This window comes from Streptomyces sp. DI166 (assembly GCF_900091315.1).
Classification (GTDB): Bacteria; Actinomycetota; Actinomycetes; order Streptomycetales; family Streptomycetaceae; genus Streptomyces; species Streptomyces fuscus.
This window is the reverse complement of the sequence record NZ_FLSP01000018.1, coordinates 55,025-106,543: the sequence shown is the minus strand read 5'-3', so window position 1 is coordinate 106,543 and position 51,519 is coordinate 55,025. Positions and strand designations below refer to the sequence as shown.

Annotated in this window: 55 protein-coding genes, 1 other RNA gene and 1 riboswitch (1 of these 57 running past the window's edge); of the genes, 32 read left to right on the top strand and 24 right to left on the bottom strand. The window is 71.0% G+C overall.

All coding sequences use genetic code 11. From position 1 onward, the window contains the following. Positions 1-1,002, top strand: a 1,002-nt coding sequence (locus GA0115233_RS12010) for a hypothetical protein (RefSeq protein WP_218063457.1), incomplete at its 5' end; no start/stop codon positions are given. A 314-nt stretch (positions 1,003-1,316) separates the two neighbouring features. After that, positions 1,317-1,460, top strand: a complete 144-nt coding sequence (locus tag GA0115233_RS40985; protein ID WP_176711742.1) for a hypothetical protein — start codon at positions 1,317-1,319, stop codon at positions 1,458-1,460. 151 nt (positions 1,461-1,611) lie between these two features. Here GA0115233_RS40985 and rnpB read toward each other — a convergent pair. Together rnpB and GA0115233_RS12000 are read right to left on the bottom strand one after the other, a co-directional pair. Beyond that, an RNA gene (gene rnpB, locus GA0115233_RS12005) (RNase P RNA component class A) lies at positions 1,612-2,016 on the bottom strand. A gap of 33 nt (positions 2,017-2,049) precedes the next feature. Then, on the bottom strand, positions 2,050-2,619 hold the full coding sequence (locus GA0115233_RS12000) for a Uma2 family endonuclease (RefSeq protein ID WP_093720167.1): 570 nt from the start codon (positions 2,617-2,619) through the stop codon (positions 2,050-2,052). Positions 2,620-2,741: 122 nt separating this feature from the next. Here GA0115233_RS12000 and GA0115233_RS11995 point away from each other — a divergent pair, with 122 nt between their 5' ends. Further along, a complete protein-coding gene (locus GA0115233_RS11995; protein ID WP_093720166.1) occupies positions 2,742-3,527 on the top strand; it encodes a MerR family transcriptional regulator in 786 nt (261 codons plus the stop codon). On the opposite strand, the gene GA0115233_RS11990 is transcribed toward GA0115233_RS11995, so the two are convergent. Next, positions 3,478-4,914, bottom strand: coding sequence for an RNB domain-containing ribonuclease (locus GA0115233_RS11990; protein WP_093720165.1), 1,437 nt, complete (start codon positions 4,912-4,914; stop codon positions 3,478-3,480). The two genes, GA0115233_RS11995 and GA0115233_RS11990, sit on opposite strands and share 50 nt — an antisense overlap. 76 nt (positions 4,915-4,990) lie before the next feature. Between GA0115233_RS11990 and yaaA the strand changes: the two genes are divergently transcribed. Continuing rightward, positions 4,991-5,773, top strand: coding sequence for a peroxide stress protein YaaA (yaaA, locus tag GA0115233_RS11985; RefSeq protein WP_093720164.1), 783 nt, complete (start codon positions 4,991-4,993; stop codon positions 5,771-5,773). A 73-nt stretch (positions 5,774-5,846) separates the two neighbouring features. Further along, positions 5,847-6,494, top strand: a complete 648-nt coding sequence (eda, locus tag GA0115233_RS11980) for a bifunctional 4-hydroxy-2-oxoglutarate aldolase/2-dehydro-3-deoxy-phosphogluconate aldolase (RefSeq protein ID WP_176711741.1) — start codon at positions 5,847-5,849, stop codon at positions 6,492-6,494. Here the strand turns inward: eda and GA0115233_RS11975 are convergent. From GA0115233_RS11975 to GA0115233_RS11965, 3 genes are read right to left on the bottom strand one after another with little or no spacing between them, the layout of a single operon-like run. Next, entirely contained in the window at positions 6,469-7,635 is a 1,167-nt protein-coding gene (locus GA0115233_RS11975) for a bifunctional RNase H/acid phosphatase (RefSeq protein WP_093720162.1), read from the bottom strand. The two genes, eda and GA0115233_RS11975, sit on opposite strands and share 26 nt — an antisense overlap. A 12-nt stretch (positions 7,636-7,647) precedes the next feature. Next, a complete protein-coding gene (locus GA0115233_RS11970) occupies positions 7,648-8,391 on the bottom strand; it encodes a zinc ribbon domain-containing protein (RefSeq protein ID WP_218063459.1) in 744 nt (247 codons plus the stop codon). After that, on the bottom strand, positions 8,388-9,227 hold the full coding sequence (locus tag GA0115233_RS11965) for a Nif3-like dinuclear metal center hexameric protein (RefSeq protein WP_093720161.1): 840 nt from the start codon (positions 9,225-9,227) through the stop codon (positions 8,388-8,390). Before GA0115233_RS11965 ends, GA0115233_RS11970 begins: the two co-directional genes overlap by 4 nt. Positions 9,228-9,425: 198 nt before the next feature. Between GA0115233_RS11965 and GA0115233_RS11960 the strand changes: the two genes are divergently transcribed. Together GA0115233_RS11960 and GA0115233_RS40980 are read left to right on the top strand one after the other, a co-directional pair. Next, the gene (locus tag GA0115233_RS11960; RefSeq protein ID WP_093720160.1) at positions 9,426-10,664 is read left to right on the top strand and encodes a hypothetical protein; all 1,239 of its coding nucleotides are present in this window, start codon (positions 9,426-9,428) and stop codon (positions 10,662-10,664) included. Between the two features lie 97 nt (positions 10,665-10,761). Next, positions 10,762-10,914: a hypothetical protein gene (locus GA0115233_RS40980; protein ID WP_093720159.1), complete on the top strand. Its 153-nt coding sequence runs from the start codon at positions 10,762-10,764 to the stop codon at positions 10,912-10,914. A 64-nt stretch (positions 10,915-10,978) separates the two neighbouring features. Here GA0115233_RS40980 and GA0115233_RS11950 read toward each other — a convergent pair whose 3' ends face one another. From GA0115233_RS11950 to GA0115233_RS11940, 3 genes are all read right to left on the bottom strand, one after another. After that, positions 10,979-11,962 (bottom strand): 3-oxoacyl-ACP reductase, encoded by a 984-nt coding sequence (locus tag GA0115233_RS11950; protein WP_255310152.1) that lies wholly within the window; start codon positions 11,960-11,962, stop codon positions 10,979-10,981. Positions 11,963-11,973: 11 nt separating this feature from the next. Then, positions 11,974-13,050, bottom strand: coding sequence for a Zn-dependent alcohol dehydrogenase (locus tag GA0115233_RS11945; protein WP_093720158.1), 1,077 nt, complete (start codon positions 13,048-13,050; stop codon positions 11,974-11,976). A 120-nt stretch (positions 13,051-13,170) separates the two neighbouring features. Further along, complete coding sequence (locus tag GA0115233_RS11940; RefSeq protein WP_093720157.1) at positions 13,171-14,028, bottom strand: MaoC/PaaZ C-terminal domain-containing protein; 858 nt, start codon at positions 14,026-14,028, stop codon at positions 13,171-13,173. Between the two features lie 267 nt (positions 14,029-14,295). On the opposite strand from GA0115233_RS11940, the gene GA0115233_RS11935 reads away from it, so the two are divergent. Then, positions 14,296-14,928, top strand: a complete 633-nt coding sequence (locus tag GA0115233_RS11935; RefSeq protein WP_093720156.1) for a response regulator — start codon at positions 14,296-14,298, stop codon at positions 14,926-14,928. 60 nt (positions 14,929-14,988) lie between these two features. On the opposite strand, the gene GA0115233_RS11930 is transcribed toward GA0115233_RS11935, so the two are convergent. From GA0115233_RS11930 to GA0115233_RS11920, 3 genes are read right to left on the bottom strand one after another with little or no spacing between them, the layout of a single operon-like run. Then, positions 14,989-15,762: a hypothetical protein gene (locus GA0115233_RS11930; protein ID WP_255310151.1), complete on the bottom strand. Its 774-nt coding sequence runs from the start codon at positions 15,760-15,762 to the stop codon at positions 14,989-14,991. A gap of 29 nt (positions 15,763-15,791) precedes the next feature. After that, positions 15,792-16,331 carry a SigE family RNA polymerase sigma factor gene (locus GA0115233_RS11925; protein WP_093720154.1) on the bottom strand — a complete coding sequence of 180 codons (540 nt, stop codon included), beginning with the start codon at positions 16,329-16,331 and terminating at the stop codon, positions 15,792-15,794. Between the two features lie 51 nt (positions 16,332-16,382). Next, complete coding sequence (locus GA0115233_RS11920) at positions 16,383-17,810, bottom strand: MFS transporter (RefSeq protein WP_093720153.1); 1,428 nt, start codon at positions 17,808-17,810, stop codon at positions 16,383-16,385. Positions 17,811-17,992: 182 nt separating this feature from the next. Here GA0115233_RS11920 and GA0115233_RS11915 point away from each other — a divergent pair, with 182 nt between their 5' ends. From GA0115233_RS11915 to GA0115233_RS11905, 3 genes are all read left to right on the top strand, one after another. Beyond that, positions 17,993-19,459: an MFS transporter gene (locus GA0115233_RS11915; RefSeq protein WP_255310150.1), complete on the top strand. Its 1,467-nt coding sequence runs from the start codon at positions 17,993-17,995 to the stop codon at positions 19,457-19,459. An 82-nt stretch (positions 19,460-19,541) separates the two neighbouring features. After that, positions 19,542-20,201, top strand: a complete 660-nt coding sequence (locus GA0115233_RS11910) for a class I SAM-dependent methyltransferase (protein WP_093720152.1) — start codon at positions 19,542-19,544, stop codon at positions 20,199-20,201. Between the two features lie 22 nt (positions 20,202-20,223). Next, a complete protein-coding gene (locus tag GA0115233_RS11905) occupies positions 20,224-21,171 on the top strand; it encodes an N-acetylmuramoyl-L-alanine amidase (RefSeq protein WP_093720151.1) in 948 nt (315 codons plus the stop codon). 18 nt (positions 21,172-21,189) lie between these two features. On the opposite strand, the gene GA0115233_RS11900 is transcribed toward GA0115233_RS11905, so the two are convergent. The 3 genes from GA0115233_RS11900 to GA0115233_RS11890 are packed head-to-tail and all read right to left on the bottom strand — an operon-like array spanning position 21,190 to position 22,960. Beyond that, positions 21,190-21,522, bottom strand: a complete 333-nt coding sequence (locus tag GA0115233_RS11900) for a hypothetical protein (protein ID WP_093720150.1) — start codon at positions 21,520-21,522, stop codon at positions 21,190-21,192. Continuing rightward, positions 21,453-22,418, bottom strand: coding sequence for a hypothetical protein (locus GA0115233_RS11895; RefSeq protein ID WP_093720149.1), 966 nt, complete (start codon positions 22,416-22,418; stop codon positions 21,453-21,455). Before GA0115233_RS11895 ends, GA0115233_RS11900 begins: the two co-directional genes overlap by 70 nt. Beyond that, positions 22,415-22,960, bottom strand: a complete 546-nt coding sequence (locus tag GA0115233_RS11890; protein ID WP_093720148.1) for a SigE family RNA polymerase sigma factor — start codon at positions 22,958-22,960, stop codon at positions 22,415-22,417. The genes GA0115233_RS11895 and GA0115233_RS11890 overlap by 4 nt, the downstream gene beginning before the upstream one ends. 266 nt (positions 22,961-23,226) lie before the next feature. On the opposite strand from GA0115233_RS11890, the gene GA0115233_RS11885 reads away from it, so the two are divergent. The 3 genes from GA0115233_RS11885 to GA0115233_RS11875 all read left to right on the top strand — a co-directional run bounded on the left by GA0115233_RS11885 (position 23,227) and on the right by GA0115233_RS11875 (position 25,534). After that, positions 23,227-24,066 carry a DUF5336 domain-containing protein gene (locus tag GA0115233_RS11885; protein WP_093720147.1) on the top strand — a complete coding sequence of 280 codons (840 nt, stop codon included), beginning with the start codon at positions 23,227-23,229 and terminating at the stop codon, positions 24,064-24,066. A 123-nt stretch (positions 24,067-24,189) separates the two neighbouring features. Beyond that, a complete protein-coding gene (locus tag GA0115233_RS11880; protein ID WP_093720146.1) occupies positions 24,190-25,200 on the top strand; it encodes an LLM class F420-dependent oxidoreductase in 1,011 nt (336 codons plus the stop codon). 40 nt (positions 25,201-25,240) lie between these two features. Further along, positions 25,241-25,534 carry a hypothetical protein gene (locus GA0115233_RS11875; protein ID WP_093720145.1) on the top strand — a complete coding sequence of 98 codons (294 nt, stop codon included), beginning with the start codon at positions 25,241-25,243 and terminating at the stop codon, positions 25,532-25,534. Positions 25,535-25,541: 7 nt separating this feature from the next. Here GA0115233_RS11875 and GA0115233_RS11870 read toward each other — a convergent pair whose 3' ends face one another. From GA0115233_RS11870 to GA0115233_RS11860, 3 genes are read right to left on the bottom strand one after another with little or no spacing between them, the layout of a single operon-like run. Continuing rightward, positions 25,542-26,618, bottom strand: coding sequence for a prenyltransferase/squalene oxidase repeat-containing protein (locus GA0115233_RS11870; protein ID WP_093720144.1), 1,077 nt, complete (start codon positions 26,616-26,618; stop codon positions 25,542-25,544). Beyond that, positions 26,615-27,349: a class I SAM-dependent methyltransferase gene (locus tag GA0115233_RS11865; protein WP_093720143.1), complete on the bottom strand. Its 735-nt coding sequence runs from the start codon at positions 27,347-27,349 to the stop codon at positions 26,615-26,617. The genes GA0115233_RS11870 and GA0115233_RS11865 overlap by 4 nt, the downstream gene beginning before the upstream one ends. After that, positions 27,343-28,719 (bottom strand): glycosyltransferase family 4 protein, encoded by a 1,377-nt coding sequence (locus GA0115233_RS11860; RefSeq protein WP_093720142.1) that lies wholly within the window; start codon positions 28,717-28,719, stop codon positions 27,343-27,345. Before GA0115233_RS11860 ends, GA0115233_RS11865 begins: the two co-directional genes overlap by 7 nt. 184 nt (positions 28,720-28,903) lie before the next feature. Here GA0115233_RS11860 and GA0115233_RS11855 point away from each other — a divergent pair, with 184 nt between their 5' ends. Beyond that, the gene (locus GA0115233_RS11855; protein ID WP_093720141.1) at positions 28,904-29,524 is read left to right on the top strand and encodes a TetR family transcriptional regulator; all 621 of its coding nucleotides are present in this window, start codon (positions 28,904-28,906) and stop codon (positions 29,522-29,524) included. Positions 29,525-29,532: 8 nt separating this feature from the next. Here the strand turns inward: GA0115233_RS11855 and GA0115233_RS11850 are convergent, their stop codons facing one another. Then, positions 29,533-29,766 (bottom strand): ferredoxin, encoded by a 234-nt coding sequence (locus GA0115233_RS11850; protein ID WP_093720140.1) that lies wholly within the window; start codon positions 29,764-29,766, stop codon positions 29,533-29,535. A 3-nt stretch (positions 29,767-29,769) separates the two neighbouring features. Further along, on the bottom strand, positions 29,770-31,227 hold the full coding sequence (locus tag GA0115233_RS11845) for an aldehyde dehydrogenase (protein ID WP_093720139.1): 1,458 nt from the start codon (positions 31,225-31,227) through the stop codon (positions 29,770-29,772). A 183-nt stretch (positions 31,228-31,410) separates the two neighbouring features. Between GA0115233_RS11845 and GA0115233_RS11840 the strand changes: the two genes are divergently transcribed. From GA0115233_RS11840 to GA0115233_RS11785, 12 genes are all read left to right on the top strand, one after another. Beyond that, a complete protein-coding gene (locus GA0115233_RS11840) occupies positions 31,411-32,436 on the top strand; it encodes an MBL fold metallo-hydrolase (RefSeq protein WP_093720138.1) in 1,026 nt (341 codons plus the stop codon). Between the two features lie 94 nt (positions 32,437-32,530). Next, positions 32,531-32,665, top strand: a riboswitch (cobalamin riboswitch). Positions 32,666-32,776: 111 nt separating this feature from the next. After that, complete coding sequence (locus tag GA0115233_RS11835; protein ID WP_093720137.1) at positions 32,777-34,021, top strand: prenyltransferase/squalene oxidase repeat-containing protein; 1,245 nt, start codon at positions 32,777-32,779, stop codon at positions 34,019-34,021. Beyond that, positions 34,018-34,671 (top strand): SCO2322 family protein, encoded by a 654-nt coding sequence (locus GA0115233_RS11830; protein ID WP_093720136.1) that lies wholly within the window; start codon positions 34,018-34,020, stop codon positions 34,669-34,671. Before GA0115233_RS11835 ends, GA0115233_RS11830 begins: the two co-directional genes overlap by 4 nt. Continuing rightward, positions 34,664-35,905, top strand: coding sequence for an energy-coupling factor transporter transmembrane component T (locus GA0115233_RS11825; protein ID WP_255310149.1), 1,242 nt, complete (start codon positions 34,664-34,666; stop codon positions 35,903-35,905). The genes GA0115233_RS11830 and GA0115233_RS11825 overlap by 8 nt, the downstream gene beginning before the upstream one ends. Next, positions 35,902-37,581 (top strand): ABC transporter ATP-binding protein, encoded by a 1,680-nt coding sequence (locus GA0115233_RS11820; protein WP_093720135.1) that lies wholly within the window; start codon positions 35,902-35,904, stop codon positions 37,579-37,581. Before GA0115233_RS11825 ends, GA0115233_RS11820 begins: the two co-directional genes overlap by 4 nt. Then, positions 37,578-38,411, top strand: a complete 834-nt coding sequence (locus tag GA0115233_RS11815; RefSeq protein WP_093720134.1) for an ECF transporter S component — start codon at positions 37,578-37,580, stop codon at positions 38,409-38,411. The genes GA0115233_RS11820 and GA0115233_RS11815 overlap by 4 nt, the downstream gene beginning before the upstream one ends. Positions 38,412-38,747: 336 nt before the next feature. Then, on the top strand, positions 38,748-39,161 hold the full coding sequence (locus GA0115233_RS11810) for an aggregation-promoting factor C-terminal-like domain-containing protein (protein WP_093720133.1): 414 nt from the start codon (positions 38,748-38,750) through the stop codon (positions 39,159-39,161). Between the two features lie 449 nt (positions 39,162-39,610). Continuing rightward, positions 39,611-40,813 carry a DUF7224 domain-containing protein gene (locus tag GA0115233_RS11805; RefSeq protein WP_176711740.1) on the top strand — a complete coding sequence of 401 codons (1,203 nt, stop codon included), beginning with the start codon at positions 39,611-39,613 and terminating at the stop codon, positions 40,811-40,813. Beyond that, entirely contained in the window at positions 40,810-41,394 is a 585-nt protein-coding gene (locus GA0115233_RS11800; protein ID WP_093720132.1) for a hypothetical protein, read from the top strand. Before GA0115233_RS11805 ends, GA0115233_RS11800 begins: the two co-directional genes overlap by 4 nt. Next, positions 41,391-42,131, top strand: coding sequence for an ATP-binding cassette domain-containing protein (locus GA0115233_RS11795; protein WP_093720131.1), 741 nt, complete (start codon positions 41,391-41,393; stop codon positions 42,129-42,131). Before GA0115233_RS11800 ends, GA0115233_RS11795 begins: the two co-directional genes overlap by 4 nt. Before the next feature lie 81 nt (positions 42,132-42,212). Then, positions 42,213-43,025, top strand: coding sequence for a hypothetical protein (locus GA0115233_RS11790; protein ID WP_141689503.1), 813 nt, complete (start codon positions 42,213-42,215; stop codon positions 43,023-43,025). 65 nt (positions 43,026-43,090) lie between these two features. Continuing rightward, positions 43,091-43,786 carry a Fic family protein gene (locus GA0115233_RS11785; RefSeq protein ID WP_093720129.1) on the top strand — a complete coding sequence of 232 codons (696 nt, stop codon included), beginning with the start codon at positions 43,091-43,093 and terminating at the stop codon, positions 43,784-43,786. Here the strand turns inward: GA0115233_RS11785 and GA0115233_RS11780 are convergent. Further along, positions 43,710-44,069: an ATP-binding protein gene (locus tag GA0115233_RS11780; RefSeq protein ID WP_176711743.1), complete on the bottom strand. Its 360-nt coding sequence runs from the start codon at positions 44,067-44,069 to the stop codon at positions 43,710-43,712. The genes GA0115233_RS11785 and GA0115233_RS11780 overlap by 77 nt on opposite strands. A gap of 128 nt (positions 44,070-44,197) precedes the next feature. On the opposite strand from GA0115233_RS11780, the gene GA0115233_RS11775 reads away from it, so the two are divergent. Further along, the gene (locus GA0115233_RS11775) at positions 44,198-45,025 is read left to right on the top strand and encodes a helix-turn-helix domain-containing protein (protein ID WP_093720128.1); all 828 of its coding nucleotides are present in this window, start codon (positions 44,198-44,200) and stop codon (positions 45,023-45,025) included. Further along, positions 45,006-45,188, top strand: a complete 183-nt coding sequence (locus GA0115233_RS11770) for a DUF397 domain-containing protein (RefSeq protein WP_093720127.1) — start codon at positions 45,006-45,008, stop codon at positions 45,186-45,188. Before GA0115233_RS11775 ends, GA0115233_RS11770 begins: the two co-directional genes overlap by 20 nt. Here GA0115233_RS11770 and GA0115233_RS11765 read toward each other — a convergent pair. After that, on the bottom strand, positions 45,172-46,341 hold the full coding sequence (locus GA0115233_RS11765) for a steroid 3-ketoacyl-CoA thiolase (RefSeq protein ID WP_093720126.1): 1,170 nt from the start codon (positions 46,339-46,341) through the stop codon (positions 45,172-45,174). The two genes, GA0115233_RS11770 and GA0115233_RS11765, sit on opposite strands and share 17 nt — an antisense overlap. Before the next feature lie 182 nt (positions 46,342-46,523). Here GA0115233_RS11765 and GA0115233_RS11760 point away from each other — a divergent pair, with 182 nt between their 5' ends. Further along, a complete protein-coding gene (locus GA0115233_RS11760) occupies positions 46,524-47,759 on the top strand; it encodes a cytochrome P450 (protein ID WP_093720125.1) in 1,236 nt (411 codons plus the stop codon). 83 nt (positions 47,760-47,842) lie between these two features. On the opposite strand, the gene GA0115233_RS11755 is transcribed toward GA0115233_RS11760, so the two are convergent. Next, entirely contained in the window at positions 47,843-49,891 is a 2,049-nt protein-coding gene (locus tag GA0115233_RS11755; protein WP_093720124.1) for a bifunctional glycosyltransferase 87/phosphatase PAP2 family protein, read from the bottom strand. Positions 49,892-50,325: 434 nt separating this feature from the next. On the opposite strand from GA0115233_RS11755, the gene GA0115233_RS11750 reads away from it, so the two are divergent. After that, the gene (locus GA0115233_RS11750; RefSeq protein ID WP_093720123.1) at positions 50,326-50,997 is read left to right on the top strand and encodes an O-methyltransferase; all 672 of its coding nucleotides are present in this window, start codon (positions 50,326-50,328) and stop codon (positions 50,995-50,997) included. A gap of 15 nt (positions 50,998-51,012) precedes the next feature. Here the strand turns inward: GA0115233_RS11750 and GA0115233_RS11745 are convergent, their stop codons facing one another. Then, positions 51,013-51,405 carry an FHA domain-containing protein gene (locus GA0115233_RS11745; RefSeq protein WP_093720122.1) on the bottom strand — a complete coding sequence of 131 codons (393 nt, stop codon included), beginning with the start codon at positions 51,403-51,405 and terminating at the stop codon, positions 51,013-51,015. Positions 51,406-51,484: 79 nt separating this feature from the next. Here GA0115233_RS11745 and GA0115233_RS11740 point away from each other — a divergent pair, with 79 nt between their 5' ends. After that, on the top strand, positions 51,485-51,519 hold the 5' portion of the coding sequence (locus GA0115233_RS11740) for a DnaJ family domain-containing protein (RefSeq protein WP_093720121.1). The gene runs 388 nt beyond the window's last position; the window shows 35 of its 423 coding nt (coding positions 1-35); the start codon lies at positions 51,485-51,487; the stop codon falls past the right edge of the window.

The following is a 51,519-nucleotide window of genomic DNA, read 5'->3' as shown; positions in this document are numbered from 1 at the left end:
CTCTTCAGCCTGCCCGTGATCGTCATCGTCATCGCCGTAGTACTCGCGCATTCCGAGTTTCCGTCCGGCAGCTCGGCTGGATCCTTGCTCAGCTACATGGGCGGAGCCGGAGCAGCCGGCGTGCTCATGCTGGCACCAGCCGCGGCAGTGGCACTCACGACCTACTTGCTCGCCCCTTCGCTTGGCCGCCTGTTCGAGAAGCTCACTCTCTACACGATGTTCGGGTCGGCCTGCCTGGTCTTCCTCTTCTTCGCCGTTACCACATGGGAATCCGATCCCAACGGTTCCGCTTTCAACGCCACCGCAGCCTCGATGAGTGCCTTGACCCTGTCCGGCATTGTCATCGTCGCCAATGGCAGCCTGGCGTTCAACCATTGGCTGACGAACTACTTGGACGCCCTCTGGTGCCGCCCCTACGACCACATCGCCCTCTTCCTACTCGGAACAGCGGCATCCATTCATCGCGAACGTCGCCGCTGGCACGACGACAGCCAAGTCACGAAGTGGCGAGCATGGTTGGAGATCGTCGCGGCCCAAGTGGAGCGCGATGCTTCGCTTTCCCGGCGCTTCGGCACAGCGGAGGACGGCACGCACACGGAGCTGCGAGACGAAGCCCGGCGCATCGCCGCCATCGTACGCAGCCACAAACGCACCCTCGCCGAGGCGTACTCGGCACACGACGTGGACGCCGTAGTCACGTCCCTCGTACGCGGCACTCAGGCCTTCTGCGCCGGTGACCGAACCGCGCTCCTTGCCAACGCCCCAGATCAGGCCGCCCCACGGGTGAACAGATTCGCCGCCGCCATCCTCCGCCTCATTCCTGCGGCAGTGCTGATCGCCGCGGGCATCTTCCTTCCCCTTATCCCGGCCATCGCACAAAGCGAACTGGCATCGAGCCTGCGCTGGTACCTAATCGTCATGGGGGCCATCATGTTCGTCACCACCCGCCAGGACCTGGCCACGAAGATCGGTGAGGCGGTAGCCAAGGTGCTCTTCAAATGAGCAGCGTTCCACCTGTCCCAGGTCAACGACGAAGCGCCCGGACTGGACATGAGCGTGCACCTGGCGTAGCTCCGGGCAGCACGTACGCAGATCGCCGGCCTGATGTCCGGGCAGACCATGGCGACCGCGGCAACGGCTGGCCACACTTGGACGTACGACGACAGGTACGGTATCCGGCACACCGTCACGTGTCCGTCCTGGTGCACGGTCGATCACACCGGCGACATGGATGGAACGCCCCACCCGGCCGACGTCCACCCGCAGCTGTACGGCACGTTCTGGTGGAAGTGGCCGTCGACTTGTACACCCGTCCGATGGATCACGACCAGCTGGCCGAGTTCATCGAGACGGTGGCCGGGCGGTTGGAAGAGCTTCGCGCGGTGCGCCCAGGCTCGCCGCAGCGCGCGCCAAATGGGCCGCACGACCCCACACGAACCACCAACGCCGAGGCCACGTAATCGCCGGTCCAAGGCCAACCGCCAGGGACTGCGATCCGCTCCCTACGTGCCCGCCCATCCGCTCCAGGGACTTTTCAGCGACCTTCAGCCTTGTCCGAGGGACTCCCGAGGGACTTGTGGCCGCGTAACGAGGCAAGGCCGCAGGCAGCGGCAGACGAGTCGGGCTGTACGCCGGGTTCTGTTCCCCGGTTCCCTCGCGGGGGCCGGGGCGACGGCCATCCATCTAGGGCCGGTGTTGCCACCGGCCTCGTGCGGTCTACCCGCGGACTCGGGCGGGCAGCCCTCGAACGTCCGCGCAGGGCGCTTTTTACGGCGCCCCTCTTGACCTTGCTCCGGGTGGGGTTTACCTAGCTGCCCAGGTCACCCTGGGCACTGGTGGTCTCTTACACCACCGTTTCACCCTTACCGAGGACGCGAGGTCCCCGGCGGTTTGCTTTCTGTGGCACTGTCCCGCGGGTCACCCCGGGTGGCCGTTAGCCACCACCCTGCCCTGTGGAGCCCGGACGTTCCTCGGGAGGTTCCCGAAGGAACCCCACGCGGCCGTCCGCCCGGCTCGTCTGCCGTGTCGACCATGGTACCGGGCGGGGGGTCAGAGGAAGTCCCTGGTCTCCAGGTCGAAGGAGAAGGGCTTCGGGAGCGGTAGGGGGTTGCCCAGGGCCACCGCGTGGAGTTCTTGGTAGTCGTCCGACTTCGGGGACCGCAGCAGCGTGATCCAGTTCGTCTCGCGGTTGACCAGGAGGTACAGGGGGATGCCCGCTCGGGCGTAGCAGCGGCGCTTCGTTGCGCAGTCTCGCTCCGAGCTGCGGTTGGTTACCTCCAGCACCATCGTCACGCCCTCGCACGGCATCCACGGATCGGCTCCTCGGAACAGCCTTCGCTTCTTGCGGGCGAACGTCCCGTCCGGGATCACGTGGTCCGGCAGGCACCCCTCCGCGCTCCCCAGCGTCAGGCCCTTGTTGGCCGCGAACTGCATCTTGGTCGCGGAATGCTCGGTCACCTGCTCGACGATCCTGCTGACGCAGTGCTCATGCTGTCCGTCCGGTACCGGTGTCGCCGCGAACTCTCCTTCCAGCAACTCCGCCTTCAGCCCTTTCGGCATCTCCAAGCCAACAAACCAGTCCAGCAGGAGCTTCTGCGTGATCGGGTCGTGGTGCGTCATGGCGCCTATACGACGGTCCGCGCGCCGTCCTCAGCACCCGGATCGCGGAAGATCACCCGCACGAGACCCCCGAAGCCCACCACCCTTGACCCTCCCGCCCCGTCAAGGTTTCTACTGTCCCCATGCGCATCGGAGAGCTCGCCGACGCCGTAGGTGTCACCACCCGCGCCATCCGGCACTACCACCACCTCGGGCTGCTCCCCGAGCCGGAGCGGCTGAGCAATGGGTACCGGGACTACGGGCTTCGGCATGCCGTCCTGCTGGCGCGGATTCGGCGGCTCACCGAGTTGGGGCTCGGGCTGGCCGAGGTGCGGGACGTGCTCGCCGACGATGCCGGCAAGGAGTTCGGTGAGGTGCTTGCCGAGCTTGATCAGGACCTTGCCCGGCAGGAGGCCGAGATTCGGGAGCGGAGGGCACGGCTACGGGCGCTCATGGACGGCGGCATTGGCTCCGAGGGGCCTGTGTCCGACGAGCTTGCCTCGCTCTTTCGGCGTACCGCCCATCTCGCCGACTCCCCCATGGCCGCCAAGGACCGGGAGGTCCTCGCTCTCATCGAGACCGGCACCCGGCCCGAGGACCGGGAACGGTTCGTCTCCCTCATCAGCGGCAGCCTCAGCGGCCCCGACGGGATCGAGCGGGCGCGGGCCGCTTACGCCCTCCTCGACGACCTGGCAGACGCCGAGGTTGATGATCCAAGGGTGGAGGCGGCGGCCACAGCGCTTGTCGGCTCGCTTCCCGACGGGCTGCTCCCCGATGACCGCGAGGGAATCGACCTCGACAGCCCCTTCCTCCGCGCCCTCTACGCCGACTTCGCCCCCGCCCAGGCCGAGGCCCTCCGGCGGGCCGTCGAGCTGCTCCTCACACGGGGGCGAAACTCACCCGCGCCTCCCCCAGGTCCGCCTGCGTGAGGCGTACGCGCAGGCGTTCCCCCAGCGGAAGGGGGCTCGGAGACTCGACTCTGCCGATCACCGCCGGGTCCACCAGCTGCACCGTGCCCACGCCCGGCCTGCGTTCGTCCACGTCCACCACGCACGCCTCGAACTCCTCCCCCACCCGGTCCGTCAGCAGTGCCGCCTCCACGATGTCCACGCACTCGCGTTCCACCGTGCCGGCTCTCCGCGATCCCTCCGTCATCTCCTTCGGGAGGTCGGACAGGGCGGACAGGACCCACTCGGGCGGCGGTGTGTCCGCTGCCGCCGACAGGCACAGTTCCGTCGCGTAGCGGTCCGCCAGGCGGCGCAGGGGCGCCGTGCAGTGGGTGTACGGGGCCGCAACCGCCGCGTGCGTCGTGATCTCCGGGAGGGCGCCGTCCCGGAACACCGTGTAACCCGCGCCCCGCAGCAGCGTCGTGCACTCCAGCAGGAACGCCGCGTGGTGCGGCTGGTTCGGGTCCAGGGAACGGACCAGTTCCGCGTACGAGACATGGTGCGGCCAGTCGATGTGCAGGGCCGTGGCCGTACGGCGCAGGCGGCCCACCGCTCCGTCCGGGGCCGCCGGAAGCGTACGGAGTACTCCGGTGCCGTAGCCGAGCATCAGGTCCGCCGCCGCCATGCCCGTCATCAGGGAGATCTGGGCGTTCCAGGACTCGGCCGGCAACGGGGCCCGGTACGACAGTTCGTAGCCGCCGTTCCGTTCGATGATTTCCTGCTCCGGGACGCGCAGGGAGATGCCTCCCCGGTCCACTTCCAGGGACTCCCGCAGGCTGCCTATCTCCCTCAGCAGCGCCAACGGCTCCTCTGCTCCCCCTCCCTCTATCTCCTTCTGCACGGCCTCGTAGGCCAGCTTCGCCCTGCTGCGGACCAGCGCTCTGCGCACGTCCACCGACAGGGGGCGGGCCTCCGCGTCCAGGTCCAGGGTCCAGAGCACCGCCGGGCGGGTTTCGCCAGGGAGCAGGCTTGCCGCGCCCTCGCTCAGGACGGTGGGGTGCACGGGGACGCGGGTGTCCGGGAAGTACAGGGTCATCACCCTGGCGTGGGCCTCCCTGTCCAGGAGCGAGCCGGGGGCCACGAAGGCCGCCACGTCCGCTATCGCGTAGCGGACCCGGTAGCCCGTGCCCTGGCGGGACAGGTGCATCGCCTGGTCCAGGTCCGTCGACGTGGGCGGGTCGATGGTGAAGAAGGGGACGTCCGTCGCGTCGTCCAGGGGGAGGGACGGGTCCCTTGCTGCCTTCTCGGCCTCCGCCAGAACTTTCGGCGGGAAGCTCTCCGGTATGTCCAGTTCGGTGCGCAGCGCTGCCAGCGCGGCCCGGAGGGGGGCTTTGGGGGCGCCGGTCACGCGGATGTGGCGGCGGGGCATACAGCGAGCGTAGGGCGGGGGGCGCCGGGTGGCACGCCGTACGCTGTGGCCGAGCTCTAGCGAAGGAGATCCACCCGTGCTTGTCCTGCTGCCGCCCTCCGAAGGCAAGGCGTCCTCCGGTCGTGGGGCCCCGTTGAAGCCGGAGTCGCTGTCGCTGCCCGGTCTGGCGGAGGCCCGTGCGGCCGTGCTCGACGAGCTTGTCGAGCTGTGCGCCTCGGACGAGGAGAAGGCGCGTGAGGTGCTCGGGCTGAGTGAGGGGCTGCGGGGCGAGATCGCCAAGAATGCCGGGCTGAGGACCGCGGGGGCGCGGCCCGCCGGGGAGATCTACACCGGCGTGCTCTACGACGCCCTCGACCTTGCCTCCCTCGACGCCGCCGCCAAGCGGCAGGCCACGCGGTCGCTGCTGGTCTTCTCCGGGCTGTGGGGCGCCGTGCACGTCAACGACCGGATCCCCTCCTACCGGTGCTCCATGGGCGTCAAGCTGCCTGGGCTCGGTGCCCTTGCCGCTCACTGGCGTACCGCCATGGCCGACGTCCTGCCCGAGGTCGCCGGGGGCGGGCTGGTGCTGGATCTGCGGTCGGCCGCCTATGCCGGTGCCTGGAAGCCCAAGGGGGAGGTCGCCGGGCGGACCGCCAGCGTGCGGGTGCTGCACGCGCCCACCCGGAAGGTCGTCAGCCACTTCAACAAGGCCACCAAGGGGCGCATCGTACGGAGTCTGCTCGTGGGTGGGGTGCGGCCCGCCGGGCCCGCCGAGCTGGTGGAGGCGCTGCGGGATCTCGGGTACGTCGTCGAGGCCGAGGCGCCGAAGAAGGGCAACACCGCCTGGTCACTCGACGTGCTTGTGGAGGAGATTCACTAAGCCAAGACCAGCGCCATTGCATCATGCGCAATGACCTTTGCGCAGGGCGCTTCTCGGCGGCACGATGTCTCGCATGAGCAGCGTGCCGCCGTCCTCCCTTCTCGATCTCGCCCCCGTCCTCCCCGTCGTCGTCATCGACGATCCCGCCGACGCCGTACCCCTCGCCCGGGCCCTCGTCGCCGGAGGTCTGCCCGCCATCGAGGTGACCCTGCGGACGCCCCGCGCGCTCGATGCCATACGGGCCATCGCGGACGGAGTTCCGGAGGCTGTCGTGGGGGCGGGGACCGTCATCGCGCCCGCGCAGGTAAAGGCGGCCGTCGGGGCCGGGGCTCGGTTTCTTGTCAGTCCCGGGTGGACCGACGTGCTGCTCAACGCCATGTGGGGAGCCGGGGTGCCGTTCCTGCCGGGGGTGTCCACCGCCTCGGAGGTCGTGGCGTTGCTGGAGCGGGGGGTGGCGGAGATGAAGTTCTTCCCGGCGCAGGCCGCCGGCGGTACGGCCTATCTCAGGTCCCTGTCCGGGCCGTTGCCGCAGGCGCGGTTCTGTCCCACCGGGGGGATCGGGCCCGACTCCGCGCCGGAGTATCTCGCGCTGCCCAACGTGGGGTGCGTCGGCGGGAGTTGGATGCTCCCCGCCGATGCCGTCGCCGCGCGGGACTGGGCCCGGGTCGAGGCGCTGGCGCGTGCGGCGGCGGGGCTCAGCGCAGGTGGGACGTGTCGTTGAAGAGCCGTACGCTCGCGTTGCCGTCGGCGTAGTACGCCACCGCCGACAGGGACGCCGCCGAGAGTTCCATGCGGAACAGGGACTCGGGCGGGGCGCCGAGTGCGAGCCGTATGAAGGTCTTGATCGGGGTCACGTGGCTGACCAGCAGCACCGTGCGGCCCGCGTGGGCCGCGATCAGCTTGTCCCGGGTGGCCGCGATCCGGGTGGCGGTCTCGGTGAAGCTCTCGCCGTCGCCGGTGGGGCGGGCCTCGGGGTCGGCGAGCCAGGCGTTCAGGTCGTCCGGGTAGCGTTCGCGGACCTCGCCGAAGGTCAGGCCCTCCCACGCGCCGAAGTCCGTCTCGCGCAGGCCCTCTTCGACCGCCACCTCAAGGCCCAGGCGCTTGGCCACCGCCTCCGCGGTCTCCCGGGTACGGGCCAGCGGGGACGCCACGATCGCCTGGATCGTGCCGCGCCGGGCCAGTGCCTCGGCGACCCGCTCGGCCTGCTCCCGGCCGATCTCCGACAGCACCGGGTCACTGCCGCCGCTGCCCGAGAACCGCTTCTGCGGCGTCAGCGCCGTCTCCCCGTGCCGCAGCAGTACGAAGGTCGCGGGCGCGCCCATGTCGGCGGGGGCCCAGCCGGGGGTGGCCACGGTCTTCGCGTCGGGCGCCCCGGCGACGGTCCTGGCGGCGCGTACGTCGGCCTCGGCCTTCGGAGCCGGTGCCCCGGTGGTCCCCGGTGCCCCCGGTGTCCCTTCCGCCCCCGCGTCCATCGCCTCGTTCGCCAGCCGGTCCGCGTGCTTGTTCCGCTCGCGCGGAATCCACTCGTACGTCACACGCTCCGACGGAAACACCCGTGACGCCTCCATGGCCAGCGGCTTCATGTCGGGGTGCTTGATCTTCCAGCGGCCCGACATCTGCTCCACGACGAGCTTGGAGTCCATCCGAACGTGCACCGAGGCGGTCGGGTCCAGCTCGTACGCGGCTCGCAGACCCGCCAGCAGGCCCCGGTACTCGGCGACGTTGTTGGTGACCACGCCGAGGAACTCGGAACGCTCCGCCAGAACCTGGCCGGTCGCCGCGTCGGTGACCACCGCGCCGTAGCCCGCGGGCCCGGGGTTGCCCCGGGACCCGCCGTCCGCCTCGACGATGAACTCCCGCACGCCGCAGGCTCCCTACAGTCCGGACTCGGCCGTACGCACCAGGATGCGGCGGCAGTTCTCGCAGCGCACCACCGTGTCGGGGGCGGCGGCGCGGATGTCGTTGATGTCGGTGATGGACAGCTCCTGGCGGCAGCCCTGGCAGGTGCGCTGGTACAGCTTCGCCGCGCCGATGCCGCCCTGCTGCTCGCGCAGCTTCTCGTAGAGCTTGAGCAGGTCGGCCGGGACGGAACCGGCCACGACCTCGCGCTCCTTGGTGACCGTGGCGGCCTCGCCGTCGATCTCCTCGTACGCCGCGTCCCGGCGCCCGGTCGCGTCGTCGATCTTCGACTGCACGGAGGAGACCCGCTCGGTCAGCTCGGCGACCCGCTCCTGGGCGGACTCGCGGCGCTCCATGACCTCCAGGACCACGTCCTCCAGGTCGCCCTGGCGCTTGGCGAGGGAGGCGATCTCGCGCTGGAGGTTCTCCAGGTCCTTCGGCGAGGTGATGGCGCCGGAGTCCAGGCGCTGCTGGTCGCGGGCGGCGCGCTGGCGGACCTGGTCGACGTCCTGCTCGGCCTTGGTCTGCTCGCGGGCGCAGTCGCTCTCCTCGGTCTGCGCGGCCACGAGCAGGTCGCGCAGCTGGGTGAGGTCCTTGGTCAGCGACTCGATCTCGGCGTGCTCGGGCAGCGACCGGCGCTTGTGCGCGAGCTGCTGGAGGCGCACGTCGAGGGCCTGGACGTCGAGAAGGCGGATCTGGTCGGCGGGCGCGGCGTTCAGTTGGGGGCTCCAGGTGAAGGGGAGTGACTGGTCCAGGGGTCGGTGACCGTCTTGGAGACATGGACCCGAAGGTCCCAGCCGTGGCGGTCGGAGATCTCGTCGAGCTGGGCTGCGGCCAGCTCGCACCAGGGCCACTCGGTGGCCCAGTGCGCCGCGTCGAGCAGCGCGAGAGGACTGTGGGCGACCGCCTCGGACGCCGGGTGGTGGCGCAGGTCGGCGGTGAGGAAGGCGTCGACGCCCGCGGCGCGGACGACGTCGAAGAGGCTGTCGCCGGAGCCGCCGCTGACCGCGATCGTGCGGACGGTGGCCCCGAGGTCGCCGGCCACGCGGATGCCCTGCGCGGTGGCGGGCAGCCGGGCGGCGGCGAGGTCGGCGAGTGCGCGGACGGTCAGCGGGTGGTCCAGCTCGCAGACACGGCCGAGGCCGCGGCGGCCGGAGGGGTCGGTGGGGTCGGGCACCAGCGGGCGTACGACCCTGAGGTCGAGGGCGCCGGCGAGGGCGTCGCTGACTCCCGGGTCGGCGGTGTCGGCGTTGGTGTGGGCGACGTGCAGCGCGATGTCGTTCTTGATCAGCGTGTGCACGACGCGGCCCTTGAAGTGGGAGGCCGCCACCGTCGTCGTCCCGCGCAGATAGAGCGGGTGGTGGGTGACCAGCAGGTCCGCGTCCAGCTTCACCGCCTCGTCGACGATCTGCTGGACCGGGTCGACGGCGAACAGGACCCGGCCGACCTCCTGGTCGGGGTCGCCCACGACGGTGCCGACCGCGTCCCAGGACTCGGCCCGCTCGGCGGGCCACAGGTTCTCCAGCGCGGCGATGACTTCAGACAGACGGGGCACGGGGAAAAGGCTACCTGCCTGTTCTGCGCCGCAGTACCGGCGCGGGGTCCCGGGCACGGCACGGCCCCCGTGGAGCACAACGGCCCCCGTTTCCTCAGGCGAATCGTTCCTGGGCCACCCCTTTGTGTGAAGGGGAAGCCTGCCGGTCCCACGTCTGTGCGTGCGAAAACTAGCTTCGTCGCCGGAGGTGACCAGACGATGACGGCCTGTGCCATCGAACCCCCGGCTGCCGAACCGCCGGCCGCCGAACCCCCGGCCACCGACGCGGGGACGCCGCGGGCGGAGTGCGCGATCACCGCGGACGGCGCCTACGCGGCCCGCCTCGCGCGGGACGGCGAGAACTGGTTCCCGGAGCGCTGGACGCTGGACGGACCGGAGCCGTACGCGGTGCCGCTGCCCGGCAACCAACCCGAGGAGCCGGGCACCGAGGTGCACCCGATGGGCGACGGGCGGGTGCTGATCCGCCGGGAGGCCGACGGACGCCATGTCTTCTCCCTGCTCTACCCGACCGGCCCCGGCACCGGTGAACTGCTGATCGGTGCCGTGGAGTGCCCCGAGCCCGGCACCCGGCTCCGGCTGCTGCCCCCGGCGCCGTGCGGGCTGAGGGCGTACGCGCTCGCCGTGGGCCGGCACACCAGCACCCTGTGGCTGGTGGCGGGCGGCGCCTTCGGCCCCGAGCACGTCGCCGAACTGCCGGGGCGCTGCTCGGGCGGGGTGTGGCTGGACCGGACGGGGCGGATGCTGGCGCTGGACCGGGAGGTCGGCGGGCGTACCAAGGCCGTCGTGGTGGACCTGGAGCGGGCCGGTGAGGTCTCCCCGCTGCTCCAGATCGCGGCGGACAGCGACGACCGGCTGCTGCTCGCCGACCCGGACAGCGGGCTTCTGCTGATCGGCTCGGACGCGCCGGAGCCGGGGCGGGGCGCGCGGCTGGGCTGGGGGGTGCTGGGCAGCATGCTGCCGGTGCGGTTCCCGGAGTGCCTGCGGGTGCCGGACTGCGCGGTGACACCGTTCGCGATCCAGCCGGGGCAGGTGCTGGAACCGGAGAACTGCGGCGTGGCCCTGCGGGTGGACGGGCCGCTCGGCAGCTGGGTCGGGGTGTGGCGGCCCGCCGAACGCAGGATGCGTCATCTCCCGGCGCCCACGGGGTGGTTGGCGGGCGCCGGACTGTGGACCCGGGACGGGGAGCTGCTGCTCCCGTACGCCACCGACGCGGTGCCGTGCGGAGTGGAGCGGGTGGCGGCCTTCGGTCCCGTCGGACCTCCCACTGGGGAGGGGGAGGACGCTTCGGGGGATCCGGTCCGGGACGGTGCGACGGCGGCGGCACACGCCCCTGCGACCGACGCCGCCGAGACCGCGGACACGGATCCCCCGGAGCCGGTGATGGCCCGTCCGGTGCCGTTGCAGCAGGCCCCATTGGGGCGTCTTGTAACGAAGTAGTGGCGGTTGGCGTGTGCGGCTGGATTCGGCCCGAGGTGCGACGGTTAAACTCGCCCGGCTGTCTGAAAGATCATGTTGACGGGGTGAATTTCTTCCGATGAGCGACGCCACTACGACCATGCCGCCTGCCCAGGACCAGCAGTCCACCGGTCACGGCAGGCACCGCGGTCCGGTCTCGTCCCACGACCAGGAGGCGGCCCCCCGCGGCCGTCACCGCAAGCCGGCGGAACCGACCGAGACGGCGGCCTGAACGACCGAGCGGCCCCGCCCCCTTCTGTACGAGGGGGGCGGGGCCGTTCGTATGCCCGGCGGCCCTACGCCCGTTTCAGCGCCAGCACTTCCGCCGCCGCGAACGTCTCCCCCGGCGGCCGGTCCGCGTAGTGCTTCGTCAGTACGGCGTCCAGCTCGTCGTAGGTGAACGTCTCCTGCCCGCTGTCGAACCGGGCCCGTACCCGGGGCCGTTCCACCACCGCGACCATGCCGCCGTGCACGACGAGGAGCTGGCCGTTGACGCGGGCGGCGGCCGGGGAGGCCAAGTAGCCGACGAGCGGGGCGACATGCTCGGGGGCGAGCGGGTCGAGCCCGCCCTCCGCGCTCGCCTCGCCGAACACGTCCTCGGTCATCCGGGTCCGGGCCCGGGGGCAGATGGCGTTGGCGGTCACCCCGTACTTGGCGAGCGCCAGAGCCGTGGAGGTGGTCAGTCCGACGATTCCGCCCTTGGCCGCCGCGTAGTTGGGCTGGCCCGCCGATCCGGCGAGGAACGCCTCCGAGGAGGTGTTCACGATCCGCCCGAACACCGGCCCGCCCGCCGCCTTGGAGCGCTCGCGCCAGTGCGCGGCGGCGAACCGGGTGGTGTTGAAGTGACCCTTGAGATGGACCCGGATCACCGAGTCCCACTCCTCCTCGGTCATCGAGAAGACCATGCGGTCGCGCAGGATGCCCGCGTTGTTGACGAGGATGTCCAGCTTGCCGAACTCCTCGATCGCCAGCCCGACCAGCCGGGCGGCCTCCTGGAAGTCGGCGACGTCTCCCGTGTGCGCCACCGCCCGGCCGCCCACGGCACGGATCTCGGCGGCGGTCTCCTCGGCGGGTCCGGCGGAGGCCTCACCGGAACCGTCCCGGCCGGGCTGCCCGTAGTCGTTGACGATGACGGCGGCCCCGAGCCGGGCCAGCTCCAGCGCCTCGGCACGGCCCAGGCCCCGGCCCGCGCCGGTGACGATCGCGGCCAGCCCTTCCAGGGGCCTGTCCAGAGGGCTGTCCAGGGGCCCGGCCGGGGAGTTCTCCACCTGCCCTTCCATCGGCCCCGCCCTCACAGCTCGATGCAGGTGCGCAGCGCGGTGCCCGTGCGCATCTGGTCCAGTGCCTCGTTGATCTCCGCCAGCGGCACCCGGTGGGTGATCAGTCCGGCCAGGTCGATCCTGCCCGCCCGCCACAGGGCGACGGTCCGCTCGTAGGAGCGCAGGACATCGCCGCCGCCGTACAGGGACGGCAGGATCCGCTTCTCGTCGAAGAACAGCTCGAACATGTTGAGCTGGAGGTTGTCGTCCATGGCGCCCGCGCCGACGATCACCAGGGTGCCGCCGCGGCGGGTGTTGTCGTAGGCGGTGCGGGCGGTGGCGGACCTGCCGACGACCTCGAAGACGTAGTCGAAGCCTTCGCCTGCGGTGATCTGCTGCTTGGCGTCGGGCAGTTCGTCGGGGCTCACGGCCTTGGTGGCGCCGAACCTCAGCGCGGCCTCGCGGCGGCCCTCCACGGGGTCGACGGCGACGATCTCGGCGGCGCCCTGGAGACGGGCGCCCTGGATCGCCGAGATCCCGACCCCTCCGCAGCCGATCACGGCGACCGAGGAACCGGCCCGCACCTGGGCGGTGTTGATCGCGGCACCCAGTCCGGTGGTCACGCCGCAGCCGATGAGGGCGGCTATGTCGAACGGCACGTCCTCGGGCATCGGCACCGCGCAACCGGCGTCGACGACGACCTCCTCGGCGAAGGTGCCGGTGCCCGCGAAGCCGAAGACATCGCCGCCGGGGCGCTTGAAGTTGGGCGTGCCGGCGTTCATGAACCCGGCCAGGCACAGCTGGCTCTGGCCGCGCTTGCAGGCGGGGCAGGCGCCGCAGGGGGGCAGCCAGCAGACGACCACCCGGTCGCCGGGCTTGAGGTGGCTGACGCCCTCTCCGACCTCGACGATCTCGCCCGCGCCCTCGTGACCGGGCACGAACGGCACCGGCTGGGGCAGGACGCCGCTCATCGCGGACAGGTCGGAGTGGCACAGGCCGGTGGCCCGGATCCGGATCCGTACCCGGCCGGGGCCGAAGCCGACCGCCTCCACGTCGTCGAGGACCTCCAGTTTGTCCTGGCCGGTCTCGTGCAGTACGGCTGCGCGCATGGTGCGGCTCCCCTCGGCGTTGGCTTGGGACTTGAGCTCTGGAGTGGATGCGGCGGGGTTCGGACCCGCGGGCGGCGGACGTGAGGCTCGGCTCCGTGCGTGGCGGGTGCGGGGCTCGGCTCAGGTGTGGCGGACCACGGTGTCCGTCAGCGCGGGCGCGTCGTCCCGGTCGACGGCGGTGACGGTGACCCGGACGGTGTCGTCCCGGTGCCACATCCGGATACGCAGGGTCTCCCCCGGGAACACCACCCCGGCGAACCTGGTCGCGTACGACCGCACGCGGCCCGCGTCGCCGCCGAGCAGGGTGTCGACGACCGTCTTGAGGGTGACGCCGTAGGTGCACAGGCCGTGCAGGATGGGCCGGTCGAAACCGGCCTGCGCGGCGAACTCGGGGTCGGCGTGCAGGGGGTTCCAGTCGCCGGAGAGCCGGTAGAGCAGCGCCTGGTCCTCGCGCAGGGTGCGCTCCACGGTCTTGTCGGGCTCGCCGGTGGGCGGGTCCAGCCGGGCGGAGGGACCCCGGTCGCCGCCGAAGCCGCCCTCGCCGCGGATGAAGATCTGGGAGTCGTTCGTCCACAGTGGGCCGTCGGCGTCGGTGACTTCGGTGCGCAGGACGAGGACGGCGGCCTTGCCCTTGTCGTAGACGGCGGCGACACGGTTGGTGGAGGTGGCGGTGCCCTCGACCGGGAGGGGGCGGTGGATCTCCAGGCTCTGCCCGCCGTGCAGGACGCGGGCCAGCTCGACCTCGATGCCGGGCATGGACAGGCCGCTGATCACTCCGGGCGCGCCGGCTCCGGCGACCGTGGCGAAGCTGGGCAGGACCTGGAGCCGGGACTCCAGGGTGTAGCGCAGCTCGCCGGGGTCGGTGGCGGGGACTCCGGCGCCGATGCCGAGGTGGTAGAGCAGGACGTCCTTGGCGGTCCAGGAGATCTCCCCGGACTTGGGTTCGGCGGCGAGGGCCTTCGCGGGGTCGATGGGCATGGGGCTCCTGACGGGTCTGAGACCTCGGCACGGTCGTCCGCACCGTCGGCCGCGCCGAGGTCGCGCGAGGGTGGATCGGAACACAGGGACATCGGCGGATCTAGAACGCGTTCCAGTCCAGCGGACTCGTTATAGCCGAGGGTTCTGTAGTTGTGAATACTCCTGACACGGCGTCAGCTCCGCCCGGCGCACCTTTGTGACCCTGCCTGGGCACCTTCCACCTGCCCCGATACCGTCCATTCGCCCTACCCTTGAGCCGTGAACGAAATGCCCCGTAATTACCGTCCCGCCAAGTCCGTCCGGATACTGCTCGCCGAGGGCCGGGGCAGCGGGCAGGGCGCTCTCGCGGTGCTGCTCGGGATGGAGCCGGACCTTCGGGTCGTGGCGCAGGTCGGTTCGGGTGACGCGGTGGTGGACGCGGCCCTCGTCCACCGGCCGGACGTGGCACTGCTCGATGTCGAACTGCCCGTGCGCGGCGGCCTGGAGGCCGCCGCCGACCTGCGTGACCAGGCACCCGACTGCCGGGTGCTGATCCTCACCACGCAGGGCCGCCCCGGGTACCTCCGGCGGGCCCTGGCCGCGGGCGCCGTCGGCTTCCTGGTGAAGGACGGCCCGGTGGACGAACTGGCGCTGGCGATCCGCCGGGTGCTGACCGGGGAGACGGTCATCGACCCGGCGCTCGCCGCGGCGGCGCTGAACGCCGGGCCCAGTCCGCTCACCGCCACCGAATGCGCGGTGCTGCGTGCCTCGGTGGACGGTTCGGCCCTCGCCGACATCGCCGCCGCGCTGGGGCTCCCCGAGTCCGAGGTCGTCGATCTCCTCTCTTCCGCCACGGCCAAGGTCGGCGCCCGCAGCCGCCCCGAGGCGGTACGGGCGGCGCGGGAGCAGGGGTGGTTGTAGGGGTGGGTCGGCCATGGCCGGGCTGATCCCGAACGGCAGGCCCTGCTGGCCGGCGTCCGTTTACGACGCGGGGAAGTCGCCCTCCGTCATCGCGAAGGACGTCCCCTCGGGAGCCAGACAGACGAACATGTCCACCGGTGAGCCCTGGACACCACGGAGCACGCCTTCGTCGGCGCTGATCGACTCCTCCTTGTCGGTGCGGCGCACCTCCGTGGCGGTGCCGTCCTTCCAACGGCACTTGATGTCCTGGGCGCTGCTGAGCACTTGGCCGACGACCAGGCGCTCGGGGCCGCCACTGTCGGGGACCAGGGGGATCGCGGCGGTGGGGATGTCCGGTGTGTACGCCACGGCCCGCAGTGGGATGCGGTTCTCCAGCACGATCGTCGTCTCCACGCCGTACGTCCGCTTGACGTAGTAGGTGATCGTGCCGATCAGGTCGGAGGGCTGTTCGGCGTCCTGCGGGGTGCCGTCCTGTTTCGACATCGCCTCCCACACGGTCCGTGCCTCGGCCTCGTCGCGCGGGGCCGACCACACATCGACGGAGACCCACCATTCCCGGCCCCGGTCCGTGCCGCTCGCCAGCCTGGTCCGGTGCGGGGACGTCAGGTCGACCTGCCCGGAGGCCACCTGCCCGTCGTCCCGGCCGCCCACCGCCCCGGTGACCGCCAGCGCCCCGGTCGAGGCACCGATCACCAGTGCCGTGACCGCCGCCACCGCCCACCTGCGTGCCCGGCGCCTGCGGCCCCGGCGGATCACCGTCTGGGTCGGGGCTATACCGATCTCGACCCCGTCCGCCGCCTCGGCCAGCAGGAGGGCGATGTCCCTGTGTGTCATGTCGCCGTTCGACTCCCGGTCCGCGTGCATCACTTCCGCCCCCCGTACGTCACCGTCTCCGCCAGCCCCGGTATGGCGCGCAGTTTCGCGATCCCCTTGGCCGCGTTGCTCTTCACCGCGCCGACCGAGCAGCCCATCGCCTCCGCCGTCTGGGATTCGGTGAGGTCCTCCCAGTAGCGCAGGACCACCGCCTCGCGCTGGCGGGGCGGGAGTTGGGCCAGCGCCTTCAGCAGCACGCCCCGGTCGTCTGCCTGGGCGATGCGGTCACCGGTGTCCGGCACCTCACGGACCAGGCCGGAGTCGTCCCTGGGCGCCAGGAACTCCACGAGCCGTCTGCGGTGCTTGCGCGCATGGGCGTTGATCATCACCCGCCGTACGTACGCGTCCGGTTCGTCGGCCGCGCCGACTCTGCGCCAGGCCACGTAGACCTGTTCCAGCGTCGACTGGACCAGGTCCTCCGCGGCGTGCTGCTCCCCCGTGAGGAGAAATGCCGTGCGCATCAGCCGCGGCCAGCGGCCGGCGACGAAGTGCTGGAACTCCTCGTCCCGCGCCTTTGTCCGTTCCCCCATGGGCACCTCCTAGATGAGTAAAGGAGTCCATGAGCCACCCGGACCGTTGCCTCACTCCGCGGACATTCTCCGCGGCAGCCACAGCAGCATCAGCAGCGTCCCGGCCACGAGTACTCCGGTGCCCGTGCGGAACACCAGCGCGTACCCCTCGGTGAGCGCCTCCGCGGAGTCCCCGGACCCGGTGCGGGTGGCGGCGATGGTGGACATCACCGCGAGTCCCAGCGAACCCCCCATCGTCCGCGAGGTGTTCACCAGCCCCGACACCAGTCCCGCCTCCTGCGGCGGTGCCCCGGAGGTGGCCAGCGCGGCGAGCGGGGTGGCCGTGAGACCGGCGCCGAACATCATCAGGATGCCGGGGATCATGATCGCGGTGAGGTAGGAACCGTCCACGGTCATCGTCGACTGCCAGGCGAAGCCGATGGCGGCCACGAGGGTGCCGATCGCCGCCAGGGCGCGGGCGCCGAGGCCCGGCATGAAGCGGGGGGCGAGCTTGGAGCCGACGACCACGGCGAGGGAGCTGGGGACCAGGGCGAGTCCGGCCTCCAGGGGGCTGTAGCCGAGGACGTTCTGGGCGTACAGCGTCATGAAGAACCACATGCAGAACATCGCCGAGCCGCACAGGAACATCGACACGTTCGCCGAGGACACCGAGCGGCGGGCGAGCAGCCCGAGCGGCATCAGCGGGGCCGCCGTACGGGCCTCCACGGCGAGGAAGAGGGCGATCATGGCGAGCCCGGCGGCCAGCGGGACCAGGGTGGCGGTGGCCGTCCAGCCCTCGGCCTCGGTCTGCGAGATGCCGTAGGCGAGGGTGGCGAGGCCCGCGGTCACCAGGACCGCGCCGGGCAGGTCGAGCCGGCGTCCGTCGCCCGCGCGGCTCTCGGCCAGCCAGCGGGCGGCGCCGAACAGCACGACCGCGCCGACCGGCACGTTGATCAGCAGCACCCAGCGCCAGGACAGCGCCTCGACGAGCAGTCCGCCGACGAGTCCGCCCGCGGCGCCGCCGCCCGCGCCGACCGCGGTCCAGGTGGCTATCGCCCGCGCCCGCGCCGGGCCCTCCGGGACGGCGGAGGTCAGGATGGTCAGGGTCGACGGCGCCAGTACGGCCGCGCCGAGTCCCTGCACGGCGCGCGCGAGCAGCAGCTGCCAGTCGTCCTGGGCGAGCCCGCCGCCGAGGGAGGCCAGCGTGAACAGGCCGAGCCCGACCAGGAACATCCGCTTGCGCCCGTAGAGGTCACCGGCCCGGCCGCCGAGCAGCATGAACCCGGCGAAGGCGATGGTGTAGGTGTTCACCACCCACTGCAGCCCGTGCTCGCTCAGCCCGAGCCCGGTACGCATGGACGGCAGCGCGGTGTTCACCACGGACACGTCCAGCACGACCAGGAACTGCCCGGCACACGCGAGCGCCACCACCAGCCACATCGGCGGCGCGGTACGACGGGGCACACGGCTGACTTCGGCGGCATCGAGCATGGGCGTCATGCTCTCAACACCGGAACGGTCCTGGCATCAGGTTTTGGCCGTGAGCTTGCTCGGTCCTTGGACGTAGGTCGTGGGCGGCCGGTCAGCACCCCCGTCGGCACGACCCCATGAGAAGGTCAAGATTTAGTTAGTAAGCCGAAGCATCGGAATAGTTGCCCCGGCGCACCGACTTCAAGCTACACATGACACGTACGACCAACGACCGGCCCGCCGTCGTCCCCGTGCTCGCCTTCGCGGGCATCGTGGTCGCGGTGATGCAGACCCTGCTGGTGCCGGTCATCAAGGACCTGCCGCAGCTGCTGGACACCTCACCGGCCGACGCCACCTGGGTCCTCACCTCCACCCTCCTCTCCGGCGCCGTGGCCACGCCGATCATGGGACGCCTCGGCGATCTGTACGGCAAGCGCCGGATGCTGGTCCTCAGCCTCGCCGTGATGGTGGCCGGGGCCCTGGTCAGCGCCGTGACCAGCGCCCTGGTGCCGATGATCGTCGGCCGTACCCTCCAGGGGTTCGCGATGGGCGCCATCCCGCTCGGCATCGGCCTGATGCGCGACATGCTGCCCCGCGAGCGGCTCGGCTCGGCTATGGCGCTGATGAGCTCCTCCATCGGCGTCGGCGGCGGACTCGCGCTGCCCGGCGCGGCCCTGATCGCCCAGCACACCGACTGGCACGCCCTCTTCTACGGCGCCGCCGGCCTCGGCGCCCTCGCCATCGCCCTCACCCTGCTCGTCGTACCGGAGACCCCGATGCGCGCCCAGGGCTCCTTCGACCTGCCGGGAGCGCTGGGCCTGTCCACCGGCCTGGTCCTCTTCCTGCTGCCCATCACCAAGGGCAGCGACTGGGGCTGGTCCTCCGCCACCACGCTCGGCCTGTTCGCGGCCTCCGCCGCCGTACTGCTCCTGTGGGGCGCCTACGAGCTGCGCGCCAAGGCCCCGCTGGTCGACCTGCGCACCACCGCCCGCCCGGCGGTCCTGTTCACCAACCTCGCCTCGATCATGGTCGGCGTCTCCTTCTACGTCGTCTCCCTGGTCCTGCCCCAGCTCCTCCAGCTCCCCACCAGCACCGGCTACGGCCTCGGCCAGTCGATGGTCGTCGCGGGCCTGCTGGTCGCGCCGCTGGGCCTGACGATGATGGTGACGGCGCCGGTCTACGCCCGCCTCTCCGCCAAGCACGGCCCGAAGTTCACCCTCATCCTCGGCCTGCTGATCATTGCCGTCGGCTACGGCGCGGGCCTCGGTCTGATGAGCGCGGCCTGGCAGTCCCTGGTCATCTCGGTGCTGCTGGGCGCCGGCATCGGCCTCGCCTACTCCTCGCTCCCCGCCCTGATCGTGGGCGCGGTCCCGGCCTCCGAGACGGGCGCGGCGAACGGCCTGAACACGCTGATGCGGTCCATCGGTACGTCCGTCTCCAGCGCCGTCATCGGCATGGTGCTGGCCAACACGGCGGACACGGTGAACGGTGTGGCGGTCCCCACGATGCACGGCTTCCGCGTCTCGTTCCTGATCGCGACCGCCGCGGTGGCGGTCGGCCTGCTGCTGGCCCTGTTCCTGCCCAAGCCGGACCGGGCGCCGCGGCTGCGGGCCAGCAGTGAAGGGGAGGCGGCGGTGACCGAGGAGAGCGGTGCTCTCGCGGAACTCCGCACCCGCTGACACCCAGCCCCGTCACCGCGCCAAAGGGGACGTACGGCAGCATGGGGCGCCGACAAGCCCGTACGACCGGAAGGCCCCGCCCATGACCTCGGCACACCCGGCCCCCAAGCCCGAGATCCTCGCCGCGTTCGAGGCGGCGAAGGGGTTCATGCCCACGGGTGAGGGCCTCGCCCTGTACGCGGCGGCCGTGGAGGCGGGGCGGCTCGGGCTGCCGTTGCTGGAGGTCGGCACGTACTGCGGGCGCTCCACGATCCTGCTCGCCGACGCGGCCCGGGCCGCCGGGGTGACCGCCCTCACCGTCGACCACCACCGCGGCAGCGAGGAGCAGCAGCCGGGCTGGGACTACCACGACCCGGAGACGGTCGACCCCGAGCTGGGCGTGATGGACACGCTGCCCGCCTTCCGCCGCACCCTGCACGGGGCGGGCCTGGAGGACCACGTGGTGGCCCTGGTCGGCCGCTCCCCGCAGATCGCCCGCCTCTGGTCGACGCCGCTCGGCCTGGTCTTCGTCGACGGCGGCCACACCGACGAGCACGCCACCGCCGACTACGAGGGCTGGGCCCCCCATGTGGCCGAAGGCGGCCTGCTCGTCATCCACGACGTCTTCCCGGACCCGGTGGACGAGTTCACCGGCCAGGCCCCGTACCGCGTCTACCTGCGCGCGCTGGAGTCGGGCGCGTTCGAGGAGATCTCCGTCACGGACTCGCTGCGGGTGCTGCGTCGAACGGGGGCGGGGATCTGAGGGCGCGGTTAGAGTCGCAGTCGTGTCGTACGTAGGACCGGACTTCGATCCGCAGCCGCCCCGCCGCCCCCGTCGCCGCCCCCTGACGGTGGCGCTCGTCGCGCTCGTGCCGGGCGCGCTGCTCGGATGGGGGGCGTACGCGGCGTTCGGCGGCTCGGACGACGGGGGAGGCAGCTCGGACAAGGCGGCGGTGGGAACACCGACGGCTTCCGCCCGGACCACCGACTCCGAGCGGCCGAGCGAGACGCCCACGGAAGAACCGACCTCGTCCCCCTCCACGGAGCCCGCCGCCACCGGTCCCCTCGCGGGCAAGGTCGTCGTCATCGACCCGGGCCACAACCCGGGCAACTTCCAGCACGCCTCCGAGATCAACCGCAAGGTGGACATCGGTACGGGCATGAAGGAGTGCGACACCACCGGCACGGCCACGAACTCCGGTTACCGGGAGGCCGACTTCACCCTGGACGTCGCCCACCGCATGCGCACGCTGCTGGAGAAGCAGGGCGCCACGGTCGAACTCACCCACGACGGGGACCGTTCGTACGGGCCGTGCATCGACGAGCGGGCCCGCATCGGCAACAAGGCCGAGGCCGACGCCGTGGTCTCCCTGCACGCCGACGGCGCGGGCAGCGGCAACCGCGGCTTCCACGTCATCCTCCCCGGCGCGGTCAACTCCGGCGCCGCCGACACCCGTCCGATCGTCGCCCCCTCCAAGAACCTCGGCGAACGCATCGCCGGCGCCTTCGTCCGTGTCACCGGCAGCGCCCCCTCCAACTACGTCGGCGGCGGCACCGGTCTCGTCACGCGTAAGGACCTGGGCGGTCTCAACCTGTCGACGGTCCCCAAGGTCTTCATCGAGTGCGGCAACATGCGCGACAGCAAGGACGCGGCCCAGCTGACCAGCGAGACCTGGCGGCAGAAGGCGGCACAGGGGATCGCCGAGGGGATCGCGGGCTTCCTTGAGAAGTAGGAAGCCCGGCGCCCGTGCCTACGAGCTGGAGCTGGGGAAGGCCTTGACCGGGCCGCCCGTGTCCACGAGTTCGCAGCGTTCCTGTTCCACGTGGCAGCGGACCAAGTAGGACGGCCCGTACTGCGGGGCGATAGGGGCAATCATTCCGTCTTTGGTCCGAGCGGGTTTCGCCTCGGCCAGTTCCAGTAGCACCGTGTCGTCGTCCTCCCAGGCCATGTCCTGGGGATGGACCGATGGGACCGACCACAGCCCGCCCGTCACCTCGCCGCTCGACGTGTCGCTCACGACGTATCCGCCCTCGCGCAGGGCGACGAACCGCTGCCCGTCCGGCGAGAAGTGCACGTCCTCCATGTCGCAAACCTTCCAGCGCTGGTTGTCCGGCTGCGCGATGGAATAGGCGCGCATGCAGCCGTCGGACGTGGACAGGAGCACGGTGTCCGAGGCCACCGAGTAGTCCTCCACCCCCCGTCCCGGTCCGCGGACGGCCAGGGCGTTCCGTCCCGGTCGAGGCTGCCGATGTTCTGGACGCGCGCGTCCCAGTTGATGAGTACGTCGTCACCGGCGAAACCGTGGACCGAGTCGATGTCGTCGTAGGAACGGGAGCCGACCTTGCCGGTGGTCAGATCGGCGCGCTTCACGACCTGCGACCGGCCCTCGTTGGGGTGCACGGTCCACGCCGCGAACCGCCCGTCCTCGGAGACGTTGAGCTGGGTGGTGTACTCGCCCTTCGCCGTGCGTTCGAGTTCCGTCGAGGTTCCGTCCGCGTCGACATGGACCACGACCGCGACATCGCCGGGCCCGTCCGCGAGATAGACGAATCCCCTGTCTCCGGCGCGCCAGATCCGAAGCCCGGTGTACTCCTTCGGAATGGGGATCGCCCGGCCGCCGAGCATGACCCGCAGGGCTCCCTTTCCCTGCTCGCCGCGCGTCCCGTACGGCACATCCGTGTCCGGCCCGACGGGCATTTTCCGCAGCGCCTGCGGTACCGAGTCCGCGGTCGCCCACTCCGGCCGCGAGGCCGGCGGCTGCTCGCCGGTCCCCGGCAGACCGCTCAGCAGGACCCCGACCGCCGCGACCGCGGCCACCGCTGCGGTCGTCGCGGCCAACCGCCGCCGCCCCACCGCGCGTTTGCCGTCGCGCAGCACGCGGTCCGCCCAACCGTCGGGCAGGGACACCTCGTCCGCCCGTGTGGCGAGCAGTTCCCGCACCTGGCCGCCCTGTTCCTGCTCTTCGCTCCGCTCCGTCACAGCGCTTCCTCCACAGCGTTCGGCAATCCCCCGGCGACCATCGCGCGCAACTTCTTCAGGGCCCGGTGGGCCTGGGTCTTCACCGTGCCGACCGAGCAGCTCAGCAACTCGGCGGTCTGCGGCTCGGTGAGGTCCTCGTAGTAACGCAGTACGATCACCGCGCGTTGTCGGGGCGGCAGCGAGCACACCCAGGCCCAGATCCGCTCCCGTTCGTCGACCTCCGAGGCTCCGTCCGGGGCAACGGGGTCGGGCACGTCGAGCGCGCCTTCCGGCAGACCGCCGGTCAGTCGCTCGCCGCGCACGCGTCTGCTGCGCCACCAGGAAGTGGCGGTGTTGGCCAGCGTCCGCCGGACGTAGGCCTCCAGCGCCCGCGGCTCACGCAGCCTGGGCAGGGCGACGTACGCCTTGACCAGCGCGGACTGCAGCAGGTCCTCGGCCAGTGCGTGGTCGCCGCCGGAGAGGAGATAGGCGGTGCGCAGCAGGGCTCTTGAACGGAGCTGCACAAACTCGGAGAACGCCTCTTCGTCGCGTCTGCCTGCCATGTCCGCCTCTCCTGGAACTGTCATCGACATGTAGGGGACGCGCGGGCGGGGCAGAACCGTTGACCGGAGGAACCGTGAGTTTCCTGCGCAGGTAGCGGGCGGGACGTTCACAAACGATGATCCCGGGGGACACCGTGACGGGACGGACGATAGTGTCGTCCCTACGATGAGGGGTCACCCCCGCGCTTCACACCGGGCCTGAGGGCGACATGGTGACAGCGACGCCTCTTTCTGATGACGAGACGACTGAACTGAAGGACCTTGAAGTGAATATCCGCTCCCTCACTAGAGGCGACGGCGTGGTGATCGGAGCAGCGGTGTTGCTCTTCATCGCGTCGTTCCTCGACCTGTACTCCGTCGACGGAGTTCCGGACAGCTTCGACCTCCCCAACCTGTGGGAGAGCGGGCCGGTCCTGCTCGGGGTCGTACTGGCGGGCCTGATCGGTGGCGCGCTCGTCGTGATCACCCGGGGTCGTCCGCAGCCCCTGAAGGTCGCCGGACTCGACCTCGGCCAGTTCGGCGCCGCGTTCACCGTCTTCGCCGCATGGTGTGCGCTGGGCAACATCTTCGACGTGCCCGGTGGCTTCGACAACTTCGGCGGCTCCAACGACGGTGCTCCCGACGCCGGCACGGGGCTGATCCTCGCCCTGGTCGCGACGCTGATCATGGCCGGCGCCGCCGTTGCCACACCGCTGGTCCCGGCCCTCAAGGCCCCGCTCCTCCCGGCCCCCGGCCCCGCCGCCCCCCAGCCCTACGGCGGCCAGCCGCCGCAGGGCGGTTACGGGTACCCGGGTGCGCCGCAGCCGCAGGCCGGTCAGCCGCCGTTCGGTGGTCAGCCGCAGCCGCAGGGCGGGCAGCAGCCGTTCGGCGGTACCCAGCCGCAGGCTCCGGCGCCGCAGCCCGCCGGGGACTTCTCGCCGTTCTGGTTCGCGGTTCCGGTGGCCCGTCCGCTGTTCGCGGAGGACGGTTCGCCGACGCCGATCGCCGAGCTGGCTCCGGGTACCTGGTACCTGGCGGTCGAGCAGCGCGGTGCGCAGCTCATCGCGCAGACGCAGGACGGGCGTCGCGGTGTGCTCCAGGACACCAGCGGCATCCAGCGCGGCTGACGCGATCACGCCAGCGCGGCCGACGCGCTCACAACGGTCACGGCCCCTCGCCCTTCCGGGCGGGGGGCCGTTGTCGTACAGTCGCAGCCTCCGTGAACTGACATACCGTCAGGAGTTGTTGCCATGCGGCTCGGTCTTGCCCTCGGTTACTGGGGCCGCGGCCCCTCCGCCTCGCACCTGCCGCTGGCACGGGAGGCCGAGCGGCTCGGGTACGACTCGGTGTGGACGGCCGAGAGCTGGGGTTCCGACGCCTTCACCCCGCTGACCTGGATCGCCGCCCACACCTCACGGATCCGGCTGGGGACGGCGGTTGCCCAGATGGCGGCCCGGTCGCCCACCACGACCGCGATGCACGCCCTCACCCTCGACCACCTCTCCGGCGGACGCATGATGCTCGGCCTCGGTCTGTCCGGGCCGCAGGTGGTGGAGGGCTGGTACGGGCGTCCGTTCCCGAAGTCGCCGCTGACCGCGACGCGCGAGTACGTGGACGTCGTACGGCAAGTGCTGCGGCGGGAGGGGCCGGTGGAACTCGACGGGCGCTTCCATCCCCTCCCCTACCGGGGCGAGGACGCCACCGGCCTCGGCAAGGCCCTCAAGCCCATCACCCACCCCCTGCGCCCCGGCGGCCTCCCCGTTCTGCTCGGCGCCGAAGGGCCGAGGAACGTCGCCCAGACCACCCGTATCGCCGACGGCTGGCTGCCCCTGTACTGGTCGCCGACCCGCCCCGAGGCGTACGCCCTCCCCGAAGTCCTCCCGGACGGCTTCCTGGTGGCGCCCATGGCCCAGGTCCGCGTCTGCGACGACGTGGCCGAGGGGCTGTTGCCGGTGAAGACGATGCTCGGCTTCTACATCGGCGGCATGGGTCACGCGACCCGCAACTTCCACGCCGACCTCATGGCCCGCATGGGGTACGAGGAGGCGGCCCGCAGGATCCAGGAACTGTTCCTCGCCGGGCGCCGGGAGGAGGCCGTGCTCGCCGTGCCGGACGCCTTCGCCGACGAGATCTCCCTGGTCGGACCGAGGGAACGGATCGCGGAGCGGCTGGAGTTGTGGCGCAAGGGCCCGGTGACCGACCTGCTGGCGCTGGCGCCGGACGAGGAGTCGCTGCGGGTGCTGGCCGAGCTGAACCGCTGAACGGGGGTTTGCCGCACAAGGACCGGGCTACCCGCCGGGCATGTCCCCTCGATATCGCAACGGCACCAACCAGGCCGGCACGGTCATCGCGGCCGTCGCCGACATCATGGCCTTCATCCTGGGCCTGTGGATCCTGATGTACCTGCTCGACGCCAACCGCGGCAACGCCTTCGTGGAGTTCGTCCACGACACCGCCCGCTGGCTGGCGGGCTGGTCCCACGACCTGTTCACCTTCGACGAGGCCTGGGCCAGGGTGGTGGCGGGCTACGGCCTCGCGGCGGTGGTGTACCTGTTCATCGGCCACGCCATCGCCAACCGGGTGCAGCGCCGCTAGAACAGGCTCAGGGCCTGTCGCAACAGTCCGGGTCCAGCCCCAGCGGAAGCTGCTCGCCCCCGAACACCTGGCACGTCGCCTCATGACCCCCCAGTGCCGCGACCGCCAGCAGCAGGGAGCCCGCTGTCCAAGTCGTCAGTTCCTGGGGCCAGATGGCCTGGTCCTCGAAGACGTAGCCCGTCCAGTACAGGCCGGTCTCGTCGTCCCGCAGGTGCTGGATGGACTGGAGGATCTCCAGGGCGCGGTCGGACTCGCCCGTCGCCCACAGGGCCAGGGCCAGTTCGGCGGACTCGCCGCCCGTCACCCACGGGTTGGGGACCACACAGCGCACGCCGAGCCCGGGGACGACGAAACGGTCCCAGGACTCCTCGATGCGGGCCTTGGCCTCGGCGCCGGTGAGGGCGCCGCCGAGGACCGGGTAGTACCAGTCCATCGAGTAGCGGTCCTTGTCCAGGAACCGCTCCGGGTGGCGGCGGATCGCGTGGCGCAGGGCGCCCGCCGCCAACTCCCAGTCCGGTTGGGGCTCCTCGCGCTGCTCGGCGATGGCGAGCGCGCAGCGCAGGGCGTGGTGGATGGAGGAGGAGCCGGTGAGCAGGGCGTCGTTCGTCGGGGTGCCGTCGTCGTCACGGCGCCAGCCGATCTGGCCGCCGGGCTGCTGGAGCCGCAGCACGAACTCGATCGCCGAGTAGACGGCCGGCCACATGCGGTCCAGGAAGGTGTCGTCGCCGGTGGAGAGGTAGTGGTGCCACACACCGACGGCTATGTAGGCGACGAAGTTGGTCTCCCGGCCGCGGTCGGTGACGTCGTCGAAGGCGCCGTCGGCGTAGGCGGCGTACCAGGAGCCGTCCTCGTTCTGGTGCTTCGCCAGCCATTCGTAGGCGCGCTCCGCGGCGGCGTGCTCGCCGGCCGCGTCCAGGCCCATCGCGGCCTCGACATGGTCCCAGGGGTCCAGGTGGTGGCCGCGGAACCACGGGATGGCCCCGTCCTCGCGCTGCACGGCGAGCAGTCCGGTGACTGTGGCGGCGGCCTGCTCGGCGGTGAGGACCCCGGGCAGGACCAGGTGTTCCGTCCGGGGGGTGGTCACTTGGCGTCCACCCGCGGCAGGTGCGGCTTGGTCGCGTACGCCACGAAGCTCTTGCCGATCAGCGGGTTGAGGGCCTGCTCGGCCACCCGCGTGGCCAGCGGCTTCTTCATGATGTCCCAGACCAGCAGCTTGTGGTACGCGCGCACCGGCAGCGCCTTGTCGTTGTCGACGCCGAAGGCGCACTTCAGCCACCAGTACGGCGAGTGCAGCGCGTGCGCGTGGTGGGTGCCGTACGGCTTGAGGCCCGCCTCGCGGATCTTCGCCAGCAACTCGTCCGCCTTGTAGATGCGGATGTGGCCGCCCTCGACCTCGTGGTAGGCGTCGGACAGGGCCCAGCAGACCTTCTCGGGGCCGTAGCGCGGGACGGTGATGGCGATCCGGCCGCCGGGCTTGAGCACCCGGACCATCTCCGCGAGGACGCCCTTGTCGTCCGGGATGTGCTCCATGACCTCGGAGATGATCACGACGTCGAAGGACTCGTCGGGGAAGGGCAGGGCGAGGGCGTCGCCCTCCATCGCCGTGGCGGTGGCGCCCTCGGGGGCCTCCCCGGCCTCCTTCATCGCCGCGAACCACTTGGCGACCTCGCGGATCTCCTCGCCGTTCTGGTCGAGGGCGACGACGTGCGCGCCGCGCCGGTAGCACTCGAAGGCATGCCGGCCGGCACCGCAGCCGAGGTCCAGGACTCGGTCGCCCGGGGCGAGCGGGAACCGGGAGAAGTCGACGGTCAGCACGTGGCCCTGCTTTCGGAGCTCTCGGAACGTACGGGGGTGGGGGAAGTTGCGGAAGCCTGCGGGGCGGGGCGGTGGCCGCCCGCCTTCGCGATCGCCTCCCGGTAGTGCGCGACCGTCCCCTGTGCGGCGCGCGCCCAGGTGAAGCGTTCCAGCACCCGTTCGCGTCCGGCGTGGCCGAGGCGGGTGCGCAGGTCGGGGTCGGCGAGCAGGCGTCCGAGGGCGGCGGCCAGGGCGCCCGCGTCGCCCGGCGGTACGGCCAGGCAGGTCTCCCCGTCGGGTCCGGCCACCTCGGGGATCGCGCCGCCCGTGGTGGCGACCAGGGGCGTGCCGGTGGCCATGGCCTCGGCGGCGGGGAGGGAGAAGCCCTCGTACAGCGACGGCACGCAGGCGACCTCGGCCGAGCGCACCAGGTCGACGAGTTCGGCGTCGGAGATGCCCTTGACGAAGTCGACGGCGCAGTCGAGGCCGTAGCGCTCGATGCTCTGCGCGACCGGGCCCTCGGTGGGCTTCTTGCCGACGACGACGAGGTGGGCGGCGGGGTGCTCGGTGCGCACCTTGGCGAGCGCCTCGACGAGGAACACGAGCCCCTTCAGCGGCACATCGGCGCTGGAGGTGGTGACGATCCGGCCGGGTATCCGCGGGACCGACGGATCCGGCGAGAACAGGTCGGTGTCGGCGCCGATGTGGACGACGTGGATACGGTCCTCGCGCACCCCGAGGTGCTCCACGATCTCGGCGCGGGAGGTGCCGGAGACGGTGAGGACGGACGGCAGGCGGCGCGCGACGCGCTTCTGCATGCGGGTGAAGGCGTACCACCGGCGCACCGAGTAGCGGCGCTGCCAGCCCTCGGCCGCGTCCAGCTCCAACTGCCGGTCCACGGTGATGGGGTGGTGGATCGTGGTGACCAGGGGCGCGCCCACGTCGCCCAGGAGGCCGTAGCCGAGCGTCTGGTTGTCGTGGACCACGTCGAACTGGCCGCGCCGGGCGCGCAGATGGCGGCGGGCGCGCAGTGAGAAGGTCAGCGGTTCGGGGAAGCCGCCGGTCCACATGGTGGCCACTTCGAGGGCGTCGATCCAGTCCCGGTACTCGTCCCGCTTCGGGGTGCGGAAGGGGTCCGGGGAGCGGTACAGGTCGAGGCTGGCCAGTTCGGTGAGCGGCACGCCCTCGTCGAGCACCGGGTACGGCTGGGCGCCGATGACCTCGACGCGGTGGCCGAGGCGGGCCAGTTCGCGGGAGAGGTGGCGGACGTAGACGCCCTGGCCGCCGCAGAACGGGTTCCCTTTGTAGGTGAGAAGCGCGATGTCGAGCGGTCGCTCGCCGTCCGCGGCGGGTTCCTCGGGGGACCCCGTCCGACTGGCCTCAGCGGTCACTCCGGGCCCCCTTCTCCCTGCTCTGGTCCCGCGAGATTATGCCGGGACGCTAATGTAGAACAAGTTACAGACTTGATCGTTCAAGAGCTTCCGAATCTACCGGCAGGTAGAGACGGCGTGAGCAGTGGATCAGGTGATTCACGCCACGGTCGGGCTCTGGCGAGGAGAACGGCGAGGGGACAAGGTGGACAAGGTGGCAGCCAGTACCGCGAGACCGGTCACCGCGCCCCTCACCGAGCGGCAGGAGGCGCGGCGCCGCCGCATTCTGCACGCGAGTGCGCAGCTCGCCAGCCGGGGCGGGTTCGACGCGGTGCAGATGCGCGAGGTCGCGGAGTCCTCGCAGGTGGCGCTGGGCACGCTGTACCGGTACTTCCCGTCCAAGATCCATCTGCTGGTCGCGACCATGCAGGACCAGCTGGAGCGGATGCACGGCACCCTGCGCAAGAAGCCGCCGGAGGGCGACACGGCGGCGGAGCGGGTCGCGGAGACGCTGATGCGCGCCTTCCGCGCCCTGCAGCGGGAGCCGCACCTGGCCGACGCGATGGTGCGCGCGCTGACCTTCGCGGACCGCAGTGTCTCGCCCGAGGTGGACCAGGTGTCCCGGCAGACGACGCTGATCATCCTGGACGCGATGGGCCAGGAGAACCCGACGCCCGAACAGCTCTCGGCGGTCCGGGTCATCGAGCACACCTGGCACTCGGCGCTGATCACCTGGCTGTCGGGCCGGGCCTCGATCGCGCAGGTGAAGATCGACATCGAGACGGTGTGCCGCCTGATCGACCTGACGGCACCCCCTCAGGAATAGGTCCGGGGCTATTCCTCCGGCGGGAACACCGCCTCCCCGCTGTCCAGCAGCGTGATCATGATGGCCTCCACCGGGCAGTTCTCGGCGGCGGCAAGCACCCCCTCCGCCGCGTCGATGTCCGGCTCGACGGGATGGGACTGGCGGGCGGTGTCGAGCCGGAAGCCGGCGGGCGCGCGGTGGACGCACTGGGCCGAGCCGATGCACACGGACCGGTCGACCTCGACGTGCCAGCGGTCGCCCATCGCCTACGCCTCCCACCCGGCGGGCAGGTGGATCATCTTGTGCTCCAGGTACTCGCCGTACCCCTCGGGCCCGAACTCCCGCCCCAGCCCGGAGTTCTTGTAGCCGCCGAAGGGGCCGAGCATGTCGAGGCTGAAGGTGTTCACGGAGTACGTGCCGGTACGGACCCGGCGGGCGACCTCGATGCCGCGCTCCACGTCGGCGGTCCACACACTCCCGGAGAGCCCGTAGTCCGAGTCGTTGGCGATCTTCACGGCCTCGTCCTGGTCGCCGTAGGGCAGCAGGCAGATGACCGGGCCGAAGATCTCCTCGCGGGCGATGCGCATGGAGTTGTCGACGTCGCCGAAGAGGGTCGGCTCGACGTACCAGCCCCGGTCGCGGCCGGGGGGCCGTCCGCCGCCGGTGAGGATCTTGGCGCCCTCCTCCTGTCCGATGCGTATGTAGTCGAGGTTGCGCTGCTGCTGGCGGCGGGCGACGAGCGGGCCGACCTGGGTGGCGGGGTCGAGGGGGTCGCCGACGACCAGGGCGTTCGCGGCGGCGGCGAGGGCCTCGGCGAACTCGTCGTAGCGGGAGCGGGGCAGCAGGATGCGGGTCTGGGCGACGCAGGCCTGGCCGTTGTTCATCCAGGCGGCCGGGACGATACCGGCGACGGCGGTCTCCACGTCGGCGTCCGGGAGGACGACCGCGGCGGACTTGCCGCCGAGTTCGAGGGTGACGCGGGTGAGGTTGCGGGCGGCGACCTCCATGACACGCTTGCCGGCGGCGACGGAACCGGTGAAGGAGACCTTGTCGATGCCGGGGTGCCCGACCAGGTACTCACTGACCTCGCGGTCGGCGGGCAGGATCGACAGCACGCCCTCGGGCAGCCCGGCCTCGGTCGCGATCTCGGCGAGGAGATAGGCGTCGAGGGGTGACTCCGGGGACGGCTTGAGGATCACCGTGCAGCCGGTGAGCAGCGCGGGGGCGAGCTTGGCGGCGGCGACGAACTGCGGGACGTTCCACGGCACCACGGCGGCCACGACCCCGACCGGCTCGCGCCGCACGAGGATCTTGCCGAGGACTCCGTCACGGGCTTCCTCGTACGGGAAGTTCCGGGCCACGGTGATCGCGGAGTCCCACACCATCATGGCGCCGAGGGCCTGGGCGAGGACGCTCCAGGAGAACGGGGAGCCGTTCTCGGAGGAGATGACGCGGGCGATCTCCTCGTGCCGTAGGGCGATGGCGTCCTTGATCCGGCCGACGACCTCGATCCGCTCCTCCAGGCTCATCCGCGGCCAGGGCCCCTCGTCGAAGGCCCGTCGCGCCACGGCGACCGCCCGGTCGACATCGGCGGCGCACGCGTGCGGCACCCGCCCGATGACTTCCTCGGTATGCGGCGAGATCACCTCGATGACGTCCTCACCCAGGGGGTCGGTGAACTCCCCGCCGATGAACAGCTGTCCGTGTTCCACGAGCTCGGTCATGCCCGACGCCTCCTGCGGACCTGGAGCGCTTGATTTCTGACGCTGTTTCAGAACTGATACCAGTTCTACTGGGAGGAGTCCACGGGCGGGCCGGACCCGGAGAATGGGGAGCATCGGTCGACTCGGGCTACTTTTGCAACTGGTTCTAGTTATAGTGAGCCAGGCTCGTGGGGTGGAGGGCAGATGGCGGGAACGCAGGACCTCGGTGGGGGCGTACGGTCCGTTCGGGTGCCGATTCCGGACAATCCGCTCGGGCACACGCTGGTGTACGTCGTGGACACCGACCGTGGGCCCGTGCTGATCGACACCGGGTGGGACGATCCGGCGGCCTGGGACACCCTCGTCGAGGGGCTGACGGAGTGCGGGACGGCCGTCGGGGAGATCCACGGTGTCGTCATCACCCACCACCACCCCGACCACCACGGCCTGTCCGGCAAGGTGCGCGAGGCCTCCGGGGCCTGGATCGCGATGCACGAGGCGGACACCGCCATCGTGCGGCGTACCCGGTCCGCCGAACCCGAGCGCTGGTTCACGTACATGGCCGCCAAGCTCACCGCCGCCGGCGCCCCCGAGGAACACGTCGCCCCGCTGCGCGCCGCCCGCCGCCGCAACCTGCCCGGACTGAACCCCGCCCTCCCGGACCGCGAGATCGTCCCCGGCGAACTGCTCACCCTCCCCGGCCGCCGCCTCCGCGCGATCTGGACCCCGGGCCACACACCCGGCCATGTCTGCCTGCACCTGGAGGAGGCCCACCCGGCCGGACTCCCCGGCAACGGCCGCCTGTTCTCCGGGGATCACGTACTCCCGGAGATCACCCCGCACATCGGCCTGTACGAGGACCCCGACGACGCCACCGTCACCGACCCGCTCGGCGACTACCTCGACTCCCTCGAACGCGTCGCCCGCCTCGCCCCGGCCGAGATCCTCCCGGCCCACCAGCACGCCTTCACCGACGCCGGTTCACGGGTCGACGCCCTCCTCGCCCATCACGAGTCCCGCCTCACCGGACTGCTCGCCCTCCTCTCCACTCCGCTCACCGCCTGGCAACTGGCCGAGCGCATGGAGTGGAACCGGCCCTGGGAACAGATCCCGTACGGGTCCAGGAACATCGCGGTGTCGGAGGCCGAGTCCCATCTGCGGCGGCTGGTGAAGCTGGGGCGGGCGGAGGTGGTGAGCGGGAGCGAGCCGGTGACGTACGTCGCGGTGTGAGCCACACAGGTGGTGTGAGCCGTTCAACACGCCCGTTCTCCTATGGGCCGAGCCGGTCCCCCCGCCCCCGGCCTCCCCGCCGGCGCCTTCCTACGGGCCGGTAGAGTGGCCGCGTCGTCATCACACCCGTACGGGGGGAAGCCGGTGCAAATCCGGCGCTGACCCGCAACCGTGAGCAGCGCGCAGGCGCTGCGAGCCGGACTACCCCGCGCGGTACGTGAACGGCTCACGTGCGTCGGCATCCCGTCGGCGCATGGCACCGTCGAGGTCTGCGGAGCCGAGCCGCCCGGGGTCCGTCCCGCGCTGCCCGGCTCCCCTCAGGGAGAGGCACCCGCCGATCATGAACGTCCGCCGCAGCGCCGCGGCCCTGGCCGCCACCGCCGTGATCGGCCTGGCCACCCCCGTCCTGGCCGGCCCCGCCGTGGCCGCCACCCCGTCCCCGTCGCCGTCCGTCGAACTCCCCTCCGGGCTCTACGGCTCCGGTGACCCGACCTACGACGGCGTCTGGCGCCACTCCCTCGCCCTGATAGCCCAGACCCGCGTCGGCGTCGCCCCCTCCGCCAAGGCCGTGGACTGGCTGCTCGGGCAGCAGTGCGCCAACGGCGGCTTCGCCGCCTTCCGCGCCGACCCGGCCAAGGAGTGCGACGCGAAGCTGATGGTCGACACCAACAGCACGGCCGCCGCCGCCCAGGCCCTGGCCGGGCTCGGTGACGGCAAGTACATGGGACAGGCCCAGAATGCCGCCCAGTGGCTGAAGAGCGTCCAGAACAAGGACGGCGGCTGGGGCTACACCCCGGGCGGCGCCAGCGACGCCAACTCCACCGCGATCGTCGCAGGCGCTCTCGCCGCGACCGGCCAGGACCCCGACACCATCGTGACCGGCGGCAAGTCCGCCTTCGACGCCCTGCGCACCCTGGCCCTGCCCTGCGACGACGGCGGCGCCTTCGCCTACCAGCCCGACAAGAAGGGCAAGCTCGTCGCCAACGCGGACGCCACCGCGGCGGCCGTCGTCGGTCTGAAGGGCATGGCCCTGAACTCCGTGATGGCCGCCTCCGATCAGGCGCTCACCTGCACCGACGGCACCAAGGCGACCCCGGCCCAGGTCGCCGCGAACGGCGCCGCCTACCTCGCCGAGACCATGAAGAAGAGCGGTTACCTCGTCTCCGCGATGCCCGGCGCCGAGGACCAGCCCGACTTCGGCAACACCGCCGACGCGGTCGTCGCCCTCGCCGCGACCGGCGGTCCCGAGGCGGCGGCCAAGCCGCTGGCCTGGCTGGAGAAGAACTCCACCGACTGGGCGAAGGAGAACGGCCCGGCCGCCTACGCCCAGTTGATCCTCGCCGCCGACACCGCGGGCGCCGACCCGCGCGACTTCGGCGGAGTGAACCTCGTCGAGCAGCTCAACGCGACCGGCCCGGCACCCAAGGCGCAGGCAGCCGCCCAGGGAGCCGAGGCCGAGAAGAAGGACGAGAAGAAGGACGACAACGACGGCGTCAGCGTCTGGTGGATCATCGGCGTCGGACTCGTCGGCGGCATCGGCGTCGGCTTCCTGATCAGCAGCCGCAAGAAGGGACAGCGGAAGTGATACGCCGGGCCCTCACCCTGCTGCTGACCGCGCTGGTCCTCGGCACGGTGGCCGCTCCGGCGCAGGCGGCGACGTACCGCTACTGGTCGTTCTGGGACCGGGACGGCTCGAAGTGGACGTACGCCACCGTCGGCCCCTCCGTCTCCGTCCCCTCGGACGGGGACGTCCAGGGCTTCCGCTTCACCGTCAGCGAGGACTCCGCCCAGGCCGCCCAGCCGCGCGGCGAGCAGACCTTCGGCACCATCTGCGCCCGTACGCCGGAACGCGACGGCCAGAAGCGCGTGGCCCTCGTCCTGGACTTCGGTACCGCCAAGGACGCGCCCTCGGGCGAGACCCCGCCCCGCCTGCGCACGGTCTGCGCGCAGGTCCCGGAGGACGCGACCACGGCGGAGGCCCTCGCCGAGGTCGCCAAGCCCCTGCGCTACGACTCCAGCGCCATGCTCTGTGCCATCGAGGGCTACCCGAGCGCGGGCTGCGGCGAGGAACTGAGCAAGGGCAGGGACAAGGGCAAGGACACCGACAAGAGCCAGTCGAAGAGCACGAACGACTCCGACAACTCCCCGTCCCTGGGCCTCTGGGCAGGAGCAGCAGGCGTGGCAGCCCTGGGCGCAGCAGCCCTCTGGCAATCCCGCCGCCGCCGCAATGACTGACACCGGCCACACTGAACGTAGCTGCGGGCAGTCGTGCCGCTGGGGCGGCACGGGTGGGCGCAGCGGCACCCGGCAAGCGCCGGCGAGCGCACCCACCCCACGCCGACCCCAACCCAGCCGCACCCGGCACGCACCGGCAAGCACCCCCCTCCACCCCGGCGCCTGGTGGCTCTGGGCCCTGTCCCTCGGCACCGCCGCCACCCGCACCACCAACCCCCTCCTCCTCACCCTCCTCATCGCGACATCCGCCTACGTCGTAGCGACCTGCCGCCAAAACGCCCCTTGGTCGCGCTCCTACAACACCTTCCTCAAACTCGCCCTCGCCGTCATCGCCCTCCGCTTCGCCTTCGCCGTCCTCCTCGGCTCCCCCATCCCCGGCACCCACACAGTCGTCACCCTCCCCGAAGTCCCCCTCCCCGACTGGGCCCAGGGCATCCGCCTAGGCGGACGAGTCCACGCCGAAGCCCTCGTCTTCGCCTTCTACGACGGCCTCCGCCTCGCCACCCTCCTCATCTGCGTAGGCGCCGCGAACTCCCTCGCCAACCCCACCCGCCTCCTCAAATGCCTCCCCGGCGCCCTGTACGAGATGGGCGTCGCGGTGGTCGTGGCGCTGACCTTCGCCCCGAACCTGATCGCCGACGTGCAACGCCTGCGCGCCGCCCGCCGCCTGCGGGGCCGCCCGGACCGCGGCTTCAAGGGCCTGCTCCAGGTCGCCCTCCCCGTCCTTGAGGGCGCCCTGGAACGCTCGGTCGCCCTGGCCGCCGCGATGGACGCCCGCGGCTACGGCCGTACCGCCGACGTCCCTCCGGCCGTACGCCGTACCACCTCCGCCCTCACCCTCGGCGGCCTGCTCGGCGTCTGCGCCGGTACGTACGGAGTCCTCACCGCGGAGGGCGGCACGTACGGCCTCCCCGTCCTCCTCCTCGGCCTCACCGCCGCCCTGGTCGGCCTGCGCCTGGGCGGTCGCCGCGCGGTCCGCACCCGCTACCGTCCCGACCCCTGGGACCTGCGGGCCTGGCTGGTCACCGGCTCCGGCGTGGCGGTGACCGCGCTGATGTTCCTGGCCGAGGCGGAGAACCCCGCCGCCCTGGAACCGAGCGTCATCCCGCTCACCGCCCCCACTCTCCCCCTCTGGCCCGCGGCGGCGATCCTCCTGGCGCTGCTCCCGGCATTCGTAGCCCCCGCGAAAGCCAGCCCGAAACCCAGCCCGAAACCCACCAAGGAACCGTCGTGATCCGCTTCGAGAACGTCTCCGTGACGTACGACGGCCGCCCCGAACCCACCGTCCGCGGCATCGACTTCGAGGTGCCGGAAGGCGAACTCGTCCTCCTGGTCGGCCCGTCCGGCGTCGGCAAGTCCACAGTCCTCGGCGCCGTCAGCGGCCTCGTGCCGCACTTCACGGGCGGCACCCTGAGCGGCCGGGTCACGGTCGCGGGCCGTGACACCCGTACCCACAAGCCCCGCGAACTGGCCGACGTGGTCGGCACGGTGGGCCAGGACCCGCTCGCCCACTTCGTCACGGACACGGTCGAGGACGAACTCGCCTACGGCATGGAGTCCCTGGGCCTCTCCCCCGCCGTGATGCGCCGCCGCGTGGAGGAGACCCTCGACCTCCTCAGCCTCGCCGACCTGCGCGACCGCCCGATCGCCACGCTCTCCGGAGGCCAGCAGCAGCGGGTGGCGATCGGCTCGGTCCTCACCCCGCACCCCCAGGTCCTGGTCCTCGACGAACCGACCTCCGCCCTGGACCCGGCGGCGGCCGAGGAGGTACTGGCGGTGCTCCAGCGCCTGGTGCACGACCTCGGTACGACGGTCCTCATGGCGGAACACCGGCTGGAGCGCGTGATCCAGTACGCGGACCAGGTGGCCCTGCTCCCCTCCCCCGGCGCCGCGCTGACCCTCACCTCCCCGGCGGAGGCGATGGCGGTCTCCCCGGTGACGCCACCCGTCGTGGACCTGGGGAAACTGGCGGACTGGTCCCCGCTCCCGCTGACCGTGCGGGACGCGCGGCGCCGGGCCGGAGACCTCCGGGACCGGCTGGCGGCGCGGAGCCCCGAGATCCGAGAGCCCCGGACCTCCCCTGCCGATCCCCGCCCGGCAGCCCCACCCCGCCGCCGCTGGTTCAACCGCACCGCCCGACCGGCTGCACCGCAGGGCCCCCACACCGCCGAAGTGCGGGGCCTGACCGTCACCCGGGACCGTATCCGCGCCCTCCACGAGGTGGGCCTCACCGTCTCCCCCGGCGAGACGGTCGCCCTCATGGGCCGCAACGGCGCCGGGAAGTCCACGCTGCTGAACTCCCTGGTGGGCCTCATCACCCCCACCCGGGGCACCGTCGAGGTGCACGGCCGCACCCCCCACCGCACCCCGCCCCCCGAGCTGATCCGCCACGTGGGCCTGGTCCCCCAGGAGCCCCTGGACCTCCTCTACGCCGACACGGTCGCCGCCGAGTGCGCGGCGGCCGACGCCGACGCGGAGGCGGCCCCCGGCACCTGCCGTGCCCTGGTCACGGAGCTGCTGCCGGGGGTCGCGGACGACACCCACCCCCGCGATCTCTCCGAGGGCCAGCGCCTGACTCTCGCCCTGGCCGTGGTGCTGACCGCCCGCCCGCCGCTGCTCCTGCTCGACGAGCCGACCCGCGGACTGGACTACGCGGCGAAGGCGCGCCTGGTCACGGTGTTGCGCGGACTGGCGGCGGAGGGCCACACGATCGTGCTGGCCACCCATGACGTGGAACTCGCCGCCGAGCTGGCCGACCGGGTCGTGCTGCTGGCCGAGGGCGAGATCATCGCGGACGGCCCGACGGCGGAGGTGGTCGTCTCCTCCCCCTCCTTCGCCCCGCAGATCACCAAGATCCTCGCGCCGCAGCAGTGGCTCACGGTCACCCAGGTCAGGCAGGCCCTCGTATGACCACCACCAAGCCCACGCCGCAGTCCCGGCCCATCCGTCTGGGCCCGCGCTCCCTCCTCTCCCTGATCCTGGTCAGCGCCGTCGGCCTCGCCGCCCTCGGCTGGCCCCTGCTCGCCCCGCCCGAGGCCGCGGTCAACGCCCACTCCGAGGACGCGCCCTGGCTCTTCGCGGGCCTGCTGGTACTCCTGGTGGCCGTGGTCGCGGCGACGATCTCGGAGTCGGGCCTCGGCCCGAAGGCGGTGGCGATGCTCGGGGTGCTGGCCGCGACCGGCGCGGCCCTGCGGCCGATCGGCGCGGGGACCGCGGGCATCGAGCCGATGTTCTTCCTGATGCTGCTCAGCGGGCGAGTCCTCGGTCCGGGCTTCGGTTTCGTGCTCGGCGCGCTGAGCATGTTCGCCTCCGCCCTGCTCACGGGCGGGGTCGGGCCGTGGATGCCGTTCCAGATGCTGGCGATGGGCTGGTTCACGATGGGCGCGGGCCTGCTCCCCGGCCCCGACCGCCTGCGCGGACTCCCCGAGCGCCTGATGCTCGCCGCGTACGGCTTCCTGGCCGCCTTCGCCTACGGCACGCTGACCAACCTCGCGGGCTGGCCGTTCATGAACAGCCTCGCCTCGAACATCGCCTTCGACCCGGAGGCGGGCGTCCCCGCCAACCTGGCCCGTTTCGTCGTGTACTGCCTGGCCACGTCCCTCGGCTGGGACCTGGGCCGCGCCCTGGTAACGGTGCTCCTCACCCTGACCCTGGGCCCGGCGATCCTCCGCGCACTGCGCCGGGCGACCCGGCGGGCGGCTTTCGAGGCGCCGGTCACATTCGAGGGGACCGCTCGGTAAGGGCGTACACGCGGACCGTGATCACGACGGTGAAGCACCCCACATGACCCACATCACGTACGATCCACGCTAGTAGTACATATCGGACGCCATGTCCACGCCAATCCACTTCCTGACCTGCGCATTGAGAGTCGCGTCACACGAGAAGCGTGTACCCCACATACGAATACAACTAGCAAAACCGGGCATTGCGGACCCCGGCTCGGCCTGGTTCTGTGGATGACGTCGCACGGCGCCGACAAGCCCACGGGCCTCGGCGCCGACGCATGTCAGCGTCACGCACCGCATGACGACGGCACGCAGCGACCGCCCCGTCCCCGACGAAAGGTCAACGCCTTGTCCGCCGTTTCCGTCATCCGCCGCATCGCCACTCCGAAGAAGGCTCTCGCCGGTACCGCTGTGGCCGTTGCCGCCACCGGCGCGATTTTCGCCGCGGCGCCCGCGCAGGCCGCCACGACCGGGGCCTCCGCTCAGGCGACCGCGAAGAAGATGATCGGCGACTCGGCCCAGTACCAGTGCTTCTCCAAGATCGTCGAGCACGAGAGCGGCTGGGACGTCAACGCCACCAACGCCTCGTCCGGCGCCTACGGCCTCGTCCAGGCCCTCCCGGGCTCGAAGATGGCCTCCGCCGGCTCCGACTGGAAGACCAACCCCGCCACCCAGATCGAGTGGGGCGTCGACTACATGAAGGACCGCTACGGCAGCCCCTGCGGCGCCTGGAACTTCTGGCAGTCCAACGGCTGGTACTGAGCCAACCGGCCCACAGTCACCACAGGAGGCGCCTCCCGGACTTACGACCCGGGAGGCGCCTCTGCCGTTTTCACCGCTCACCAGACACCCACACTGAGGAGATTCATTCACCCTTCCGCACGGAACAGACGGGACAGGCCCTCGCAAACAGGGCCATCCCTAATACCCGAGCGATTGACACATGATCATCAAGTGAATATCCTCCAGTGGATCATTAACACCCCTCGCGCTCGAACCGTCCGCGGGGGGCGTTTTCGTGCGGCTTTTGAATGTAGGCGTGGTCTATATCGACACCACGAAGGCAGATTAGGGCGCATGTGACGCGTTAATGAAGCGAAGGGCGCTCCACGAACTGGTGCGCCCTTCCACCCCCACACTTTAGAGAGAATCTTGTGCGCATACGAGCCGTACTGCTGAGCAGCAGTGCAAAATGGGCGATCCCATTCGCTGTGGCGCTGTCGCTGTTTTACTACTACGGAAGCGGAACCCCGCGGGAGACATTCAGCTATTCCCCGGCCTTGGTTTCGTCCGCACTGGGCACCCTTTATGCGGTCGCGTACGCGATCGCCTCCGCACTCGCTGTATGGGAAAGCGCACGCCTACGGAAGGGTGGAGTGTGGGCCATGGGCCCGGTGCGCTCCCGTTACCGGGTGGCGTGGAACGGGATCATCCCTGCCGTCGCAACCGCGTGGGTCGTGCTGGTGCTGCCGGTCGCTCTCGCGCTCGGAAGCGTCGCTGCTCTTCCCACCCCGGCCGGCCTCGGCCCACTGGTGATGGCCATGGTCCTGTGCGTGGCGCACGCGACGATCGGGTTCGGTGTCGGCATTCTGGCCCCGCCGGTCGTCGCCGCACCGTTGATGGCCGTAATCGTCTGGGTACTGGTCGCCTTCTCGTGGTCCAGTGACGCCTTCTGGATGCGGCACGTGTCCGGCCAATACCCCACCACCTTGATGTTCGGCGAAACCGCCACCTACAAGTCGCTCGTCCCGCCTCTGCTGCTCGCGGGAGGAATAGCGGCAGGAGTCGCCGTCCTCTGGCTGCCGCTACGTTCAAAGGCGGCTCGCGGACTGCTCGCCGCCGCCGTTCCCGTCGTCTGTTCGGTGCTGGCCGTCCAGGCAGTGCAGGGCTGGACCGCCAATCCGCCGCTGTTGGCCAACCAGGCGGCCATGGAATGCGCCGGAGGGGCGCCGAAGGTGTGCGTTCCCCAGGCCGGTCCGGCCGACGCCGCCACGGTCAGGAAGGCCGCGGCCTCGGTCCTGGCCGATCTGCACGCCGCGGGTTACCCGCAAACGCCGGACGTAATCGTCGACCGCCTCGGCGAGGGTCGCTACCCGCACCCGTCGACGCCGAACACCTGGCGCGTCAGCCTCACCAGGGGCCTGCAGCAAGGCGAACTCCGCTACCAGATCACTCGCGCCGCCGTGCAGTTCCCCTGCCTTCGCGTCGATCCCGTGCACGGGAACGCCGTGGTGCTGTGGGCAGCCACCGTCACGGGTGAACAGGCCACCTACGACGCCCATATGAAGGGCCGCGCCTTCCCCAAGGAGAAGGAGGTTCGACGGACGGTCCGCAACGTCCTGGCGTCAGATCCCCGCGAGCAAGCGGAATGGTATCGCCAGAGTCTCGCCAACGGCTGCCGGCAGCAACCATGATGTGGTGGGTCAAGGCGCGCCGCGCCCACACCGTCCTGCCGGCCACTCTGGGTCTCTTCGCGTTGCTCCTCGTCTTCCTTCAGGGCGATTCGGTGGCGCTTCCCTCTCTGACCTCGGGCGCGACCCACGTGGTCCTCGCCCTTTTCATTCCGATCCCTCTGGTGTCCGGCCTGGCCTTGTGCCTGGACACGCGCCTTCACGCCGACGAGAGCACGGCCATACGCCCGGTCCGGTATCTGGACTGCGGCCTCGTCATCACGGTGGCGGTTGTCGCAGCGGCCATGAGTACGCTGGCGGGCGGGGCCCTGGGCGACCCGGCGATCCAGGCGGTCGGGAGAAACACCCTCTTCCTGACGGGACTGATGCTGATCGGGCGGGCGTTGTTCGGCCTTCCCGGTGTTCTCCTGCCCACGGCCTGGATCCTGGCGGTCTGCCTCTGCGGATTCCGGCCCGGCAACGACGCCTACCCCTGGACCGTCCTTCCCGAACCCCTCGGCGCGCCGCATGCCGCTGCCGGGGCCGTGCTGATGTTCGGTGCCGGACTTGTCGTTCAGATCCGATACACAAGGACCCCTTCATGACCCTTGAGCTGATCTCCTGCACCTACGGTTACGGCCACGGCCGGCGCAAGAAGACCGTGCTCAGCGACTTCGACTACCAACTGCCGCCGGGGCTCACGGTTCTGCTGGGTCCCAACGGCGCGGGCAAGTCCACTCTGCTCAAAGTCGCTGCGTCCGTGGTCCGACCCGATCGCGGCAGCGTCGTCTGCGGCCGTATCCCCAGCACATCGAAGGAGTTCCGCAGGACAGTCGCCCGGATGCCGCAGGATATCGTCCCTCTGCCCGGTCTGACCGCACGTGAATACGTCGCCTACGTCGGCTGGTTGAAGGGGATGAACCGCAGCGATGCCTGGAAGTCGGCACGCCGAGTGCTGGCCCGTGTGGAACTGACCGAGCACAGCGAGGCCAGGACGACCACTCTCTCGGGTGGCCAACTGCGCAGAGTCGGAGTCGCGGCCGCCCTCGTGCACGGCGCCCGGGTCCTGCTCCTCGATGAACCCACCGCCGGGATGGACCCACGCCAACGCCGGGTGTTCCGGGACCTTCTCCGTGACCTCACCGGCGACGTGAGCATCCTCATGTCCACGCACGATGTCGCCGATCTGGCCGAGGACGCGGATCATGTCTCGGTCCTGGCCAAGGGCCGGATCCTGCACTCGGGCACCACGGACACCTTCCTCAGGTTCGCTCCCGTCGGCACAGCCGCCGGCCGACAAGCAGAAGGCGCCTACACCGAGTTGCTGGGCCAGTACGAGTAGACGCCTCACGAAGACAGGGCACAGGCCACGGCGCCGGGAACTCCGTTGCGTACGGCCCGCCCGTCATGGAACATCCGTCCGGTGAGACTGAGCGTTCTCCCCTACTGGCTCCCCTGGTCCGAAGTCGACCCCGCCACGCATCCCTTCGACGCCGCCGAAGCGCTTGACGTCGTACGGGGGTTGGAGCCGGCGGGGCGAGCGCCCACGCGGCCGGAGTGGCGGCATGTGAAGAACTGGGAAGAGCGGAGCGAGCGGTACCAGGTGGTCATCGACTGGTCCCGCACCGTGGGGGCGGAGTGGACCGACGCCATGACGGCGGCGCTCGTGGAGCGGTACGGGGTGTGGGCCAGCGGCTGGCGCTGGTCGCACGACGAGGGGGACCTCGGAGGCGGCCCCGTCGGGCACTGGTGCTGCTCCCTGCACTCGATCACAACCCCGGACGAGACCCTGAACCGCATCGCCACCTCGCTCTGCGAATGGCGTGACTGGCTGGAGTTCCTGGCCCGGTTCTTCGACCGCTACCCGCTCCCCGACCTCCCCGCCGCCGACCGCCACGACGCCTGGGAGCGCGCCACCCAGCAGCTCATCCTGCACTCCCTCGACCGCACCGGCTCCGGCGACGCCTGGTACGCGCACTGCCGCCGGGTCCTGACCTGGTTCCTCTCCCGCTGGAACGTCGACCCCGACACCGCCCACGCCCTGGTCGAGGAGGCCATAGGCGGACGCTTCGCGAGCTGGAGCACCCCCGAGGACACTCTCGTCACGGACGTCGCCGAGAAGCTGGCCGACTCCCTGGCCACACCCCCCGCCCCGGACCCCGAGACCCTCCCCCACCACTACATCACCGCCCGCCTCCACTGGTACGAGGACGAACGCCGCACCCACGGACGGTGATCGGAACTCCCGGGTCACCCGCGGACCCGACACCCCGCCCCCAACCACCCCCCAAGTGACCCGACATGGCCGATCACCTACGCACCTGGCTCGCCCTCCGCGACGAGATCCCCTGGCACCGCTCCCGCCCCGTCGCCCTCCCCGCCCCACGCCCCCTCCGCGACGGCGCCGCCCACGACATCCGCACCTTCGACCACGCCCGCGACCCGGCCCGTGCCGCCCGCCTCCTCACCGCCCTCACCCGCACCCGCGAGGACGCCGCCGCGCACACCCCCCTCTCCTTCCACCTCCTCAGCTCCTGGCAACGCCTCGTCCTCGGCACCCCCGAGGCCCCCTTCCGCCGCCACCCCGCCTACGCCAAGGACGGCCGCGAGCGTTACGGCATCTCCCCGGACCTCCCCGCCCGCCTCAACACCTGCCTCGCCGAAGCCGACTCCGAGTCCGAGTCCGAGTCCGAGCCCGACGAACTCCCCCTCGCCGCCCGAGCCGCCCGCGCCTACCTCGACGTCTGCTTCTTCCACCCCTTCGACGACGGCAACGCCCGCTCCGCCTTCCTCACCCTCACCTACGTCCTGGCCCGCGCGGACGTCACCCTCGACCAGGTCGGCCCGATCCGCCGCATCCAGCGCCGTGCCGACGACCCCGAAGGCGCGCTCGCCCTCGCCGACCTCATCGCCCTCCTCATCAACCGCACTCGAACCACACCGACTTACCACCCCCACTCCGCCGATCGACCCCCCACTTGTCCGCCACCTCACTGAGCAGCACCAGGCCCCGGCCGCCCTCCGCCTCCAACGGCAACCGGCCCTCCATGCACGGCACTTCGGCACACCCGTCCGCCACCTCGACCCGCACCCCGGCCTCCTGCCGCAGCACCAGTACGCGGCAACGCCGGTCCGGCACATGCCGTACGACGTTGGCCACCAGCTCGGTCACGCCCAGCGCCACCGAGTCGTACAGTTCCGGCAGGTCCCAGTCGGTGAGCAGGGACCTCACGATCCGGCGGATGTGCCGCGCGGAATGCTCGCCGACGGTGAGGTGCATGGCGTACTGCACGGTGTGGGGCGTCGCGAGCGCGGGGGGAATGTATTCGTTCACGCCACGAGGCTGACCTGGCGCAACTACCCTTAGCTACGGATCGGACACAACCCGTTCACCCGTGGGGGCAAACCGTGACAAACGTCAACGTTCTGGACCCTGGAGCCTCGGCTCTCGACTACTACGGCTTCGAACTCCGCCGGTACCGCGAGGCCGCCGGACTCACCCAACGCCAGCTCGGAGACATCCTCAACTACACGGGCTCCCTCGTGGGCCAGATCGAAACAGCACGCAAGCTTCCCACGGTGGAGTTCAGCCAACGGGCCGACGCGGCGCTCAACACGGGAGGGTTACTGTCCCGGCTCGTCGTACTGGTGATGCGCAGTCAACTTCCGGCCTGGTTCCAGCAGGTGGCGGAGCTGCAAGCGCGGGCCATCGAGATCTGCTCCTTCGAAACGCACATGGTGCATGGCCTCCTCCAGACCAAGGACTACGCGCGGGCGGTGCTCGGGGTGCTCGACTCCACCAACCTCGACGACCGCGTAGCCGTACGACTGGCCAGGCAGAGCATCTTCGAGAAGGAGGAACCGCCGGTGTTCTGGGCGGTTCTCAGTGAGGCAGCGCTGTACCAGGAGATGGGCGGCCCGGAAGTCATGTGGGAGCAGCTAGCCCACCTGCTGTCGTTCGAGACCAACCCCCGCGTGAACATCCAGGTTCTGCCGTTCAAGTCCGGCGCACATGCGGGCCTGCAAGGCTCGTATGACATCTACCGCTTCGCCAGCGACCCGACCATCGTCTATACGGAGGGGTACGGCAGCGGGCATCCCACCGCCAACCCAGACACCGTCAAGGACTGCTCGCTCCGTTACGATCATCTTCAGGCCGCCGCTCTCTCCCTCAAGGACTCGGCGGAGCTGATCCGGCGCGTAATGGAGGACCGCTATGGAGAGCAACTGGCGTAAGTCGTCGTACAGCGGTGACCAGGGCGGCAACTGCATCGAGATCGCCGAGAACGAGGCCACCGTCGCCGTCCGCGACTCCAAGACCCCGGCGGGACCGATCCTCACGATCGCCCCCGCCGCCTTCGCTACCTTCACCAACTGGGCCGCTACAGACGCTGAATGATCGTGCCGGTGGCCAGTCCGCCCCCGGCGCACATGGTCACCAGCGCGAACTCCTTGTCCGTGCGCTCCAGTTCATGGAGGGCCGTAGTGATGAGCCGCGCTCCGGTCGCCCCGACGGGGTGACCGAGTGCGATGCCACCGCCGTTGACGTTGACCTTGTCCAGGTTCTGTTCGAAGACCTGGGCCCAGCTCAACACCACTGACGCGAAGGCCTCGTTGATCTCGACGAGGTCGATGTCCTTCAACGACATCCCCGCCTTGCCCAGCACCGCGTTCGTGGCGTCGATCGGGCCGTCCAGGTGGAAGTGCGGGTCGGCGCCGACCAGGGCCTGCGCCACGATCCGGGCCCTGGGACGGAGTTTCAGCGCCCGCGCCATCCTCTTCGACGCCCACATGATGGCCGCCGCTCCGTCGCTGATCTGCGACGAGTTGCCGGCCGTGTGGATCGCCGTCGGCATGACCGGCTTCAGGCCCGCCAGGGCTTCCATGGAGGTGTCGCGGAGCCCCTCGTCGCGGTCCACGAGCCGCCACATGCCCTGCCCGGCGCGCTGCTCCTCCTCCGTCGTCGGGACCTGTACGGCGAAGGTCTCGCGCTTGAAGCGCTCCTCGGCCCAGGCGGTGGCCGCCCGCTCCTGCGACAGCAGTCCCAGCGTGTCCACGTTCTCGCGCGTCAGCCCCCGATGACGCGCGATGCGTTCCGCCGCCTCGAACTGGTTGGGCAGGTCGACGTTCCACTCGTCGGGGAACGGCTTGCCCGGCCCGTGCTTGGAGCCCGAGCCCAGCGGGACGCGGGACATGGCCTCGACGCCGCAGGAGATGCCGACGTCGATGACCCCGGCGGCGATCATGTTGGCGGTCATGTGGGAGGCCTGCTGGGAGGAGCCGCACTGGCAGTCGACCGTGGTGGCGGCCGTCTCGTAGGGCAGGCCCATGGTGAGCCAGGCGGTGCGCGCGGGGTTCATGGACTGTTCGCCGGCGTGGGTGACCGTGCCGCCGACGATCTGCTCGACGCAGTCGGCGGGGATGCCGGTGCGGCCGAGGAGTTCGCGGTATGTCTCGCCCAGGAGGTAGGCGGGGTGCAGGTTGGCCAGCGATCCGCCGCGCTTTCCGATGGGCGTGCGGACGGCTTCGACGATCACGGGTTCGGCGGCCATGGGGGGCGGTCCTCTCGTCCAGAGGCCAGCAGGGCCTGACAAGGCACACGCACAACTAGTACGTGTTCTAGTTACTGTGCAGTCTGCTGATGTGACGCCCATCACCGCAAGGGTCTTGCAGTCTTCGGCACCCGCCGTTACGTTCGCGAGAACTGATGGTCCGTCAGATGGCTGGAGCCGCCATGCCCTGTCCGGCGCTTCCCGACGGGTTCGACTTCACCGACCCCGACCTCCTCCAACACCGGGTTCCCTTCGCGGAGTACGCGGAGCTGCGCCGGGCCGAGCCGGTGCGCTGGATACCGCAGCCGGCCGGGCTGGCGGGGTTCCAGGACGACGGGTACTGGGCGGTCACGCGGCACGCGGACGTCAAGTACGTGTCCACGCACCCGGAGTTGTTCTCCTCCTGGGTCAACACCGCGATCATCCGCTTCAACGAGCACATCGAGCGCGACGCGATCGACGCGCAACGGCTGATCCTGCTGAACATGGACCCGCCCGAGCACACCCGGGTCCGCCAGATCGTGCAGCGCATCTTCACCCCGCGCGCGATACGGGCGCTCGAACAGCGGCTGCGGGAGCGGGCGTTGTCGATCGTCGCCGAGGCCCGCGCCCACCCCGGGCCCTTCGACTTCGTCACCCAGGTCGCCTGCGAACTGCCCCTCCAGGCCATCGCGGAGCTGATCGGCATCCCGCAGGACGACCGGGCCAAGATCTTCGACTGGTCCAACAAGATGATCTCGTACGACGATCCGGAGTACGCGATCACCGAGGAAGTCGGCGCGGAATCGGCCACGGAGCTGATCGCGTACGCGATGAACATGGCGGCCGACCGCAAGCAGTGCCCGGCGAAGGACATCGTCACCGCGCTGGTGGCGGCGGAGGACGAGGGGAACCTGGGCTCGGACGAGTTCGGCTTCTTCGTGCTGATGCTGTCGGTCGCGGGCAACGAGACCACCCGCAACGCCATCACCCACGGCATGCACGCCTTCCTCACCCACCCCGAACAGTGGGACCTGTTCAAGCGGGAGCGGCCCGGGACGGCGGCCGAGGAGATCGTGCGCTGGGCGACACCGGTCAACTCCTTCCAGCGGACCGCCACTCAGGACACCGAACTGGGCGGCAAGCTGATCCGGAAGGGCGACCGGGTCGGGCTGTTCTACGCCGCCGCCAACCACGACCCCGAGGTCTTCGAGAACCCGCACCGCTTCGACATCACCCGTGACCCGAACCCGCACCTCGGCTTCGGCGGCGGGGGCCCGCACTACTGCCTCGGCAAGTCCCTGGCCGTGCTGGAGATCGACCTCATCTTCAACGCCCTCGCGGACGCCATGCCCGAGCTGCGGATGGCCGGCGAGCCGGACCGGCTGCGCTCGGCGTGGATCAACGGCGTGAAACACCTCCAGGTCACCCTGGACTGACAGACCCGGGGGAGGCAGGAGCAACCCCCATCCCTGCGCCCTGCTGCTGCCTCCCCCGAGATCCGTGCCCGGCGAGTACGGGCTCAGCTCCGCGTACGGTCCTTCAGCGGCTCCGGATCGCTGCTGACGGCGGCCTGGGTCACCAGCCGGGCGCGCGGGCCCTGGAGCAGGTACGTCAGCCCGAAACCGGCGCCGACGACGGCGGCGCCGCCGACCGCGTCCAGCAGCCAGTGGTTGCCGGTGACGACGATCGCGGTGAGCGTGAAGGCGGGATGCAGCAGGCCGAGGAGCTTCATCCACACCCTGGGGGCGACGATCGCGATGATCAGCCCGCACCACAGGGACCAGCCGAAGTGCAGCGACGGCATCGCCGCGTACTGGTTGGTCAGTGCGGTGAGCGTGCCGTAGTCGGGCTTGGTGAAGTCCTGGACGCCGTGCACGGTGTCGATGATCCCGAGGCCCGGCATCAGGCGGGGCGGGGCGAGCGGATAGAGCCAGAAGCCGACCAGGGCGAGCAGGGTGGCGAAGCCGAGCGCGGAGCGGGCCCAGCGGTAGTCGACGGGGCGGCGCCAGTACAGCAGGCCGAGGACGGTCAGCGGGACCACGAAGTGGAAGGACGTGTAGTAGAAGTCGAAGAACTCCCGCAGGAAGCCAACCTTGACCACGGCGTGGTTGAGCGTGTGCTCGATGTCGATGTGCAGGAATCGTTCGAGGTCGAGGATCTGCTGTCCGTGCTCCTCGGCGCGGGCCCGGCCCGCCGAGTTGCTGCCGCCGGTCGCGGCCAGGCGGACCTTGGCGTAGGCGGCGTAGGTGACCCGGATGAGCAGCAGTTCCAGCAGCAGGTTGGGGCGGGACAGCACCCGGCGCAGGAACGGCACCAGGGGGACGTGCTTGAAGCGGGTGGGGACGGGATCGGCGTACCGGGTGGGGATCGGGGTCTGGTAGTAGGGCGAGGTGCGGGACAGGAACGGCACGAAGGTGGCCGCCGCGAGCGCCGCGAGCAGGACGGCGTTCTCCCGCAGGGGGTAGAGCGCCTCCATGTTCGGCAGCAGCGTCTTCGCCGGGAGGGTCATCACCAGCACCACGGCGACCGGCCAGACGTACCGGTCGGAGGCCTTCTTGCCGACCCGGCCGACGACCGCGAGCAGTACCCACAGCAGCTGGTGCTGCCAGGCGGTGGGTGAGACGACGATCGCCGTGCAGCCGGTGACGGCCACGGCGAGCAGGAGCTGTCCGTCGCGTGCGTAGCGCACCGCCCGGCTCACGCCGAAGGCGGCGACGGCGGCGGAGAGCACCAGGAACAGGGTGATCTCCAGCGGCCCGTCGAGGCCGAGCCGCAGCAGGGCGGCGTGCAGGGACTGGTTGGCGAGGTCGTCGGCGGGTCCGCCAAGGCCGACCCCGGCCAGGTGGTGGACCCAGTAGGTGTACGAGTCGTGCGGCATCGCCGCCCAGGCCAGCACGGTGGCCCCGGCGAAGGTGGCGCCGGTCGCGGCGGCGGCCTGCTTTCGGCCGGTGAACCACAGCAGCGGCACGAACAGCAGCAGGGTCGGTTGGAGCGCTCCCGCGAGGCCGATGAGCGCGCCGCTGGAGCGCTGGCCGCGCACGGCGAAGCAGCCGAGGAGGACCAGCAGGACGGGGATGATGCCGGTCTGACCGAGCCAGAAGCTGTTGCGGACCGGCAGCGACAGCATCAGCAGGCTGACCGCGACGGGCGCGGCGAGCAGGGAGGTGCGCCGGCTGACCGGCTGCGGCAGCGCCCGGGCGGCGACCAGGCCGAGGGCGACGACCAGGAGGAGGGTGCCGAAGGTCCAGCCCCAGCCGAGCGTCTGCTCGGCGGACTTCGTCAGCGGTTTGAGGACGAGGCCGCCGAAGGGGGTGCCGGTGAAGCGGGTGGAGTCGTACAGGGAGCCGTTGACGTGCAGGACGCCGCCGGTGCCGACCCAGGTCTCCAGGTCGGTCAGCCGTTCGTCGCTGGGGGTGGTGAGGACGACGATGACCTGTCTCACGGCCAGGACGGCGGCGATGATCCACAGGCCGATCCGGGCGGCGCGCAGGCGCGCTCTCGCAGTGCCCACGGCCGTCGCTCCGAACGCATTCGCCGGTCGTCCGCTGTGCTGCTGCGCATTCGCCACGCCGAGTCGGCCTCCCGCCCCGTCGGTCCCGCGCATCACGCGAGAGATGCCCGTTTACGAACCCTATGCGGCTCGCACCGCCCCTGGAAGAGACGCAGGCGACCTCGGATTCACCCGCCATCCGCCTGCCTTTTGTCCGGATGACGATAGCGGTGACCGACTTCTGACGCTTGTGTGCGAAGCCGTCACGGCCACCTTCGCGCGGCCCGCACGGGCCGGTTCTTGGCAGTTGCGATCACTCGCCACCAGGGAGGAAACACGTCCCCTGAACGAGTGAACGCCGAAGCGTGGTTGCTCTCAACCCGGGGCGCGCTCAGGCTGGGAGGGGTGGCTGGAATTGTGCGGTTCGTCCGGCACCCGAAGGAATCACCGGACTATATTCCTTAGGGACACTACTTAGATGCTCTAACTAGCCATGCGAAAGGCGCAGGTACATGAGCGAGTCGCACCTCTGGGACACCGTCGACGACTACTTCACCGCCCACCTCGCACAGGACGACGAGGCGCTCCGGGCCGCCCTGCGCGACAGCGACGCCGCGGGCCTGCCGCAGATCGCCGTCAGCCCCACCCAGGGCAAGCTGCTGCGGATGCTGGCCGAGCTGCAGGGCGCGCGCACCGCCCTGGAGATCGGCACGCTCGGCGGCTACAGCACCATCTGGCTGGCCCGCGCCCTGCCCGCGGACGGGCGCCTGGTCTCCCTGGAGTACGACCCGAAGCACGCCGAGGTCGCCGTCCGCAACATCGCCCGCGCGGGCCTGGACAAGGTGGTCGAGGTGCGCGTCGGCGCCGCCCTCGACCTGCTCCCCGGGCTCGCCGACGAGAACCCCGCGCCCTTCGACGTGGTCTTCATCGACGCGGACAAGGCGAACAACCCGCACTACCTGGAGTGGGCGCTCAGGCTCACCAGCGCGGGCAGCCTGATCGTCGTGGACAACGTGGTGCGCGGCGGCCGGGTCGCCGACGCGGACGCGGACGCGCCCGACGTCGTGGGCACGCGCAAGGCCATCGAGATGATCGGCAGCCACCCGCGGCTCAGCGGGACGGCGGTCCAGACCGTGGGGAGCAAGGGCTACGACGGGTTCGCACTGGCGCGTGTGCTCGCCTGAACCCGCCGGAGCGCGTCAGACTTCGTGGTAGAAGCCGACGTTGATGCTGCGCGGGGCGGTGCGGTCGTGGACGACGATCTCACCGCTGCCGCCCCGGGGCAGCCGGAAGCTGCCGCCGTAGGCGATCGCCTGGGCGTACTCACCGACGGTGATCTTGACCTCGGAGGACGGGTCGGGCTGCGAGCCGCGCAGCCAGGTCACCTGCCAGACACCGTCGGAGCCGCACTGGAACTCCAGGTGCACCCGGGAGACGAACAGCCAGTCGTCGGGGGTGTGCAGCCGGCACTGGGCCTTGTCACGGCCCACGCGCAGCACGGCTCCCGGCTCGCTGGGCGCGTCGGCCATGAGCATGCCGGCCGTGGCACCCTCCTCCGCCGCGGTGACGGCGGCCATGGTGAGTTCGAGCACGTGCGTCCTCCTGAAGTGTCCTTGTTCAGCCGCCGCATGATAAATCGCCCGGCCCGACCGTGTCCGGCACAATGGAGTCATGACCGAGCGAAAGCCACCGGGCGTCCCGTTCGA

What these genes read in the sequence shown, in the direction of transcription:
- GA0115233_RS40985 (WP_176711742.1), top strand. Translation starts at nt 1,317, where the DNA reads ATGGATCACGACCAGCTGGCCGAGTTCATCGAGACGGTGGCCGGGCGG.
- GA0115233_RS12000 (WP_093720167.1), bottom strand. Translation starts at nt 2,619, where the DNA reads ATGACGCACCACGACCCGATCACGCAGAAGCTCCTGCTGGACTGGTTT.
- GA0115233_RS11995 (WP_093720166.1), top strand. Translation starts at nt 2,742, where the DNA reads ATGCGCATCGGAGAGCTCGCCGACGCCGTAGGTGTCACCACCCGCGCC.
- GA0115233_RS11990 (WP_093720165.1), bottom strand. Translation starts at nt 4,914, where the DNA reads ATGCCCCGCCGCCACATCCGCGTGACCGGCGCCCCCAAAGCCCCCCTC.
- eda (WP_176711741.1), top strand. Translation starts at nt 5,847, where the DNA reads ATGAGCAGCGTGCCGCCGTCCTCCCTTCTCGATCTCGCCCCCGTCCTC.
- GA0115233_RS11960 (WP_093720160.1), top strand. Translation starts at nt 9,426, where the DNA reads ATGACGGCCTGTGCCATCGAACCCCCGGCTGCCGAACCGCCGGCCGCC.
- GA0115233_RS40980 (WP_093720159.1), top strand. Translation starts at nt 10,762, where the DNA reads ATGAGCGACGCCACTACGACCATGCCGCCTGCCCAGGACCAGCAGTCC.
- GA0115233_RS11950 (WP_255310152.1), bottom strand. Translation starts at nt 11,962, where the DNA reads ATGGAAGGGCAGGTGGAGAACTCCCCGGCCGGGCCCCTGGACAGCCCT.
- GA0115233_RS11945 (WP_093720158.1), bottom strand. Translation starts at nt 13,050, where the DNA reads ATGCGCGCAGCCGTACTGCACGAGACCGGCCAGGACAAACTGGAGGTC.
- GA0115233_RS11940 (WP_093720157.1), bottom strand. Translation starts at nt 14,028, where the DNA reads ATGCCCATCGACCCCGCGAAGGCCCTCGCCGCCGAACCCAAGTCCGGG.
- GA0115233_RS11935 (WP_093720156.1), top strand. Translation starts at nt 14,296, where the DNA reads ATGCCCCGTAATTACCGTCCCGCCAAGTCCGTCCGGATACTGCTCGCC.
- GA0115233_RS11930 (WP_255310151.1), bottom strand. Translation starts at nt 15,762, where the DNA reads ATGACACACAGGGACATCGCCCTCCTGCTGGCCGAGGCGGCGGACGGG.
- GA0115233_RS11925 (WP_093720154.1), bottom strand. Translation starts at nt 16,331, where the DNA reads ATGGGGGAACGGACAAAGGCGCGGGACGAGGAGTTCCAGCACTTCGTC.
- GA0115233_RS11920 (WP_093720153.1), bottom strand. Translation starts at nt 17,810, where the DNA reads ATGACGCCCATGCTCGATGCCGCCGAAGTCAGCCGTGTGCCCCGTCGT.
- GA0115233_RS11915 (WP_255310150.1), top strand. Translation starts at nt 17,993, where the DNA reads ATGACACGTACGACCAACGACCGGCCCGCCGTCGTCCCCGTGCTCGCC.
- GA0115233_RS11910 (WP_093720152.1), top strand. Translation starts at nt 19,542, where the DNA reads ATGACCTCGGCACACCCGGCCCCCAAGCCCGAGATCCTCGCCGCGTTC.
- GA0115233_RS11900 (WP_093720150.1), bottom strand. Translation starts at nt 21,522, where the DNA reads ATGGAGGACGTGCACTTCTCGCCGGACGGGCAGCGGTTCGTCGCCCTG.
- GA0115233_RS11890 (WP_093720148.1), bottom strand. Translation starts at nt 22,960, where the DNA reads ATGGCAGGCAGACGCGACGAAGAGGCGTTCTCCGAGTTTGTGCAGCTC.
- GA0115233_RS11880 (WP_093720146.1), top strand. Translation starts at nt 24,190, where the DNA reads ATGCGGCTCGGTCTTGCCCTCGGTTACTGGGGCCGCGGCCCCTCCGCC.
- GA0115233_RS11875 (WP_093720145.1), top strand. Translation starts at nt 25,241, where the DNA reads ATGTCCCCTCGATATCGCAACGGCACCAACCAGGCCGGCACGGTCATC.
- GA0115233_RS11850 (WP_093720140.1), bottom strand. Translation starts at nt 29,766, where the DNA reads ATGGGCGACCGCTGGCACGTCGAGGTCGACCGGTCCGTGTGCATCGGC.
- GA0115233_RS11845 (WP_093720139.1), bottom strand. Translation starts at nt 31,227, where the DNA reads ATGACCGAGCTCGTGGAACACGGACAGCTGTTCATCGGCGGGGAGTTC.
- GA0115233_RS11840 (WP_093720138.1), top strand. Translation starts at nt 31,411, where the DNA reads ATGGCGGGAACGCAGGACCTCGGTGGGGGCGTACGGTCCGTTCGGGTG.
- GA0115233_RS11835 (WP_093720137.1), top strand. Translation starts at nt 32,777, where the DNA reads ATGAACGTCCGCCGCAGCGCCGCGGCCCTGGCCGCCACCGCCGTGATC.
- GA0115233_RS11825 (WP_255310149.1), top strand. Translation starts at nt 34,664, where the DNA reads ATGACTGACACCGGCCACACTGAACGTAGCTGCGGGCAGTCGTGCCGC.
- GA0115233_RS11815 (WP_093720134.1), top strand. Translation starts at nt 37,578, where the DNA reads ATGACCACCACCAAGCCCACGCCGCAGTCCCGGCCCATCCGTCTGGGC.
- GA0115233_RS11800 (WP_093720132.1), top strand. Translation starts at nt 40,810, where the DNA reads ATGATGTGGTGGGTCAAGGCGCGCCGCGCCCACACCGTCCTGCCGGCC.
- GA0115233_RS11795 (WP_093720131.1), top strand. Translation starts at nt 41,391, where the DNA reads ATGACCCTTGAGCTGATCTCCTGCACCTACGGTTACGGCCACGGCCGG.
- GA0115233_RS11785 (WP_093720129.1), top strand. Translation starts at nt 43,091, where the DNA reads ATGGCCGATCACCTACGCACCTGGCTCGCCCTCCGCGACGAGATCCCC.
- GA0115233_RS11780 (WP_176711743.1), bottom strand. Translation starts at nt 44,069, where the DNA reads ATGCACCTCACCGTCGGCGAGCATTCCGCGCGGCACATCCGCCGGATC.
- GA0115233_RS11770 (WP_093720127.1), top strand. Translation starts at nt 45,006, where the DNA reads ATGGAGAGCAACTGGCGTAAGTCGTCGTACAGCGGTGACCAGGGCGGC.
- GA0115233_RS11765 (WP_093720126.1), bottom strand. Translation starts at nt 46,341, where the DNA reads ATGGCCGCCGAACCCGTGATCGTCGAAGCCGTCCGCACGCCCATCGGA.
- GA0115233_RS11760 (WP_093720125.1), top strand. Translation starts at nt 46,524, where the DNA reads ATGCCCTGTCCGGCGCTTCCCGACGGGTTCGACTTCACCGACCCCGAC.
- GA0115233_RS11750 (WP_093720123.1), top strand. Translation starts at nt 50,326, where the DNA reads ATGAGCGAGTCGCACCTCTGGGACACCGTCGACGACTACTTCACCGCC.